The following is a 57,007-nucleotide window of genomic DNA, read 5'->3' as shown; positions in this document are numbered from 1 at the left end:
TCAGGGTCCTGTCGACGACACCGCGCAGCGTCACGCCCTCGCGCTCCATGACCAGCGACTCTGCATCCGCGGCGGCGAGGCCGAGCAGGTCCACCACCAGGGACTGGAGCCGACGACCGTTGCGGTCGACGCTGGTCAGCAGGTCGTGCTGGGCCTCGGTCAGCCCCCCGGCGCTGCCCTCCAGCAGCACCTCCGTGCACCCGACGACGCTGGACAGCGGGGTCCGCAGCTCGTGGCTCGCGGCACTGAGGTAGCCGGAGATGGCCTCCTCCAGCGAACCCCGGGTGATCCGGCGGGACTGGGCGAGCTGCTCGCGCAGCTGGCGCTCCCGGGTCCGGTCGGTGACCTGCGCGAGCACCAGGCCGTCGCCGAGGTCGCCGGCAGGCGTGAGCGTGATCTCCGCCCGCCGCCGCCCGCTGGTGGCGAGGTCGACCTCCGTCTGCCACCGCGGGGAGCCGCCGTCGGCGATCCTCCTCGCGGCGTCGCTCACCTCGGCGACGTCCCGCAGGCTGGAGCAGTCGCCCAGAGGTCGTCCGGCGATCTCTCCGGGCTGGTTGTCGAGCAGGGTGGCCGCGGCACGGTTGACGTCGACCACGTCGACCTGGCCGGGGGTGGGACGCAGCAGCATCAGGCCCGTCGTGGCGCGCTGCAGGTAGCCGGGGAGCATGGTGCTCATCTTGGCCCTGTCTCGGAGGGCGTGAGTGGTGAACGGCGCGATTGGGTGTGCGCGGGTGGTTCAGTGCTCCAGGGCGAGGCGGCGCATCGCCTCGGCGGCCGTCGGCACGGCCAGCAGCACCTCGCCCTGGTGGCAGCGCGCCACCAGGTCGGGGAACCCGGGGCCGATTCGCCCCTTGGCGAGGTAGCCGCGCACGCCGGCCCGCACCAGGTCGCCGACGGTGCGGGGGCTGGTCTCGCCCGACACCGCGACCACGACCACCGGGGGGCCGGCGAGCAACGCTCGCGCCGCGGCCACGCCACCACCGGGCATGTGGACGTCGAGCAGGACCACGTCGGGGCGCAGCTGGGCCACGACGTCGACGAGCGCGTACCCGTCAGGGACCTCGGCGACGACCTCGAAGCGCTCGTCGGTCTCGAGGATGGCGGCCAAGGTGTTCCTGATCGACTCGTCGTCGTCGGCGACGATGACCCTGATGGTCTGCATCGGCATGCTCCTGGTCAGCGTCCTCCCATCATCCGACCCGGCGGTGCCTCGTGTGCGGCACCGGTGCGCCATCCGTCTAGTACGTTGGCACCACGAGAGCACCGACACCGCGAGAACGTCCGGGGGAGCCGAGCGTGGAGCCGACGACGAGTGTCCGGGTCCTGATCGTCGACGACCACGAGGTGGTCGCGACGAGCCTGGCCCACGTCCTCGACGCCGAGCCCGACATCGTGACCGTCGGAGTGGCGGGCAGCCTGGCCCGGGCCAGGGACCTCGTGACGTCCACGGCGCCCGACGTGGTGCTGCTCGACCACCGGCTCCCCGACGGCGACGGGGTGCAGTCGGTCGGCACGCTGCGGGGCCTGCGTCCGTCGGTGGCGGTGGTGATCCTGACGGCGAGCGCTGCGGACCACGTGATGGTCGAGGCGATCGAGGCGGGGGTGTCGGGCTTCCTGTCCAAGACCCGCAGCCTGGGCGAGGTCACCTCGGCGGTGCGCGCTGCCGCCGCAGGCGAGGCGGTCATCTCCCCGGAGATGCTGGCCCGGCTGCTGCCACGCCTGGGCAGCAACGGCCGCGCCGGGCGTACGACGCTCACCGACCGGGAGCGGGAGGTGCTCGGCCTGCTGGCCGAGGGCCTGACCAACGCAGCGATCGCCGAGCGCCTCACGGTCAGCGTCCACACCGTGCGCAACCACGTCGCCAACCTCTCGGCGAAGCTGGGTGCCCGTTCCAAGCTGGAGGCGCTGTCCATCGCGGTGCGCGAGGGTCTGCTTCCCGACCGCTGAGCAGGCGCCCCGGACAACGGTGTCATCGGCCCTAGTGCAGCGGGGCCAGACGGAAATCGGCCCTCGGGGCGACGCGCGGCACCCCGCTGCTCACGCACACTTGTCGGGTACCTCCCCCAACCCCCGTGGGAAGGTACGTCGGCGCCCGGCCTGGCGATCCACCTCTGTACCCCCGTCTGAGGTCCGTCAGGCCGGGTCCCGGCCACCTGCCTGCGCGCCGTCCCGCCGGCCGCCTCGCCCCCGTGACGTGGGGAGCGTCTCGTCCGCCGCGAGTGATCCCGCGCGGCGTCGACGCCGCTTTGATGGAGAGGCGTGCACGCACCGCGTCACGCGGGTGCCCGTCTCGTCGGGGACCCGGGGAGTGAGCAGGAGGGATGGAAGGCCATGACCCAGCAACAGGCACCAGGCCGGCGCTACGTGGACGACGACCAGCACAACCCGCTGGCGACCGGGTTCATCGTGTTCGCGGCCGTGATGATGATCATGTCCGGGGCGTGGCAGGCCATGGCCGGCCTCGTCGCCCTGTTCGAGAACGAGTTCTACGTGTCGACGAGGAACTACCTCTTCGAGTTCGACGCGACGGCGTGGGGCTGGGTGCACCTGATCGTGGGGCTGATCGTGCTCTTCGCCGGTGCCGCGGTCCTCTCGGGCCAGACCTGGGGCCGCGTCGTCGGCATCACGCTCGCGGTGGTGAGCGCCATCGTCAACTTCGCGTTCATCCCGTACTACCCGTGGTGGTCGATGCTGATCATCGCGCTCGACATCTTCGTGATCTGGGCGCTGGCGGCGCACGGACGCGACGTCCCCCGCTGACCCACGGGCGGCCTGAGGCGGGTCGCGGCCCGGGCGGAGGAGTCGGATGGAGTCGCTGGTCCTGTCCGCGGTGCTGTTCGCGATCGTGGCTTGGTGCGTGCTCGCAGGTCGCTTCTCCTCGGCAGGGCTGACGGCGCCGATCTTCTTCGTGGCCGTCGGGTTCGCGCTCGCCACGGCCGCGGACCCGGTGGACCACCACGTGGAGGCGGAGCTGGTCAAGGTCGTCGCCGAGGTGACCCTGGTCTGGATCCTCTTCGCGGACGCGGCGAGCGTGCGGATGCGGGAGTTCCGGCGTGACCTGGGGACGTACGGGCGCCTGCTGGGGGTCGGCCTGCCGCTGACGGTCGCGCTCGGAACGGTGACGGCAGCCCTGCTGCTCGGGCTCGACGTCTGGGCCGCGCTCCTCCTGGGTGCCGCGCTCGCCCCCACGGACGCAGCACTCGGGGCGAGCGTGATGACCGACAAGGCGGTGCCCGAGCGGATCAGGCGCGTCCTCAACGTCGAGAGCGGCCTCAACGACGGCATCGCCACGCCCGTCGTGCTGCTCGCGATCGCCGGTGTCGCCACGGCGGAGGGCATCGCCGGCGTCGAGGACGCCGGCCACGCCGTGCTGGCGCTCGTGGTCGGGGTCGCCGTCGGAGGGACGGTCGGGGCGTTGGGCGGCGTCGTCACCCGGCGCGCGCGCCACCTGGGTTGGCTCAGCGAGGAGCTGGGAGGGCCGGCGGTCCTCGCGCTCGCGCTGCTGTCCTACACCGCGTCGCTGGTCGTGGACGGGAACGGCTTCGTCGCGGCCTTCGTCGGCGGCCTCGTGTTCGGGAACCTCGCGGGACGGGGCGGTGCCACGGAGGTCTACTTCGTCGACCAGTCGGCGTCGCTCGCCGCGATGGTGAGCTGGCTGGCCTTCGGTGCGCTGGCCGTGCCGGTGATCGGCGCCTGGCTGAGCTGGAGCGTCGTCCTGTACGCCGTGCTGAGCCTGACCGTCCTGCGGATGGTCCCGGTGGCGCTGGCGCTGCTGGGTGCCGGGCTCGACCGGTACGACGTCCTCTTCGTCGGCTGGTTCGGCCCGCGGGGCCTGGCGTCGGTGATCTTCGCGCTGCTGGCTCTGGAGGACCTCGCCGACGCCGGGCGCGAGCTGGTGGCGGTGATCGCGCTGACGGTGCTGCTGAGCGTGCTGCTGCACGGGACGACCGCCGGGCCGCTCGCCCGCCGGTTCCGGGCCGACCCGGACGTCGACACGCCGGGCGACCGCGCCTCACCTGTTGCGAGTGATCCGGCGGCGCAGGTGGGACGCTTCGATGACAGGAACGGTGCGGACTGAAGGGGAGTGCGGCCATGACCGACGAGGGATCCACCGCTCGAGGCGACCGTGCCCCGGGGCGCCACGCCCCCGAGGGGTCCGGGCGGCCGTTCGCCATCACCTTCCTCGTCGGGGCTGCGGCGCTCACCGTCGCGCTGGCCGGGCTGCGCTCGGTCGCCGACATCGTCGGCCCGGTGTTCCTGGCGCTGGTCCTCACGGTCACGGTCCACCCGATCCGTCGCCGGCTCGAGCGGACCCGGATGCCCGAGGCCGTCGCCTCGTTGCTCATGCTGGTGCTGGCGTACCTCATCCTCGTCCTGCTGACGCTCGCGTTGACGGTGTCCGTGGCCCAGCTCGCGTCCCTGCTCCCGGAGTACACGGAGGAGATCACCGACACCGTCGCCGACCTCGGCGGCGGGCTCGCGTCGCTCGGGGTCGACCAGAAGCAGATCGACACCGTGGTCGACGCGGTCGACCCCGGCTCGCTCGTCGGGGTGGCGGTGTCGTTGCTCAGCAGCACCCTGTCCGTCCTCACCGACCTCTTCTTCGTCATCACCGTGCTGCTGTTCATGGCCTTCGACACCAACGGCACCCGCCGCAACCTCGCGCTGCTCGGTGACCGGTTCCCGGACCCCGTGGCGGCGCTCGCCAGCTTCGCCCGCGGTGCCCGCAGCTACATGGGCGTCTCGGCCACCTTCGGCTTCATCGTGGCCGTGATCGACGGCGTGGTGCTCTACTTCATGGGCGTGCCGGGGGCCTTCGTGTGGGCAGTGCTCGCGTTCGTCACGAACTTCATCCCCAACATCGGCTTCGTGATCGGGGTGATCCCGCCCGCCGCGATCGCCCTGCTCGAGGGCGGCCCGAGCCTGATGCTCGCCGTGATCGTCGTCTACAGCGTCATCAACTTCGTGATCCAGTCGATCATCCAGCCCCGGGTGGTGGGGGACGCCGTGGGGTTCTCGGCCACGCTGACCTTCCTCTCGCTGGTGTTCTGGGCGTGGCTTCTCGGGCCCCTCGGTGCCCTGCTCGCCGTTCCGCTCAGCCTGCTGACGCGCGCGTTGCTGGTGGAGGCCGACCCCCGCGCCAGGTGGGCGTTGCCGCTGCTGGCGGGCAAGGTGCCTCCGGAGGAGCCGACGCCGGCGACAGCGCAGGACTGAGCCCGACGTGGACGAGGAGCAGTCCGAGGGAGAAGAGCGGGAGGAGTTCGTCACCCGTCAGATCGGGGCGAGCCTCGAGCGGCTGCCTGAGTGGCTCCGCGGCCCCGTGGAGATGATCCTCTCGCGGTGGCTGGGGAGGACCCTGATCCGGACCGCGACGGCCAGCGTCCGAGTCGGGCTCTTCGACCGGGCGATGACGATCGCGGCTCAGTTCTTCACCTCGGTGCTGCCCCTGCTGATCCTGGCCACCACGTGGGCCGGCAAGGACGACGCGGACGCGATCAGCGACGCCATGGGCATGCCCGAGGAGTCGCGATCGGTCCTCGACCAGGCGCTCTCGAACTCCGAGACCGCCGCGTTCGGCGTCGTGGGCACCCTGTTCGTGCTGGGGTCCGCCACGAGCCTGTCCCGCGCCCTCACCCGGGCTTTCGTGGCGATCTGGCAGGTCCGCAGGCCCAAGGGCAGCATCGGGACCGCCTGGCGATGGCTCGCCGTGGTCCTCGTCCTGGCCATGGCCCTGGTGGTCGGCCACGCGCTCGGCCAGCAGGCCCGGTTCCTGCCGCCCCGCGAGGTCTGGCCGGTCGCGCTCTCGTTCGTCACCGACGTTGGCGTCGCGGTGTTCGTCCCGTGGGTGCTGCTGGCGGGGATCGTCGGGATCCGGCGGCTGCTCCCCGGCGCACTGGTCTTCGCCGTGGTGATGCTCGCCGTCCGGCCAGCAGCGGAAGCGTGGCTGCCGCGTGCGCTCGAGACCAGCGCAGAACGCTACGGCCCCATCGGTCTCGCCTTCACCTACCTCGCCTGGCTGTACGTCGTGGCGTTCGTCTTCGTCGCCGCCTCGATCCTCGGGCAGGTGCTCGCGACCGATCGTGGGCGCCTGGGCAGCTGGATCAGGGGACAGGCGGCCCCGGAGCACGAGTAGCCGCCGGACGGTACGCCTCCGGCGCGGGCGGCTCGTCGACCGACTGACGGTGCCCGCAGTGGCGCAGCATCGTCCGCAGCGCCACGTGCAGGGCATCGGCCCCGACGATCCGCTCGGCCGGGAACGGCAGGCCCGTCGGGACCACGACGCAGGCGCGGTCCTGCCAGCCGCCGAGCCCGCCGTGGCACCCGACCAGGTCCTCGAAGGCCGCCACCTCCTCGGTGCCGGGGTCGACCAGGCTGTTGACGTAGATGTCCGGCGCCTCGGGACGGTGGGCCACCCGGCGAACGAACGCCGCCGCGTCGGGCCCGAAGGGGAGGAGCGGGTCCTCGCCCTCGACGTGCCCGTCGTCGATCCGGTGCCACCCGGCCGCACCCAGGGCCACCGGGCCGTCGTCGTCGTGCACGACGACGAACCCGATGCCGGGGTGGGCGGCGAGCCCGTCCACGAGATGGGGGAACCGCTGGTCCAGGGCGCGCCGGTCCAGCCGCTCCTTCTCGCCCCGGACGTAGACCAGCCCCAGGTTGCCCGAGCCGAAGACGTGGAACGTCTCCTCGCCCACGGCCGCGGTGTCGCCGTCGCCCACGCCGGCCGGTCGGTTGGGGTCGCGCTTGTCCATCGCTGCGCCGGCGCTGGTCATGCCCCGGCCCGTGACGCCGGTGCCGGAGAGCTCGTCGACCAGGGCCCGGGTGCGGCCCCAGCCCTCGACGTCGTCATCGGAGGACGCGACCGTCGTGCTGGACAACCGCGCGACGAGCGTGGCCAGCTCCTCGCCGTACCGGTCGGCGAACGGGGTGCCCTGGGCCTGGCCGTGGTCGGAGAGGACGACGAAGTGATAGCGGCGCGGAGAGGCCGCGGCGACCAGCTCGAGCTGGCTGAGCACAGCGTCGACCGACTCCAGCGCCTCGAGCGACTCGGCGCGCAGGATGCCGGCGTGGTGGGCGATCTCGTCGTAGTCGACGTAGTCGACGTAGATGGAGCGGGTGCCGCCCAGCATGTGCTGGGCCACGAGGATCGTGTTGAGGTCGCGCAGCGCCCCGTTGGTCACCGAGCGCAGCAGGGCCGTCTCCCACGAGCGGGTGCACCGGGGCTGGACGTCGCGGCGGATCGCCCGCCGGGTCTGGAACCGGTCGCGGGCCAGCTCCGACACGGAGCGCGAGAGCGCCCGGGTCAGGCCGGCGGGGTGGAGCACGAACTCCGCCACCGCGCGCCGCGCGGTCTCGCCGCCCCGCACCCGGCGGCTCATGGTGAGCACGGCCGTGGGTGCGTCGCCGGTGAAGAGGTTGCTGATGCTGACCCCGTCGTCGACGAGCAGGCCGCGCCCGGTGGACAGCATCTCCTCGATCACCGCGGCGTCTCGTGGCCGGTTGGCGACCAGGATCCGGTCTCCGGCCCGGTCGTACCAGCGGAACGCCGGGATCCCGTCGATCACCCCGTGCAGGATCCCCATCTGGCTGGCCGGGGTGGTGGCGGGGAGCTTGGGGGTCCACTCGTGGAGGGTGTGGCTGCCGGACCTCACCCAGCGGCTGAGCGTCGGGACCGTTCCGGCCGTGATCGCCATCTGCAGCACCGGGAACGGCACCCCGTCCAGCTGCACGAACACCACGCCGTCGGTGTCGGCGTCGGTCAGCGTGGGTGGCCGACGGCGCTGGGACGCCATCAACCGGCTCAGCAGCACCTGGGAGGTCCCTGCACTGCCGAACCAGCCGAGGACGGTGCTGACGAGCCCGACGACGATGGCCACGAGCAGCGCGGTGAGCGGGTCCTCCAGGGAGACGTCCGGGAGGACGGCTGCGGTGACGAGCACGATCAGGCCCTGGCCGGTGAAGGCGAGGAGCAGCACGCCGATCCAGCCGAGCCTGACCGCGGCTCCCACGAGGACGGGCTGGGTCAGCACGCCCAGCAGGGCCATCGTGGCGGCGAAGACGAACGGCATCAGCGGCTCGGCGACGTGGAAGCCGGGGAGCAGCCAGTCGCACAGCCAGATCGCGGGCACGATGAGCAGCACGGAGGCGACGTACGACGCGAGGTGCGCGTACCACGGTCGGCGCCACGACTCCCGCGTCAGGTCACCGGCGACCCGGGAGCGGCCGGCAGCCACCGTCGGGCGCGCAGGGTCGGCCTCGTGCTCCGGCTCCTCCATCGGCTGTCCTCCTCGGTGCGCTGCACGGACGATGTTCCTCGATCCGGTCGCGGCTGCGCGTCACGCGGATCGGGTGAGACCGTCGACCGTTCGCCGGACTCACCCGGATCGCATGATGCGCAGCGGCTCCCGTCGCCCGCACGATCGGAGCCGACACCACTCCAGGGAGACGCCGATGGACGAGAGCAGCCAGACAGCTCGGATGAGCGTCGCAGCATCGCCACGGCCATCGCGTGGGCGCGGGGCCGCTGCCGTCCTCTGCCTCGTGCTGGCGGGCCTCCTGGCGACCCCGGCAGCCGTGGCGTACTGGGGGCAGCGCACCATCAACGACACCCAGCGCTACGTGGAGACGGTCGGCCCGCTCGTGGACTCCCCGGAGGTGCAGGACGCCATCGCCACGACCGTGACCGATGCGATCCAGCAGCAGGTCGACGTCGAGGCCCTCCTGACCCAGGCGTTCTCCGGGGTGATCGCGGACGCCCCGCGCCTGGAGCTGCTCGTGGGGCCGCTGTCGGCGGCGATCAACGGGGCCGTCGAGCGGCAGGTGCGCGAGTTCATCGCCTCGGACACCTTCGCGGACCTCTGGACGCGTGTGAACACCCGCGCCCAGCAGGCGCTGCAACGCATCCTCGAGGGCGACCAGTCGGGGGCCGTGTCGCTGCAGGGCGACGAGGTCGTGCTCGACGTCTCGGAGGTCATCGACGAGGTGAAGGCGCGACTGGTGGACCGGGGGCTCACGTTCATCGAGAACGCGCCGATCCCCGAGACGGACCGCCAGATCGTGCTGCTCGACGCCCCGCAGCTCGAGCAGCTGCGGACGATCTACGCGTTCTCCAACCCGGTGGCGAAGTGGCTCCTCCCGTTCGTCGGTGCGCTGTTCGTGCTCGCCTTCGTGCTGGCCCGACGGAAGGCGCGGATGACCGTCGCCATCGGCGCGGTGATCGCCGCCAACGCGGTGCTGATCGCCTTCGCCCTCTCGGTCGGCGGGCAGCTGTTCGACAACGAGCTCTCCGGGACGGCCCTCGGACCGGCCAGCACCGCCTTCTACGAGACCCTCCTGGCCTACCTCCAGCGCGGGCAGCAAGTCATCCTGTGGCTGGGCCTGGCGCTGGTCGTGGCCGGCTGGTTCGCCGGGAGCAATGCCTCGGGCACCGGCGTGCGGACCGCGGTCGTGGGTGGGCTGGAGCGGGCCGGGGCGGCGATGCCGGGGGACCAGCTCCGCGGTGCGGGCAGCTGGGTGGCCGCGAACCTGCGATGGCTCCGCTTCGTCGTGCTCGGCCTGGGTCTCGTGGGCCTGTTGTGGGGCAACGACGTCTCGCTCGCCCGCTGGTGGTGGTCCCTGTCGATCGTCCTCGTCGTGCTCGCAGTGCTGCAGGTGCTGGCCGGGGCAGGACGGCGCGAATACCTCACCTCGGATGAGGTCCCGGCCGGCTGACCTCCCTAGTTTCTTAAGCAACCAACACCCGCCGGCTGGGCCGGGCGGCCACCGGAGAGGAACGTCATGAGCTTCTGGGACGTCTTGTGGTTCATCTTGATCTCGTACGTCTTCATCGCCTACCTGATGCTCCTGTTCCACATCATCACCGACATCTTCCGCGACAAGGAGCTCTCGGGCTGGGGCAAGGCGGGCTGGTCGATCTTCCTGGTCCTGCTCCCGCTGCTGGCCTCGCTCATCTACCTGATCTCCCGCGGGGCGAGCATGGCCCGGCGCCAGCAGGAGTGGGTCGACCGCCAGATCGCGGCCCAGGACGACCGCATCCGCGCTGTGGCCGGGACCTCCGGCGGCGGTGCAGCCTCGCAGGTCGCGGAGGCCAAGGCGCTGCTGGACTCCGGGGCGATCACGCAGGCGGAGTACGAGACGCTGAAGCAGAAGGCGCTGGCCTGACTAGCTCGCGCTGCCGAGCATCCCCAGCACGAGATCGACCAGGCGCACCAGCGCCGAGCCGAGCAGCGCACCCGTGGCGACGGCGAGCGCCAGCAGCAGCAGCATCGTGAGGAGCACCCCGACGCGGTGGTGCCGCTCGAGGAACGTGGGGGCGTCTTCCCGGCTCATGGTGCCGGAGCTCCGGACACCGGGGGTGACAACGGGGCCAGGTGCACGTCGGCCGGGTCGTCGGCGCCGTACCGGGCGGCGCCGGCCAGGGCTGCCTGGTTCAGCAGGGCGGACTGGGTGGCCGGGACCGAACCCTCGTCGTCGGCCCACGCGCGGAGGGCCGGCGCCTGCAGGGCTCGGCCGAACGAGAAGCTCAGCTGCCAGGGCTGGGGAGCCGCTCGGTTGAGCGCCGCGAGACGCGCGGCCGCCTGCTCCTCGGTCTGGCCCCCGGAGAGGAATACGATGCCGGGCACGGAGGCCGGCACCGTGTCGCGCAGCACCGCCAGGGTCCGGTCCGCGATCGCGGCGTCGTCGACGGACTCCGTGGCGTCTGCTCCGGGCAGGACCATGTTGGGCTTGAGCAGGGTCCCGGCGAGGTCGACCCGGTACCGGGCCAGCTCCTCGTAGACGTACCTGAGGGCGGCCGAGGTCACGCTTGCGCACCTCTCCAGCGAGTGCGGCCCGTCCATCAGCACCTCGGGCTCCACGATCGGGGTGAGGCCCGACTCCTGGGCGAGCGCGGCGTAGCGGGCCAGCGCGTGCGCGTTGGCCCGGAGGCACGCCTCGCTCGGTCGGTCCTCACCGATCCGGATCACTGCGCGCCACTTGGCGAAGCGAGCCCCGAGCGCGGCGTAGTCGGCGAGCCGTTCGCGGAGTCCGTCGAGACCGGCCGTCACCACCTCGCCCGGGAAGGACGGCAGCGCGGTCACGCCGGCGTCGACCTTGATGCCCGGGATGATCCCGGCGCGGTCGAGGAGCTGGGGCATCGGCGTGCCGTCAGCGGCACGCTGCCGGATCGTCTCGTCGTAGAGGATGACGCCGCTCACGTGTCGGGCGAGGTCCGGTGTGGTGAACAGGGTCTCCCGGTAGGCACGTCGGACGGGCTCGGTCGACTCGAGACCGACCCCCGCCAAGCGTCGTGCCATGGTCGGGGTGCTCTCGTCCGCAGCCAGGATCCCCTTGCCGGGTGCCACGAGCGCGAGGGCCGTGGCCCTGGTCGTCGACGCTGTCATGTGCTGCCTCCTACGGCGTCCGGAGCGGGCGTACCGGCGACCACCTGACCCGATCCTCGTCGTGGCGCGCGGTCGCGTCCCGAGGCTTGCTTCCCCGGTGGGTGGGACCTTGGTCCCACGTCAGCCCGCCGGCTCGGCCGCGGCGCACGGGACGAGCACCTCGGTCCGCGGCTGCGGCACGTCGGGCTCGTCGAGGTAGCACTCCCACGGAGGACCGGACACGGTCAGGCCGTGGTCCTCGACCCAGTCGGTCACGGCCCTGTAGACCGCGGCCACCTCCTCGTACGGCCCCCGGTGGAGGCACCGGGCAACCGTGCCTCCGGGGAGCTCTGCAGGGACGACCCGGCCTGACGCGGTAACCGGTCGAGCCGCCGGAAAGCCTGCCTCGACCCGGAAGCGACCGGCGGCGACGGGGACGTAGCGGCCGAGGGGTGGCCCGGTGGGGTCCAGACCCTGCTGGGCGAGGACCGTCATCACCTCCTCGAAGGCGCCACCGAGGAAGCCGGGGAACTCTCCGACGTCCACGTCGGCCCGCACGACAGCGACATGCTGCGGGGGAACGTCGACGAGCTCGATGTCGTGGTCCATGGGGCACGGTCGCCCCGGCGCGCTCGCGACCGGAAGGGTCCTTGGTCCTGCCATGGGAGGACCAGCACCTCTCAGGACGGGGCGCCGAGCTGCGCGAGGCTGCCCACACCTCGGCGGGCACCCCGAAGTCCAGGCCGAGTGCGACGTTGCCGGCGGCGGGCACCGTGGTCACCGTGATGAACACCCCGGACAGCCCGCCGACCTTGGCGGACGTCAGCGACAGCACACCTTCGGCGCCGGCGACGACCGCGACGATGAACGACCACCTGTCCGGCGTGTAGATGAAGGCCGTGTCCAGGCGTGGAGCCGTCACCTGCGCGTAGGTCACCCAGCCGAGCCATCGTGCGAGCAGGGCTGCGAGCACGGTCAGGGCGATCGCGACGGCGAAGTTGAGCACCAGCGTGCGAGTCCGCGAACCAGAGCATGAGTAGCGGCGCCGCACGAGAGCGAGCCCCAGGGCAGCGATCGCCACGAACTCGGGACCGAGCACCATCGCTCCGATGACCAGTACCCGTGAGTCCAGCGCGATGGCGATGCTGGCGATCATGGTCGCCAACGTCATGAACGTGACGTAGGTCCAGGTGAGCTCGGACTCCTCTAGGCGCGCTGGGTGACGTCCGCCCACACCACCGTGTCGGCGGAGGACCCGGGAGTACGGCGCTCGGCGTCCAGGACGCGGCGGGACAGCCACGTGACGACGGGCTGGTTGTGGATGGTGTGCGCCCAGGTGACGCAGGCGGTCGACGACGGCGTTCACCCCCTCGCGGGCGACGTCGGCCTCGACGATGTCGCCCTCGGGTTCCAGCGAAGCGCCACGGACACGGCTCAGGCTCGTGACCGCGAGGTCTCACTGCAGGGCAGTGATGACCTCGCGCGTCGGGTCGCGCGGGCTCGCGATGCGGAGGTGCTGCATGGCCTTCAGTCTGTCTCACGCTGCAGGGGACAGGTCACGTCACTCGGACCCCAGTCCGGTGGCGACCTGGTCGGCGAGGAGGACGGCGACGCGGCGCTGCTCTCGGGACGGGTACGCGACGACACTGGTGGCGGTCACCAGGAAGTGCCCGACCACGTCCGCGCCCCGACGTACGACGATGGCGGTGTGCTCGTTGGTCGGCAGGCCGAGCCGGTCGACGTCGACGACGCGGCCCTCCCTCGTGAGCACCCCGTCGTGGTCCAGCGCGGCCACCCGGGCGTCGTGGACCGGGCCCGGGACGAACCGGCACGAGTCGGCCCCCAGCACGGCGGTGACCTGGCGGGAGACGATCTCGATCAGTGCCGGAGTGGGGGTCTGGCCCTCCGAGACCACCTTGGCGGTGCCGAGGACTCCCTCGAGGTAGCCGGAGCGCCGGGCAGCCCGCGCCTGCTGCCGGTGCCCCCACAGGGCTATCTCGGTCACGGACGCGCCGATGATGATCAGCAGCACCGTCGCCTCGATGTCGTCTGCATCCGCGATCGTGAAGCGCAGGTAGGGCTCGGTGAGGAAGAAGTCGAACCAGAGGCTGCCGGAAAGCGCCGCGAGCAGGCCCGCGACCCGGTCGCCCGAGGCGGACGCGGCCACGACCCACAGGACGAGGACCAGCACGGCCGTCGCCGTGGTGACGCTGTCCTGGACCGTCGACAGCGCGGCGCACGTCGCCAGCGGCAGGACCACGGCACCGACGCGTGCTGCAGTGCGCCAGCGTCGCGCCACCGGCTGATCCTCGGTCGGGCTGCTCATGTGGGCCCACCGCCTCTCCGTCGTCCTGACGTGGTGGTCATGGCTCGAAGCGATAGCCCATACCGGGCTCGTTGAGGAGGTGGCGGGGACGCGACGGGTCAGGCTCGAGCTTGCGGCGCAGCTGGGCCATGTAGACGCGCAGGTTGCCCTGGGCCGTCTCGTAGCCGGGACCCCAGACCTCGGTCAGCAGCTGGCGCTGGCTCAGCAGCTTGCCGGGGTGTCGTACGAGGACCTCGAGCAGGTGCCACTCCGTCGGCGTGAGCCGTACGTCCTCGCCATCCCGGGTGACGCGGTGGGCCGCGAGGTCCACCATGACCTCTCCGAGCTGCACGACCGGCTGTTCCTGCGTGTCACCGGACCGGCGGGTCATCGCGCGCAGGCGAGCGAGGAGCTCGTCCATGCCGAACGGCTTGGTCACGTAGTCGTCGGCTCCTGCGTCGAGCGCCTCGACCTTGTCGAGGCTGTCGGTCCGTCCCGAGAGCACGAGAATGGGTACCTCTGTCCAGCCACGCAGCCCCGCGATGACGTCGGTGCCCTCCATGTCCGGGAGGCCGAGGTCGAGGATGACGACCTCGGGATGGTGACCGGCTGCTGCCGCGAGTGCCTCCGCGCCCGTCGCGGCCCCACTGACGTCATAGCCGCGGGCACGCAGGTTGATGGTCAGTGCGCGGAGGAGCTGCGGCTCGTCGTCGACCACGAGGACGCGCGTCATCGAGGCGTCCCGTCGCGCTCACGCCGGCCGGGGGCAGCGGCGGGGATGTCGGAGGCGGTCGGCAGGGAGACCACCATGGTCAGGCCGCCGCCGGGCGTCTCCTCGGGCTCCAGCGTGCCGCCCATCGCCTCGGTCAGGCCACGGGAGAGGGCCAGGCCGAGACCGATGCCGGTGGTGTTGTCGGTGTCGCCCAGGCGTTGGAAGGGCAGGAAGATCCGGTCCCAGTCGTCGGCCGGGATGCCCGGGCCGCGGTCGATGACGCGGATCTCGACCCGCTCCGCCAGCGTGCTGCAGGTCAGGTGGGGTGGCCGCTGCGCTGGTGAGTAGCGCAGGGCGTTGGCTCCGATGTTGGCGAGGACCCGCTCGAGCAGGCCGGGGTCCGCCCGCACGAGAGGGAGGTCGTCGGGTGCGTCGATGACGATGGTGCGGCCGTCCTCGCCGAGGTCGTCGAGCGCCCGCGCGACGACCTCGTCCACGGCCGTGGGCTGCAGGTCGATCGACATCGCTCCGGTGTGCAGCCGGCTCATGTCGAGCAGGTTGTCGACCAGTCCGGCCAGCCGGTCCAGCGAGGTGTCGGCAGCGTGCAGCAGCTCGCGCCGGTCGTCCGCGGGAAGGTCGAGGTCGAGGCTCAGGAGGGTCGCGACGGACGCCTTCGCCGCGGCGAGCGGGGTCCGGAAGTCGTGGCCCACGGCCGCGAGGAGGGCGGTGCGGACCTTGTTGGCCTCGGCGAGGGGCGCGGCCTCGGCCGCTGCCCGGCTGAGCCGGATGTGGTCGAGCACGACTGCGGCCTGGGCGGCGAACGCACCGACCAGCCGCTGGTCCTCGGCCTCCAGCAGGCGTCCGCAGAGGGCGAGGACCAGGCGCTCACCTGCGGGCACCTGGGTGTCGGCGTCGCTCGGCCGGGCGACCGGGGAACCGGCGCTCGCCACCGGCACCCAGCCGCCGGCGTCGCGCTCGAGCAGGGTGACCGACCGGAGTGCGAAGGTCTCCCGGACCCGGTCCAGCATCTCCGTCAGGGCCTCCTCGCCGCCCAGGACGCTGCCGGCGAGGTTGGCCAGCGTACGAGCCTCGGCGGCCGCGCGGGCCGCCTGCCGGGTCCGCCTGGCGGCGAGGTCGACGGTCGAGCTGACGAGTGTCGCCACCAGGACGAAGACCAGCAGCGCGAGGGCGTTGTTGGTGTCGCCGATGGTCAGCGTGTGCAGCGGGGGAGTGAAGAAGTAGTTCAGCAGGACCGACCCCAGCACGGCCGCGATGAGTGCCGGCGCGAGGCCGCCGACCAGGGCCACCACGACCGTGAGGAGCAGGAAGAGCAACATGTCGCTGACCAGGTTCAGCTCGCTCGGAAATGGACTGAGCGCCAGGGTGAGGAGGGGCGGTAGCGCCAGGGCGAGGACGTACCCCTGCAGCTTCCGACGAGGTCCGAGGCTGCCGCCGCCGTGCGGCAGCGACACCCCGCGCCCGGTGTGGGCGTGGGTGACGATGTGGACGTCGATGTCGCCGGACGCCCGGACGGTGTCACTGGCCGTTCCCGGGCTGAACACCCGGGCCAGGGCAGGTCGACGGCTGTCGCCCAGGACCAGCTGGGTGGCGTTCTCGGCCCTCGCGAAGGCGAGCAGCGCCGCCGGGACGTCGTCGCCGAGCACCTGGTGGTAGGTCCCACCCAGAGACTCGACGAGCAACCGCTGGGTGGCCAGCGCGCCCTGGCTCGCACCGGAGAGCCCGTCGGAGCGGGCGACGTGCACGGCGAGCAGGTCGCCCCCGCTCGCGCGGGCAGCGATGCGAGCCGCCCGGCGTACGAGCGTCTCACCCTCGGGGCCTCCGGTGAGGGCGACGACGACCCGCTCCCTGGCCTCCCAGGTACCGGTGATGTCGTGCGTGTCCCGGTACTGCTGGAGGGCGTCGTCGACCCGGTCGGCGGTCCACAGCAGGGCGAGCTCGCGGAGGGCGTTGAGGTTGCCGGCACGGAAGTAGTTGGACAGGGCGGCGTCGATCTTCTCCGGGGCGTAGACGTTGCCGTGGGCCAGGCGCCGCCGCAGGGCCTCGGCACTCATGTCCTCGAGCTCGATCTGGTCGGCGGCGCGGACGACGGCGTCGGGCACGGTCTCCCGCTGGGGGACCCCGGTGATCTTCTCGACGACGTCGTTGACCGACTCCAGGTGCTGGATGTTGACCGTGGTGATGACGTCGATGCCGGCGTCCAGGAGCTCGTCGATGTCCTGCCACCGCTTGGTGTTCCGAGAGCCGGGGACATTGGTGTGGGCGAGCTCGTCGACCAGCGCGACCTTGGGGTGACGGGCGAGGACGGCGTCGACATCCATCTCCTCGAACGTGGAGCTGCGGTAGGCGACGGGCTTTCGGGGGACCAGCTCCAGGCCGTCGACCAGGTCCGCGGTGTGCTGCCGCCCGTGCGTCTCGACGAAGCCGACGACCACGTCGGTGCCTCGCTCCGCGCGCCGGTGTCCCTCGCCCAGCATGGCGTAGGTCTTGCCCACGCCGGGTGCTGCGCCGAGGTAGACCCTGAGCTTGCCGCGGGTGGCCACGGACCTAGTCTGCCCTTCCGCCGGAGGCGTCGAGCGCCAGGTTGAGCATCAGCACGTTGACGCCGGGCTCGCCCAGGAAGCCGAGGGCCCTGCCGTCGGTGTGCTCGGCCACCAGCTCCCGGACCTGCTGCTCGTCGAGGCCGCGAACCTCCGCGACGCGCGCCACCTGCTGCTCGGCGTAGAGGGGACTGATGTGGGGGTCCAGCCCCGAGGCGCTGGCGAGCAGCGCGTCGGGTGCGACCTCGGAGGGATCGGTCCCGTCGAGCGCGGCGGCCGCGTCCCGCCGTTCCTCGACGGCTGCGAGCAGCTCGGCGTTCTCGGGGCCGAGGTTGGACGCGGAGCTGGCGAGCGGGTCGTAGCCCTCGCCGGCCGCCGAGGGCCGGGACTGGAAGTACTCCGGCCGGCCGTCGAAGCCCTGGCCCAGCAACGAGGAGCCGACGACCTCGCCGTCGCGTTCGATGAGGGCTCCGTCCGCCCGACCCGGGAAGGCCGCCTGGGCGAAGCCGGTCATGGCGAGGGGATAGGCGAGGCCGAGCAGGACGGTCATCACGAGGACCATGCGGGCCGCGGCCCATGCCTGGCGTACGGCGGGCCGGCCGAGTGGGGTGGTCATGCGCGTGCCTTTCAGCCGATGCCGGGGAGCTGGGAGACGAACAGGTCGATGAGCTTGATGCCGACGAACGGCGCGACGATGCCGCCGACGCCGTAGACGGCCAGGTTGCGACGCAGCATCGCGGCGGCGGAGGAGGGGGTGTAGCGGACGCCGCGCAGGGCCAGCGGGATCAGGCCGATGATGATGAGCGCGTTGAAGATCACCGCGGACAGGATCGCGGACTGTGGCGTGGCCAGTCCCATGATGTTGAGCCGGTCCAGCCCGGGGTAGGCGACCGCGAACATCGCGGGGATGATGGCGAAGTACTTCGCCACGTCGTTGGCGATGGAGAAGGTGGTCAGCGAGCCGCGGGTGATGAGCAGCTGCTTGCCGATCTCGACGACCTCGATGAGCTTGGTGGGGTTGGAGTCGAGGTCGACCATGTTGCCGGCCTCCTTGGCCGACGACGTACCGCTGTTCATCGCGACGCCCACGTCGGCCTGCGCCAGCGCCGGGGCGTCATTGGTGCCGTCGCCGGTCATCGCGACCAGGCGCCCGCCCTCCTGCTCCTTCCGGATCAGCGCCATCTTGTCCTCGGGGGTGGCCTCGGCGAGGAAGTCGTCCACGCCGGCCTCCTCCGCGATCGCCCGGGCGGTGAGCGGGTTGTCGCCGGTGATCATGACCGTCCGGATCCCCATGCGGCGCATCTCGTCGAAGCGCTCGCGCATGCCTTCCTTGACCACGTCCTTGAGGCTGATCACGCCGAGGGCGCGCGCGGGGCTGCCCGGGACGTGCTCGGCCACGACCAGCGGGGTCCCGCCCCCGGTGGAGATGGCGTCGACGATGACCCCCACCTCGGCGGTCGGGTGTCCGCCGTTGTCGCGCACCCACTTCATCACGGCCGCGGCCGCGCCCTTGCGGACCTGACGGCCCCCCTGGAGGTCGACTCCCGACATCCGGGTCTGCGCGGTGAAGGGGACGAAGCCGGCCGTCGACAGCTCCCCGGGTGACCTCTCGCGCAGTCCGTGGCGGGTCTTGGCGAGCACGACGATCGAGCGCCCCTCCGGGGTCTCGTCGGCCAGGCTGGACAGCTGTGCGGCGTCCGCCAGCACCTGGTCGTCGCAGTCGGTGACCGGGATGAACTCTGCGGCCTGGCGGTTGCCGAGCGTGATGGTCCCGGTCTTGTCCAGGAGGAGGGTGTTGACGTCGCCCGCCGCCTCGACCGCCCGGCCCGACATCGCCAGCACGTTGTGCTGGACCAGCCGGTCCATGCCCGCGATGCCGATCGCCGACAGCAGCGCGCCGATGGTGGTCGGGATCAGGCAGACCAGCAGCGCCACGAGCACGATGACCGACTGCTCGGCGCCGGAGTAGACCGCGAACGGCTGCAGCGTGGCCGTGGCAGCCAGGAACACGATCGTGAGGCTCGCCAGCAGGATGTTGAGCGCTATCTCGTTGGGGGTCTTCTGGCGGCTCGCACCCTCGACCAACGCGATCATCTTGTCGATGAAGCTCTCACCCGGCCGCGCCGTGATCTCGACGACGATCCGGTCGGAGAGCACTTTGGTGCCGCCGGTGACCGAGCTCCGGTCGCCCCCGGACTCCCGGATCACCGGGGCGGACTCACCGGTGATGGCCGACTCGTCCACGCTGGCGATGCCCTCCACGACGTCCCCGTCGCCGGGGATCACCTCGCCCGCGACGACCACGACCCGGTCGCCCAGGCGCAGCTGCGATGCGGGGAGGTCCTCGGTGTCGCCGGAGCCCGAGAGCCGTCGGGCGGTCGTCTCGGTCCTGGTCCGTCGGAGCGTGGCCGCCTGCGCCTTCCCGCGCCCCTCGGCGACGGCCTCCGCGAGGTTGGCGAACACGACCGTCACCCACAGCCACGCCACCACCGTCCAGGCGAAGGTCCCGGTGTCGGCGATCGCGGACACGGTGGCGAACACCGCGCCGACCTCGACCACGAACATGACCGGGTTGCGCACCATGACCCGTGGGTCCAGCTTGCGCATGGCCTCGGGCACCGCGGCGAGGAGCATCCTGGGGTCGAGCAACCCCGCGGCGACGCGGGTGGGGGCAGGGACGGGGGTGGTGGTCAGGGTCGACATCACAAGCCTTCCGCAAGAGGACCGAGTGCGAGGACGGGGAAGAAGGTCAGGCCCGCCACGAGGACGGTCACGCCGGTGAGCATCCCGATGAACAGCGGGCCACGAGTGGGCAGCGTGCCGCCGGTCTCGGGCACCTCCTGCTGGCGTGCCAGGGACCCGGCGAGGGCCAGCACGAAGACGATCGGCAGGAAGCGACCGAGCAGCATGGCCAGCCCTAGGGCAGTGTTGAAGAACGGGGTGTTCGCGCTGAGGCCGGCGAACGCCGAGCCGTTGTTGTTGCCGGCGGACATGAAGGCGTAGAGCACCTCGGAGAGACCGTGCGGCCCGGGGTTCAGCATCGAGTCCCGGGGCGTCTCGAAGGACATGGCAAGCGCAGTCCCTCCGAGCACGACGAGGGGCATCGTGAGGATGTGGAGCGAGACCAGCTTGATCTCCCTGCCGGTGATCTTCTTGCGGAGGTACTCAGGGGTGCGGCCGACCATCAGGCCGGCGACGAACACCGTCAGGAGCGCGAGCACGAGCATCCCGTAGAGGCCGGAGCCGACACCGCCGGGTGCCACCTCGCCCAGACCCATGTTGAGGATCAGCAGCCCGCCGCCCACGCCGGAGTACGACGAGTGGAACGAGTCGACCGCGCCGGTCGACGTACCCGTGGTGGAGACGGCGAAGAGGGCGGAGGACCACTCGCCGAAGCGGGTCTCCTTGCCCTCCATGGCGGCGCCGGCCGCCTGCAGGGCCGTGCCGGCCCGGTTGACCTCGAGGGCGGTGACGGCCGTGACGAGCACGCCCCACAGGACGGCCATGGTGGCCAGGAGCGCGTGGCCCTGGCGCTTGTCGCCGACCATCAGGCCGAAGGTCCGGGTGAGGGACACCGGGATCAGCAGCAGCAGGAAGATCTCGAACAGGTTGCTGAGGGCAGTGGGGTTCTCGAAGGGGTGCGAGGAGTTGGCGTTGTAGAAGCCGCCCCCGTTGGTCCCCAGCTCCTTGATCGCCTCCTGCGAGGCGACCGGGCCGCCGGTGATGGTCTGCTGCCCGCCGGTGAGGGTGGTGGCGTCGGTGCCGGCCGAGAGGTTCTGGATCGCCCCCAGGGCGATCAGGACGACGGCCGCGACCACCGCGAGGGGGAGCAGGACGCGGAAGGTCACACGGACCAGGTCCACCCAGAAGTTGCCGATCCCATCCGTCCGCGAGCGTGCGAATCCCCGGATGAGCGCGACCGCGACGGAGATCCCCACGGCGGCCGAGACGAAGTTCTGCACGGCCAGGCCGGCCATCTGCGTGAGGTGGCCCATCGTGGCCTCGCCCGAGTAGGCCTGCCAGTTGGTGTTGGTCACGAAGGACGCGGCGGTGTTGAACGCCAGCGCCGGGTCGACGCCGGGGAAGCCCAGCGACCACGGCAGCCCCGACTGGAACCGCTGGAGGGCGTAGAGCGCCGCGACCCCGACGAACGAGAACGCGAGCACGGACGTGGCGTACGCCGTCCAGCGCTGTTCGGCGCGGGGGTCGACCCCCACCAGGCGGTAGACGAGGCGCTCGATCCGCAGGTCGCGCTCGGCGGTGAACACCCGTGCCATGTGGCCGCCCAGCGGTCGGTAGCAGACCGCGAGGGCGGCCAGCAGCATGCCGATCTGGAGGAGACCGGCCATGGTGTCGGACATCTCAGAAACGCTCCGGGAAGAGAAGGGCCGCGACCAGGTAGCAGAAGAGCAGGGCGCTCACGAGCAGCCCGGCGAGGGCGTCGACGTTCACAGCCGATCCACCCCCTTGACGAGCAGCAGCGCGGCGAGGAAGAAGAGGACGGTCAGCCCGAGGTAGAGCACGTCAGCCACGGGCGTACTCCTCGGTCACGTGGGAGAGCCCGGCGCCGTGGTGGGGAGCGGGCGGGGTTGTCAGCGAGGTCACGGGCCCATGCAACGCCTGCCCCTCCCCGTTCGGGGGCTCCCTAACGCGTCCCTAACGCCGTCCCCGCGAATCCTCACGGCTCCCTGACAGCGGGCGCGCGGTTTCTCCCTGCCGGCGGTGGCCGGGCCGCATGGCCCAGCGCGCCGTGACCTAGTGCTCTCCTCCCCGCGAGCCGCGTGGCACACGCTGGTCGAGCAGGCAACGAGAGGAGAGGCGCATGGACCTCGACGAGCTGATGTCGACAGCACGGGAGTCACTGACCGTGCGGAGGGTGTTCGGCGACCCGGTCGAGCGCGGTGGTCTCACCGTGATCCCGGCGGCGTCCGTGACAGGCGGCCTGGGCGGCGGCAAGGGGACCGACCCCAAGGGGCAGGAGGGCGAGGGCGGCGGCTTCGGGATGAGCGGACGTCCGGCCGGGGTGTTCGTGATCGGTGACGGCCAGGTGACCTGGCGCCCGGCCCTGGACGCCAACCGGGCGTTCACCGTGGTCGGCCTCGTGGTGGCGGCGTACCTGCTCACGAGACCGCGGCTGGCCCGCGCCCGCTCCGCCCACGCGGCGACCTCGGCCGGCGCGCCGGCCGCAGACGACTGAACGGCAGCGCCCGGCGAGCAGGGCTCGGTCAGCTGAGCGGCCGGATCCGGCCGCTGGCCTCCGCGGGCGGCTCGGTGCGGGCTGCCCGCGCGCGGGCGGCGACGTCCTCCGGGAACAGCGCCGACCTGCCCCCGACCACGTGCACGCCGAGGACCTCCTCGGTGGCGCGCAACCGGCCGTCGACCCAGAGCTCGTGCCAGATCCACAGCAGCTTGCCGGTGGCACCGATGACCGAGGAGCGGACCTCGAGGTCGCGGCCGGCGGACACCTCGTCGAGGTACCGGACGTGGGCCTCGACCGTGTAGAGCGACGCGTCGTGCGCCTCCCGGTACGCCGGGCCGAGCCCGACCAGGACCATGACGGCGTCGGTGGCGTGCCCGAACACCAGCACGTAGTAGGGCTCGGACAGGTGGCCGTTGTAGTCGATCCACGCGTCTTGGACCGGCTCCCGCCACACCACGGGATCGATGGTCACGCGCGCCCCAGCGCGCGCAGGATCGCGATGACGCCCCGGTCCCGCTCGGCCACGAGGTCGTCGATGCTCCTGCCGTCCGCCTCCCGGTCGCACCCGTCGACGACCGCGTCGCGCAGCGCCGGCGTGAGCTCGGCCGCGACAAGCCGGGTCCACGGGGACTGCAGCGACGGACCGAAGTGGTCGAGCATGTGTGCCATGCCGCCCTGGCCGCCTGCGAGGTGGAAGGTCAGCATCGGGCCGTGGACCGGCCAGCGCAGCCCGGGGCCGTCGGTGATGGACAGGTCGATCTGCTCGACCGTGGCCTCCCCGGCGGCGACCATGTGGAGCGCCTCTCGCCACAGCGCCTCCTGGAGCCGGTTGGCGATGAAGCCGGGCACCTCGCGCTCCATCGTGATCACGGACTTGCCCGTGTGCCGGAAGAAGTCCGACGCCCAGGCGACCGCCTCCGGCGAGGTCGCGGCCCCGCCCACCACCTCGACCAGCGGGATGAGGTACGGCGGGTTGAAGGGGTGCCCGACCACGGTGCGCTCGGGGTGGGCGCACGCCGTCTGCATCTCGCTCATGGCGTAGCCGGACGTGGACGACGAGATCACGACCTCGACGGGCGTCGCGGCGTCGATCCGGGCCAGCAGGGCACGCTTGAGCTCGAGGTCCTCGGGAGCGCTCTCCTGGACGAAGTCGGCCTGCGCGCAGGCCGTCGCCAGGTCGTGCTCCACGGTGAGGTGCTCGAGGGAGGCGCCATCGGCGAGGCCGAGCTCGGTCAGCGCCGGCCAGGCCGCGCTGACGAGGTGGCGTAGCCGCTGCTCGGCGTCCTCGGCCGGGTCCCAGGCGACCACGCGGTAGCCCCGGGCCAAGAAGTAGGCCACCCAGCCGCCGCCGATCACGCCGGCGCCGACGCAGGTGACGGTCCGGACGTCGGCCGGTGCGGGCCGGCCCACCCGGGCCGAGGTCATCGGGGCTTCAACGCGAGGATCTCGCGGCCCTCGTCCGGGGTGGCGACGTGGGCCCCCATGCTCTCCACGATCGACCGGGCACGCTCGACCAGCTGGGCGTTCGTCGCCTTCACGCCCTTGCTCAGGTAGAGGTTGTCCTCCAGCCCGACGCGCACGTGCCCACCGAGGAGCACCGACTGCGCCACCCAGGGCATCTGCATCGGGCCGAGGGCGAACGACGCCCACACCGCGTCCGCCGGCAGCTGCTGGACCATCGCGGCCAGCGTCAGCGGGTCGGCCGGTGCGCCGTACGGGATCCCCATGCAGAGCTGGTACATCGCGGGTGCGTCGACGAGCCCCTCCTCGACCAGCCGGCGGGCGAACCACAGGTGCCCGGTGTCGAAGATCTCCATCTCGCACCGGACGCCGAGCTCCTGGATCTTCCTGGCTCCCTCGCGCAGCATGTCCGGCGTGCTGACGTAGACCAGGCTGCCCTCGCCGAAGTTGAGGCTGCCGCAGTCGAGGGTGCAGATGTCGGGGAGCAGCTCCTCGACGTGGGGGAGCCGGTCGACCCCACTCACGAGATCGGTGCCCTCGAGGAAGGTCATGGGGTCGTGCGGGTCGAGCACGAGGTCGCCGCCCATGCCGGCCGTGGTGTTGATGATGACGTCCACGTCCGAGGCGCGGATCCGCTCGACCACCTCCCGGTAGAGGGCGACCTCCCGGGACCCCTGCCCGGTCTCGGGGTCGCGGACGTGGATGTGCACGATCGTCGCCCCTGCGCGGGCAGCGGCGATGCCGGACTCGGCGATCTGCTCGGGGGTGACGGGGACGTGCTCGGATCGGCCGACGGTGTCACCGGCGCCCGTCAGGGCACAGGTGATCATGACGTTGCGGTTCACAGGGGTGGCTCCTTCTGGGTCGGCGGGTCGATCAGGACGTGGCGGGCCGGCAACGGTGCGGGGGCGTCAGTCGATCCTCGGGCTGTGGGCGAGCAGGTCACGCGTGTAGTCCTGCTGCGGGGTCTCCATCACCGAGACGACCGACCCCGACTCGACGACCCGGCCGGACTGGAGGATCTCCACCCGTGCGGCGATGGATCGGACCAGCGCGAGGTTGTGGGTCACGAACAGCATGCTGATGCCGCGTTCCTTGCGGAGCCCCTCGAGCAGCGCGACGATCGAGCCCTGCACCGACACGTCGAGGGCCGAGGTGATCTCGTCGCAGATCAGCACGTCCGGCTCGGCGGCCAGGGCGCGGGCGATGGCGACGCGCTGACGCTCGCCGCCGGAGAGCCGACTGGCCTGGTACTTCAGCATCCGCGGCCCCAGCGCGACCTGGTCGAGGAGCTCGACCACACGGTCGGTCGCGTCCTTGCCCTTGGAGATCCCGAACAGCTCCATCGGCCGCTTGACGATCTGCTCGATGGTCAGCCGCGGGTTCAGCGAGAGGTACGGGTTCTGGAAGATGTACTGCAGGCGCTTGCGCTCGATCGCGCTCCGCTGCCGGGCACTCGTGGCCAGCGGTTCGCCCTCGAAGGAGATGGTCCCGGTCCAGTCCTTGTGGAGCCCGCCCACGGAGCGGGAGATCGTGGTCTTGCCGCTGCCCGACTCGCCCACCAGGGCCACGACCTCCGCCTTGGCGAGGTCGAAGCTCACGTCGTGGACGACCTGCTTGCGGCCGTAGAAGACGCTGAGGCCCTCGACCGAGAGCATGATCTCCCGCGGCTTGTCGGGGTCGGAGTCCGGCACCGTGCCCCGGGAGATGTCCCACGGGCCGATCTGCTCGGCCCGGATGCAGCGCACGTCGTGGTCCGGGGCGACGCGGAGCAGCTCCGGCACGGCCTCCTTGCAGCCGTCAACGACGAAGGCGCAGCGGTCGTGGAAGCGGCAGCCTCCCGGACGCGCGCCGGGCGCGGGCGTCCGGCCGGGGATGCCCGTGAGCGCGCGCGCCTGGCTCAGGTGGGGGATCGAGTCGAGCAGCGCGCGGGTGTAGGGGTGCGAGGGGTTCTGGAACATCGCGTCCTTGGGCCCGAGCTCGACGACCTGCCCGGCGTACATCACGGCGACCCGGTCGGCGATGTTGGCCACCACCGCGAGATCGTGGGTGACGTAGAGGGCGCTGACACCGTGGGCGCGGCACAGCTCGGCCATGGTGGCCAGGACCAGGGACTGGGTGGTCACGTCGAGGCCGGTCGTCGGCTCGTCGAGCACCAGCACCTTGGGCTTGGGCAGGAACGCCATGGCCAGCGCGACCCGCTGCACCTGACCTCCGGAGAGCTGGTGGGGGTAGCGGCTGAGGAACTCGTCGTCGTTGGGCAGGCCCACCTCGGCCAGGCCGTCGCGCGCGCCCTGCAGTCGCGACTCCGTGGTGCCGATGTGACGCAGCGTCAGCAGCTCGACGATCTGCTTGCCGATCCGGATGGCGGGGTTGAGCGCCGATGCCGGGTCCTGGGGCACGTACGCGATCTCCTCGCCCCGGACCTGGCGCACCTCCTGCCAGGGCATGCCCAGCACGTCGCGGCCCTCGAGGAGGACCTTGCCCGCCGAGATGAGCGCACCGGCGCGCGCGTAGCCGAGCAGCGAGGTGCCGACGGTGGTCTTGCCGGAGCCGGACTCGCCGACCAGGCCCACGACCTCACCCGGCTTCATCACCAGGTCGATGTCGTCCACGACGTCGACGTCGCGACCGGTCAGCGTGACCCCCAGGCCGTCGACGACCAGACCGCCGGTGGGCACCCCTCGCGCGGCGTCGTCGCTGGTCGTGGCGGTCATCAGTCTTCTCCCCGTTGGGCCACTTGGGCGATGCCGTCGGCCATCAGGTTGGTGCCGATGCAGAAGATCGCGATGAGCAGCACGGGCGCGACCACCGCCCAGGGCTGGGTGGACAGGCCCAGCCGGTTCTCCTGGATCATCTGGCCCCAGTTGGCTGCACCGGGGTTGGTCGAGAACCCCAGGAAGCCGAGGGACCCGACCAGGGCGATCGAGAAGGTGAGTCGGAGGCCGGCCTCGGCGAGCAGGGGAGCGTTCATGTTCGGGAGCACCTCGGCCAGGATCACCCGGCTGCGCCTCTCGCCGAGCGCCTCCGCCGCGACGACGAAGTCGCGGGACACGATGCCGAGGGCGACCCCCCGCGCGAGTCGCGCGACGCGCGGGGCGTGGGAGACGCCGACGAGCCCGATGAGGAGCAGGGCCGACGGCTGCTCGATCGCGGTGAGCACGAGCAGCGCCAGCAGGATCTGCGGGAAGGACAGCACCACGTCGTTGAGGCGCATGATCACCTCGTCCCACCAGCCGCCGCCGTAGGCCGCGACGACGCCGATCGCGATGCCCAGCACCATGCCGAGCAGGGTGCCGAAGAAGGCGATGACGAGGATCTCCTGGCCCCCGTGCATGACCCGGCTCAGCACGTCCTGGCCCAGGTAGTCGGTGCCGAGGGCGCCGTCCTGGCTGAACGGCGGACCGGCCACCTCGTTCTCGCCGTACGGCGAGAGGGTCGGCGCGATGATGACGAACGCCACCAGCAGCAGGGTGATGCCGAGACCGACCGTGAACCGCTTCTGGTGCAGCGCCTTGCGCAGCGTCGAGGGCTCGGCCGGCTCGATGTCGGGGAGCGAGGGGTCCGCGTCCGTGCTCATGACGAAATCGCCGTCCTCGCGCGCGGGGTCAGCAGGATCGACAGGAGGTCAGCGACGAGGTTCACCACGACGTACACGCCGGCGATGATCATGCTGAGTGCCTGCACCACCGGGACGTCGTGGTTGCGCACGGCGTCCACCAGCTGCAGACCGACGCCGGGGTAGGAGAACAGGGTCTCGACGACCACGATGCCGCCCGCCAGGAAGGCGAGCTGCAGCGCGATGACCTGGATGCCCGGCACGATCGCGTTGAGCAGCGCGTGCTTGCGCATCACCACCTTCTCGGGGATGCCCTTGAGGCGGGCGAGCTCGACGTACTCGCTGTCGATCACCTCGAGCAGCGAGGCGCGGATGATGCGCGACACGTACGGCGTCACCCACAGCACCAGCGTCAGCGTCGGCAGGACCATCGCCTCCGGGTTGTCCCACGGGTGCCCGGTCGGCGAGCTGATCGTGACGGCGGGAAAGACCTGGAACACCGTGGTCGCGAACAGGGCGAGCAGCAGCACGCCGATGACGAACTCGGGCAGGCCGGCCATCGCGAGCAGGATCGTCTGGATCACGGTGTCCGGACGCCTGCGCCGGTAGTGCACCGAGATCATCGCGACGGCGAACGCCAGCGGGATCATCACCACCGCCGCGAGGAACACCAGCACCGCCGAGTTGACCACGCTGCTGGAGATCAGGTCCGACACCGGAAGGCCGCTCGCCAGCGACGTGCCGAGGCTTCCGGTCAGCAGGTCCCCGAGCCAGTCGACGTAGCGCGTGACCAGCGACGCGTCGGAGTTCAGCTGTGCCTCCAGCTCCGCCACCCGCCCGGGGTTGGAGGCGTAGTCGCGGCCGAGGATCGCCCGGACGGGGTCGCCCAGGGCAGCGGTCGCCACGAACACCAGGATCGAGACCAGCCAGAGCGTCAGCACGGCGAGGCCGAGCCGCCGCGCGATCCACACGGCCCACGCCGCGGCGCCGTGCCGGCCCCGCGGCGGCGCGACCTCTTCCAGCGGATCGGTGAGGAGCGTCGCCGCCTCGGTCATCTCAGACCGACACCTTGTTGAACTTGTAGGAGCCGAGTGGGAGGTACTTGCTCGGTTCGAGGCCCTGGACGTTGGCGGCATAGCCGTCGACCTGCTGACGGAAGCCCCAGATGATCAGGCCACCCTCGTTGTACTCGATCTCCTGGGCGTCGTGGAGCAGCTCGGCCCGCTTGGTCTCGTCGAGCTCCTGCGCCGCCTGGTTGACGAGGTTGCGGTGCTCCTCGTTGTCCCAGTGGGTCTCGTTGTAGGTGCCGCCCTGCTCCGGGGGGAAGGTGCCGACCACGGCCTGCGGGATGTAGTTGCGCGTGTTCCAGAAGTCCTGCGCGAACGGGTAGGACAGGTAGTCGTCGTCGTAGAACGGCGTCTTCTTGGTGACCTTCACCTCGACGCCGGCCTCCTTGGCCTGCTCCACGAACAGGTTCGCGGCGGCAGGGGCCACCGAGCCGATGTCGTCGCCGGTGAACAGCTCCACCTGCAGGCCCTCCTGGCCGGCGTCGGCCAGCAGCGACCTGGCCTGGTCGATGTCCTGCTCGCGCTGGGGCAGGTCGCTGGCGTACGCGGCGTCGAACGGCGCGTACATGTCGTTGCCCAGCGAGCCGTAGCCCGACAGCGTCTGGTCGATCATCTGCTGCCGGTCCACGATCAGGCGCATCGCCTGGCGGACCCGGACGTCGGAGAACGGCGCGACGTCGACCCGCATCGTGAACGGGACCCAGGCCCCCGTCTCGGAGACCAGGGCGCCGCCCCCGGCACCCTCGATGGTCTCGATCAGGTTGTACGGCAGGTTGTCGACCGTCTGGATCTGGCCGGCCTGGAGCGCGTTGACCTTGGCGCTGTCGTCGCTGAAGTCCTGGATCTGCAGCTCGTCGACGAAGGCGGGGTCGCCCCAGTAGTCGGCGTACTTGGTGAAGGTGCTGGTCTTGCCGGGGTCGAAGGACTTGTAGGTGAAGGCGCCCGTGCCGACCGGGTTCGCGATGTCGAAGTCGGTCGGGATGATGCCGAGCGTGTACTCCGCCAGGAGCCCGTCGAGGATCGCGTACGGCACCTTGAGCGCGAGCTCGAGGGTGGTCTCGTCGACCACCTTCGACGACTCGAAGTCGAGGATCTGGGAGAGCTGGCCACCCGCGGAGAGCGGGGCCTTCGGGTCGGCGACGCGCTGGATGCTGAACCAGGCGTCCTCGGCGGTGACGGTCTTGCCGTTGTGGAACGTGACGTCCGGGCGCATCTTGACCGTCCAGGTCTTGCCGTCGGACGACGACTCCACCGACTCCGCGAGGGCCGGCTCGAGCTCGTAGTTGTTGTTCCAGAAGAGCAGCGGCTCGTAGAGGTTGCTCACGCGGGCGATGTCGGGGTTGGTCACCGGCGCGTGCGGGTCGAGGGTGTCCTTGCTGCCACCGCCGGTGGCGCCGTGGATCAGGATGCCGCCGGAGCTCTGCGGGCCACCCGCACCACCACCGCCGTCGTCACCCCCGCACGCGGTGAGGAGGTTGCCGCCCGCGACCGCGGCGACGCCGAGGCCGGAGTACCTGAAGAGCTGGCGCCGGGAGAGTCCTGGGCCGTTGCGACGAGGCTGGTTCACGTGGGACTCCTCCGTTGCACTACCTCGAAGACGACGTAGCTGATCTACGGAACATAAAGTCGTCCCGGGACCGGGTCAATGGTTGGGGCCGAGTTCTGGCCCGTTCCGTCATGCGCAACGGGTTGTGCGAGGCGCAACGGAGCCCCCTTCCGCGCCTCCGTCCGGGAGTCACTGGTGGGTCAGGTGGGCGCGGGCGCGCTCCTCGTCGGCGACCGCCTCCGAGACCGGGCCCAGGTCGAAGTGCACCCGGTGGATCAGTCCCTCGAAGCGGTTCCGCACCGGCAGGTAGTCGTCGATCACCGGTGTGCCGCGGTCGACCCCGACGTTGAAGGTCTCGTCGAAGGAGAAGTAGTAGGCCGTGGTGACCGCGATCCGGCCGGAGCCGACGGGCGAGCCGTCGACCTCCAGCGTCACCTGCGCGCCGCTGCCGGGCGGTCCGCCGTCGTAGTCGAACCGGACGACGAGGTCGTGCCGGCCGGGGAGGATCGGCTTGCCACCGCGGACGACGGCCAGGTCGCGCCCGGCGAAGTTGTAGGCGTAGTGGGGGACTCCACCCGTGAGGTAGAGCGACCAGCCGCCGAACCGACCGCCCTGGGCCACCACCACGCCGCTGCTTCCGGTGACCACCTCGAGGTCGGCGGTGATCACGTGGGAGCGGTTCTTGACGTTGGGGGCCGCCTCCTCGGTGAGTCGACCGACCCGGGGGCCGAAGGACAGCGACGACCGGCCCAGGTGCAGGTCGAGCCGACCGGCGACCTCGGGGTTCTCGCGCTCGGTGACCCGGTCGTCGAGGGGGTAGACGTGGTGCTTCTCGGCCTCGCGGTCGAAGACGTCCTGCAGCGCCGCCAGGCGCTCCGGGTGGTCCTGCGCCACGTCACGCGCCTGGCTCCAGTCCTCGGAGTGGTCGTAGAGCTCCCAGACGTCCTCGTCGAAGGGGCGTCGTGGCCCTTCGACCATCTCCCACGGGATCCCGTGCCGGGTCACCGCTGTCCAGCCGTCGTGGTAGATGCCCCGGTTGCCGATCATCTCGAAGTACTGGGTGGTGTGCCGGTCGGGCGAGTCCGGGTCGTCGAAGCTGTAGCGCAGGCTGGTGCCCTCGACGGGCTGCTGCTCGACGCCGGCGTACGTCGAGGGCGGCTCGAGCCCGGCGGCCTCGAGGATGGTCGGGAGCACGTCGATCACGTGGTGCCACTGGTGCCTGATCTCGCCGCGGGCCGCGATCCCGTTCCCCCAGCGCACGATCATGCCGTCGCGGGTGCCGCCGAGGTGCGTCACCTGCTTGGTCCAGGGGTACGGCGTGTTCATGGCCAGCGCCCATCCGGCCGGGTAGATGCCGTACGTGGTGGCGTCGCCCAGGCTGTCGATCCGCGCGGCCATGTCGGCCGTGTCGTCCTGGATGCCGTGCCCGACGAGGTGCTCGCGGAACGTGCCGCGCGGACCACCTTCGCCGGACGCGCCGTTGTCGCCGAGCAGGTAGAAGATCAGCGTGTCGTCGAGGACTCCCATGTCCTCGAGGGCGTCGACGAAGCGGCCCACCTGGACGTCGGCGTGCTCGGCGAACCCGGCGTAGGTCTCCATGAAGCGGGCCGCGACCCGCTGCTCGGTCTCGTCGAGGTCGTCCCAGTGGGGGACCCCTTCGGCCCACGGTGCCAGCGCCGCCGACTCCGGCACGATGCCGAGCTCCTTCTGGCGGGCGAGGGTCTGCTCGCGCTGCGCGTCCCAGCCGGCGTCGAAGCGGCCGGCGTACTTGTCGCGCCACTCGGGGGCGACGTGGAACGGGGCGTGCGTCGCCCCGAGCGCGAGGTAGGTGAAGAACGGACGGTCGGGCGTGATGGCCTGCTGGTTCTCGACCCAGGAGATCGCGTTGTCGACGAGGTCCTCGGAGAGGTGGTAGCCGTCCTCCGGCAGCCGGTCGGGCTCGACGGCGTAGCGGCCCTGGTAGAGCTGCGGGTACCAGTGGTTCATCTCGGCGCCCATGAAGCCGTAGAAGAAGTCGAAGCCCTCGCCCATCGGCCAGCGGGAGAAGGGGCCGGACGGGCTCACCTCGACCGGCGGGGTCTGGTGCCACTTGCCGAGCGCCGCGGTGCAGTAGCCGTTGCCGCCGAGGATCTGCGCGATCGTCGCCGCGCTGGCCGGACGGTAGGCGTGGTAGCCCGGCTCCGGCGTCGACATCTCGCTCGTGACGCCCATCCCCACGGAGTGGTGGTTGCGGCCGGTCATCAGCGCCTGCCGCGTCGGTGAGCACAGGGGAGTGACGTGGAACCGGCTGTAGCGCAGTCCCTCGTCCGCCAGCCGCTGCGCGGTCGGCATCTCGCACGGACCGCCGTACGCCGTGGAGGCGCCGAAGCCCATGTCGTCGAGGAGCACGATCACCACGTTGGGGGAGCCCGGGACCGCCTGCACCGGACGGATCGGCCTGGCCGCCGTGTCGACGTCGAGCGGAAGCCGTCGGCGGTCGGGGTCGGTCACGAATCAAGATCCTCGCACGTCGGGCCGGATCCCGGCACCGTGCTGCTCAGCGGCCCTTCCAGACCGGCCGCCGCTTCTCGGCGAAGGCCCGGAATCCCTCGAGCCCGTCCTCGGAGGTGTAGAGGGTCGCCACCGTCGGGAGGCTGCTCGACGTGACCAGGTCCAGGGCGTCCTGGAACCGCAGCGACTCCGCAGCCCGGGCCGTCTCCTTGATCGCGGCGAAGACCAGCGGCGGTCCGGCGGCGAGCAGCCGCGCCGTCTCCCAGGCGCGGGCGAGCACGGCCTCCTCGTCGGGCAGCACCTCGTTGACCACGCCCCACCGCGCCGCCTCGGCGGCGGGCATCCAGCGTCCGGTGAGCAACAGCTCCATCGCGACGTGGTACGGCATCCGCTTGGGCAGCTTGATCGTCGCGGCGTCCGCGAGGGTGCCGGCGTTGATCTCCGGCAGGCCGAACTGGGTGGTCTCCGAGGCGTAGATCAGGTCGCACGACAGGGCGAGCTCGAAACCGCCCCCCATCGCCAGGCCGTGGACCGCGGCGATCACCGGCTTGTTGAGGTCGGGGAGCTCCTGGAGGCCGCCGAAGCCCCCGACCCCGTAGTCACCGTCGACGGCGTCGCCACTCGCAGCGGCCTTGAGGTCCCAGCCGGCGCAGAAGAACTTGTCGCCCTCGGTGCGCACGATCGCCACCCGGAGGTCGGGGTCGTCACGGAAGGCGGCGAAGACCCGTCCCATCTCCCGGCTGGTCGCCAGGTCGATGGCGTTGGCCTTCGGCCGGTCCAGGGTCACCTCGAGGACGCCGTCCTCGGCACGGGTCCGGACGGGCTCGTGGGTGTCAGGGGACATGTCAGGCTCCTCGCGGCCGCAGCAGCGACCGACTGATGATGTGTCGCTGGATCTCGGACGTCCCGTCCCAGATGCGTTCGATGCGGGCGTCGCGCCAGATCCGCTCCAGGGGGAGCTCGTCCATCAGGCCCATCCCGCCGTGGATCTGGATCGCCTCGTCGGCGACCATCGCCAGCATCTCGGTGGCCTTGAGCTTGGCCATGGCGATGTCGGCGTCGGTGGCCGTGCCCCGGTCGTACTTCCAGGCGGCGTGCAACGTCATCAGCTCGGCCGCACGCAGCTCGGTCGTCATGTCGGCCAGCTTGAAGCCCACGCCCTGGAAGCGGCCGATCGGCTGGCCGAACTGCTCGCGGCTCGCCGCGTGCGCGACCGAGAGCTCGAGGGCGCGCTCGGCACGGCCCAGGCAGGAGGCGGCGACCTGGAGGCGGGTGGAGCCGAGCCAGGTGCCCGCGAGCTCGAAGCCCTTGCCCTCCTCGCCGAGCAGCGCCCCCTCGTCGACACGGACGTCGTCGAAGTCCAGGATCGAGTTGGTGTAGCCGCGGTGGGAGACGTTGCGGTAGCCGTCGTGCACGGTCAGCCCGGGGGTGTCCAGGTCGACCAGGAACACCGACATGGCGGCTCGCCCCGCGTCGTCGGAGCCCGTCACCGCCACCAGGATCACGAAGTCGGCCTCGTCCGCGTGGCTGATGAAGTGCTTGGTGCCGCGGATCCGCCATCCGTCGCCGTCGCGGGTGGCCCGCGTCCGCATCGCCCGCATGTCGGAGCCGGCGCCGGGCTCGGTCATCGCCAGGCAGTCGATCTTCTCGCCGCGCACGCACGGGTGGAGGTAGCGCTCCCGCTGCGCCTCGGTGCCGGCCAGCAGGATGTTGGAGGGCCGGGGGACCCCGGTGTACTGGAGGGCGTAGCCGGTCCGGCCCAGCTCCTTCTCGAACAGGACCCACGTCACCGTGTCCAGTCCCGCCCCACCGACCTCCTCGGGCATGTTGGCGGCGCACAGCCCGGCAGCGAGCGCCTTGGCCCTGATCTGTGCAGCCAGCTCGGGGCGGAGCACCCCGGTCCGCTCGACCTCCTCCTCGTGGGGAAGGAGCTCGCGCTCGACGAAGGCGCGGGTCACCTCGACGATGCTGCGCTGCTCGTCGGTCAGGCCGAAGTCCATGGCGGTCGATCTCCTGCGGTCGGTGGGTCAGGTCAGCCCCGGGTCAGGGCGGCCGCAGCGGCGCCGCGACCGGTGCGGACGGCCCCCTCCATGTAGCCGGCGACCCACTGGTCGGAGCCGCAGACGTAGAAGGGCGGCTCGTGAGTTCCGTGCAGGGGACCCACGGCCTCCACGTCACCCGGTCGCCAGTTGGTGACGTAGCCCTGGGTCCAGGGGTCGGTGCCCCACAGCCGGGTCCACGTCTGCAGCGGCGAGGTCGCCTCCGGTCCGTACAGCTCGGCGACCTGCGCCAGCGCCTCGCGGGTCCGGGTGGCAGGGTCGGTCGCCGCGAAGGCGGCGTACCGCTCGGGAGGGACGAGTGCGGACAGCACGCCGCGCTGCTGTGGCCACGTCGACCCGAGCACCCCCTCGCTCTCGGCGAGCGCGTTCTGCCCACGCTCTCGCCAGAAGGGGGCGTCGTAGGCGGCCACGAACTTCGCCGCCCACGCGTGCCGCTGCCGGCGCAGCGACGTCAGCCGGGCGTCGCTGACGCCGTCGATGTCGATGTCGCGGGCGGGACCGGACGGCACGGCGACGACGACAGCGTCGGCCCGCAGCCTCTCGCCGTCCGAGGTCGTGACCACGCTGCCGCCGGCGCCGACCTCGATGCGACGCACCGGCGTCGACAGGCGGACGTCGTGCAGCGCGGCCGCCATCGTCAGCGCCACCGTGGCCGACCCCTCGGCGACGCGCAGGTTCTCCCACTGCTCGACGTCGTAGCTGCCGGCGCTGCCTCCCGCGCGGAGCTGGCGAGCGTGGGCGAACATGCTGGTCCGCTCGATCGAGCCGTCGGACATGCTGAGCTGGAACATCTCCCACAGCCTCATGACCCCGGGGGAGGCACCCGCCTCGCGCAGCCAGTCGCCGACGCTCATCCGGTCGAGCGCGCTGCGGTCCGGGAACGCCCAGGGGTCCTCGGGGTCGATCGAGCTCAGCAGCTTCACCAGCGCCGCCTCCACCTCCTCGTGCGAGGCGCGGTCGGCCGCGGTGCACCACGACGGCCACTCGCCGACGTCGACCGATCCGGGGACCTGACGGGTGATCTCGCCCGGCTCCGCGACGTACGACGCGCTCAGCGTCAGCCCGAGCTCCGCCACCAGCTCGAGGTAGCTGGTGTGGGCGTTGCCGACGACCTCGCCACCCAGCTGGACGCGACGGCCGTCGGCGAGCTCGACCTGCTCGACCCTGCCGCCGACCCGGGGTCGGGCCTCGAGCACCGTGACCTGCGCCCCGCCCGCCTCGAGGTCCCGCGCGGCGGCCAGACCGGCGAGGCCGGCGCCCACGACCACGACGTCGGGGCGGCTCATGCGCCTGCTTCGCCTTCGAGGCGGACCGGAGCAGGGAGCGGCCCGTCGTGCCCGACCAGGATCCCGATCGTGGTCGCGATGGTGTTCCGGGCCTCCGCGATCCCGAGGTTGGGGTCCCTGGCCAGGACGCGGCCACCGAGGCCGTCGGTGAGCGCGACCGCCGCCTCGGCGATCCACCGTGGGTCGAGGGCGGTGTCGAAGACCCCGGAGGCGACGCCGTCGCCGACGATGTCGGCCAGCGTGGCGTAGAGGTCCTCGTAGAGGTCCGCCCCGACCTTGGCGAGGTGCGGGTCGCGGATGCACAGCAGCGCCAGCTCCTGCCACAGCAGCCACTCGTCCGCGCGCTGCTCGTCACTGGGGAGGCAACGGTCGAGGAAGGACGAGAGCCGTTCCGCGGGACCGTCGCCGGCCTCCGACAGCGCGCGCTGGTTGAGCTCGGCGGAGACCTCGTGGGAGTACCTCAGCACCTCTCCGAAGAGGAGCTCCTTGGTGTCGAAGTGGTAGTGGAGCAGGCCGGCCGAGACCCCGGCGGTACGCGCGATCGAGGCCATCCGGACCTGCGCCAGGCCGTCGCGGACGATGCAGTCGGCGGCCGCGGCCAGGATCCTGGTGCGCGCCTCGGCGGCCGCCTGCTCACGCTGGCTGGGCCGCGCCGCGTCTGCGGTGGCGGGCCGGGAGGTCCCGGTCGAGGCACGCGATCCGTCGGCAGCCATGTCCCCCACTTGTTTGACTGTTCAGTCAGTCAGTGATGCTAGGATTTCTCGGGTGAGGCGTCAAGGGTCGCCGGCCGCGCCGTCGGCCACCTCTCCGGCCGACCAGGTCGAGGCCCTGTTCTCGCCCCGCACGGTCGCCGTGGTCGGTGCGAGTGCCGACCCCACGAAGTGGGGTCACATCATCGCCGGACGAGCCCTGGCGTCGCCGGGCGAGCACCGGGTGCTGCTCGTCAGCCGCCGCGGTGGCGAGGTCCTCGGCCTTGCGACCCACCGGTCCGCGCAGGCGGCCGCTGCGGCGTACGACCTGCGCGTGGACCTGGCTGTGCTGTGCGTACCGGCGGGCGCCTTCGTGGACTCGGTGGCCGACGCCGTCGCCGCCGGGGCCCGGGCGATCGTGGCGATCACGGCAGGGCTCGCCGAGGTCGGTGCCGACGGGGCCCGGCTGGAGGCCGAAGGAGTGGCCATCGCCCGCGACGCGGGCGCCGTCCTGGTCGGACCCAACTGCCTGGGCGTCGTCGACACCACGACGGGTCTCCACCTGGCTCCCACCGAGCTGCCTGCCGGGGACGTGGCGGTGCTCAGCCAGAGCGGCAACCTGGCGCTCGACCTCGCCGGGCTCCTGGCCGACCGCGACCTGGGGGTGTCACGCTTCGTCTCGGTGGGCAACCAGGCGGACTTCGGGGTGGTCGAGTTCCTGCAGGCGTGCGTGGATCACGGGGGGACGCGGGCCGTCGCGGTCTACACCGAGGACGTCGTCGACGGCCGGGCGTTCCTCGCCGCGGCCCGGGCCCTGCGGGGCGTGGGCAAGCCGCTGGTGGTGCTCGCGCCCGGGCGCAGCGAGGCCGCGGTACGCAGTGCCGCCTCCCACACCGGCGCGCTGACGAGCTCCTCCATGGTGGTCGACGCGGTCTGCGCGGCGGCGGGCGCGCACCGGGTGGACAACCCGACGCAGCTGGCCGACCTGCTGGTCGGGCTGCGCGCGCCACGGCGGATGTCCGGCCGCCGGGTGGCGGTCCTCACCGACGGAGGTGGGCACGGAGCGGTGGCAGCCGATGCCCTTGCCGTGGCGGGACTGGAGACGCCGGTCCTCAGTGGGCCGGTCACCACCCAGCTCGAGGCCGCGCTGTGGGCGCAGGCCACGGTCACCAACCCGGTCGACCTCGCCGGCGCCGGCGAGCGGGACCTTGCGAGCTACGCCCGGGGTGTCCAGGTCCTGCTGGACTGCGACGACGTTGACGGCGTGCTGCTGACGGGCTACTTCGGGGGCTACGCGGCCTGGCACGCTGACCTGGCGGGACCCGAGCTGGCCGCGGCTCGGCAGATGGCCGAGGCCGTCGTGGCGCAGCACAAGCCGCTCGTCGTGCACACGGTCCAGCCGGACAGCCCTGCCAGCCGGGTGCTGCGGGCCGCCGGCATCCCCGTGCACCGCGACGTCGATCGCGGGGGCGCGGTGCTCGCCGGCCTCGTCGAGACCGCGACGACGGGTCTGGCCGGCGAGCGCCCGGAGCCGGCGCCGGCGGTGACCGACACGTCGTACGACGCGGCTCGGGCGCTGTTCGCCGACGCGGGGATCGCCTTCCCGGTCGCCCTGACGGTCACCGACCCCGCGGGGCTGGAGTCGGCGCTCGAGTCGTCCGCGCTGGGCTTCCCGGTCGTGCTCAAGGCGACGGGACGGCTGCACAAGTCAGACGGGGGCGGGGTGGTCGTCGGCCTCGCCGACCGTGGCCAGGTGCGCGCGGCGTACGCCGACCTGGTCACCCGGCTGGCTCCACCCGCGGTCTCGGTGGAGGCGATGGCCGACCTCGCCGACGGGGTGGAGCTGATCGTGGGCGCGGTGCGGGACCCCAAGTTCGGCCCGGTGGTCATGGTCGGCCTCGGGGGCGTCCTCACCGAGGTGCTCGACGACACCGCGTGCGCCCTGGCGCCCGTCTCGGTCGACGCCGCACGGACGCTCCTGCTGTCCCTGCACGGCGCACCCGTGCTCCTCGGGACGCGGGGGAGGAGGCCGGTCGACCTGGACGCCCTGGCCAGGGTGGTCGCCCGGGTCTCGGACGTCGCGGCCGCCCACCCCGAGCTCGTCGAGCTGGAGCTCAACCCGGTGCTCGCCGGTCCGGGAGGGGCCTTGGCGTTGGATGCGCGCGTCGTCCTCGGGTGAGGCGCAGGGTCAGACCGACTCGACGTCGCGCAGGTAGCGCTGGTCGAACTCGTAGACCCAGCCGTCCTTCGAGGGGAACACGCCGTTCTCGAACGCCCGTGACGTCACCCCGCGCTGGACCCGTTCGCACGCGTCGTTGTCCTGCTGGATCACCAGCTCGTTGAAGCTGACGACCGGCGACGGGTCGAAGTCGGGGTCACCGACCGCCTCGGGGCTGAAGAGGTACTCGGTGACGAGTCGGCAGCTCTGCGGGCCGGTCGGGAAGACCGCCGTCGCCAGGCAGGCGGACCCGTCGACGTCGAGGAACATCGTGGGATAGACCAGGGCACCGAAGTAGGCCCCGGCATCGTCCTCCCCGCGGACCCCCGGCAGCAGCGGCAGCCGCAGCCGCGGATCCTGTGCCACCGTCGTACGCCCGTCGGCCAGGGAGACGCCGCCGTCGTCGCGCCCCTCCTCGAAGATGGAACCCTTCCGGTACGCCGGCACCATGGCCACCAGCTCGGGGTGGATCGTGGGGCAGTGCAGGCACTCGTTGTAGTTCTCGATGATGATCTTCCAGTTCGCCTGCACCTCGATGGTCGAGACGTGGCCGATCTGCAGGTCGGCCAGGCCGAACCGAGCCAGCTTCAGCGGCTCGTCCATCTGGTCGGCGAGGTGCTCGAGCAGCGGGCGGGGCTCCTCGCGGGAGAGGTTGACGAAGACGAAGCCCTCCCACACGTCGACGTGCACCGGCCACAGGGAGGTGGAGGGGCGGTCGATCTCGTCCTTGTCGATCATGGGGGTGGTGACCAGCGTCCCGTCCAGCGCGTAGCCCCAGGCGTGGTAGGGGCAGCGCAGGTGCGTACGGACCTCGCCCTGCTCCTCGTCGCAGATCCGGGAGCCGCGGTGCCGGCAGACGTTGTAGAACGCGCGGATCCGCTCGTCCTTGCCGCGGACCACCAGGATGCTCTCGTCGGCGATCTCGACGCGGATCCAGGCCCCGGGCCGGGCGATCCGCTCGGCACGCCCCACGTAGACCCAGTTCCGGTAGAAGACCCGTTCGGTGTCGACGGCGTAGCTCTCCGCGGAGTGGTAGGCCGCACCGGGCAGGGTCTTCCGGATCTCAGGAGCCATTCGCTAACCGTACAGTCAGCGAGTTCTCCTGTCACGGCTCACTGAGCAAACGTTCAGTCATCCCTGACAAACCGGAATCACGCTGTCTACACTCCGACGCATGCCCCAAGGCGCTGCAGGCTCCCCTCGCAACGGCGGCGGCGGGGCGATCTCCATCATCGGTCTCCGCAAGGAGTTCGACGGGGTCACTGCCGTCGACGGCGTCGATCTCGAGATCGAGCCCGGGGAGTTCTTCACGCTCCTCGGGCCCTCGGGCTGCGGCAAGACCACCACGCTGCGCATGGTGGGCGGGTTCGAGCAGCCGACCGCCGGCCAGATCCTGCTCGACGGGGTCGACGTGGCACAGATGCCTCCGCACAAGCGCCCGGTCAACACGGTCTTCCAGAGCTACGCGCTCTTCCCGCACCTCGACGTCCAGAAGAACGTCGCCTACGGCCTGCGGTGGCGCAAGGACCTCGACCGGCGGACCCGGGAGGCCCGCGTCGGGAAGGCGCTGGAGCTGGTTCGGCTCAGCGACTACGCCCGGCGCCGCCCCCACCAGATGTCGGGAGGACAGCAGCAACGCGTGGCCCTGGCCCGGGCCCTGGTCCTCGAGCCGTCGGTGCTGCTCCTCGACGAGCCGCTGGGCGCGCTCGACGCGAAGCTCCGACACTCGTTGCGGGCCGAGCTCGCCTCGCTGCAGCGCGAGGTCGGCATCACCTTCGTCTTCGTCACCCACGACCAGGACGAGGCCCTCGAGATGTCGGCTCGGCTCGCCGTCATGGACCGCGGGCGGGTCGTCCAGCTCGGGACGCCGGAGGAGGTCTACCAGGAGCCGCTGACCGAGTTCGTCGCGGACTTCCTCGGCGTCACCAACCTGCTGGACGTCGAGTGCCTGCCGGGCGGCGCGGCGACCCGCACGGTCCGGTACGGCGACTTCACCCTCGAGGCACAGGCGCCTGTCGGCGTCGACGCGACGGCCCGCAGGGCGGTGATCCGTCCGGAGTGCGTCGAGGTCCGGGAACCCGGCCTCACCGGGGTGAACCGGATCCCGGGCATGGTCGACCGCGCCGTCTTCCTGGGGTCGACGACCCAGCTGATGGTGCGGCTGCCGCACGGTGCGGTGCTGCAGTCGCTGGTCACGAACACCGCGCGAGGCGAGGTCCCTGCGACCGGGCAACCGGTGACGGTCCACCTGCCCCCGCAGTCGCTGCGGCTGCTGGCAGGCGCGGCGCGGCCCCCGGCGGCTCTCGTCGGCGCCGACGATCAGCCGTAGTCGGCGAGGTCCTCGAGCGCCGAGCGCTCGCCCCGCCGCCGCGCCCGCAGGCCGACGTACGCGAGGAGCAGCGCCAGGAACGAGGCGACCAGCAGCAGCGTGGCCAAGGCGTTGAGGGCGGGGGTGGGGGCCGACCGGACGGCGTTGTACAGCTTGATCGGGACGGTGACGTTGGCCGCGTCGCCGAACAGGAACTGGCTGACCACGAAGTCGTCGAGGGACGTGGCGAAGACCAGCATCGCCGAGGCGAAGATCGACGGCATCAGCAGCGGGACCAGGATCGTGCGGATCGCCTGGAGCGGGCTCGCGCCCAGGTCCTGGGCCGCGGCCTCGTAGTCGCCGCCGATCGCCAGCAGCCGGGCTCGCACGACGACCAGCACGTAGGACACGGAGAACGTCACGTGGCCCAGGAGCATGGCGGGCAGGCCCAGGGGCACGAACTGATACAGGTTGACCATCACCAGGTAGAGCGCCGAGCCGACCACCAGCTCCGGCGTGACCAGGGGAACCAGGGCAATGCCGTTGGCCACCTTGCTGGTCCGCGAGCGCCAGCGCGTGAGTCCCAGCGCCAGCATGACGCCCAGCGGGGTGGCGACCAGGACGGTCGCCCCGCCGAGGACCAGGCTGTTCTGCAGCGCGAGCAGCAGGCTGGGGTCCTCGCCGACCGAGCCCTCGGCGCAGCAGTACCACTGCGTCGAGAAGCCCTGCCAGGTGCTGCGGGACCGCCCGTCGTTGAAGGAGAACTGCACCGCGATCAGGACGGGCACCAGCGACCACAGGATGTAGAGCCAGGTGAACGTCGCCAGCAGGTACGGCTTGCGCCAGGGATTGCGCCACGGGGGAGTCATCGGGCATTCCTGCTCGCGCGCTGGGTCAGGATCAGGTAGTAGGTCATGAAGAACAGCAGGACGAGCGAGAGCAGCAGCACCAGCGCAGCTCCGAAGTTCTTCGAGGGGCCTTGGAGGAGGAAGAGCTCGATCTGGTTGCCGATCATCGTGGTGCGCGGCGAGCTCGAGACGATCGTGTTGGTGTAGTAGTCGCCTGCCATGGGGAGAGCCGTGATGACGAGGGCGGTGATCAGGCCCAGCTTCGACAGCGGCAGCGTCACGTGCAGGAACGTGCGTACGGTGCCCACCCCGAGGTCGCGCGAGGCCTCCAGCAGTCGCTGGTCGATCCGGTCGAGGGAGGCGAAGAGCGGCAGGATGAAGAACGGCAGGTAGCCGTAGGCCAGGGCGATCACCACGGTGAGCGGATTGCCGCCCAGCCACGAGACGGGTTCGATGCTGAAGATCCCGAGCGCCTTGTTCACGTAGCCGTCGTCCTGCAGCAGGTTGACCCAGGCGAGCATCCGGGTGATGTAGTTGATCCACCACGGCGCCAGGATCAGCGCCAGGACCAGTCCCCGCCGCTTCCCGGCCAGCCGGGCCGTGTAGTAGGCGACGGGGTAGCCGACGACGACGCAGATCAGCAGCGCGATGCCCGTGTACGAGGCTGTCCGGAGCCACACCGCCTGGTAGGGACCGGAGATGGAGTCCGAGAGCACCTGGCCGAACGTGGCGAACTGCCAGTCCCAGGGGCTCCAGGCCGGGATCGGCTCGCCGAAGAGGTTGATGTCGCCGCTGAAGGCGACGGCCATGACGGCGTAGACGGGCACCAGGAACAGGGCAACGAGCCAGATCGTGCCGGGGAGCGCGAGCGCCGGCCACAGCCGTCTCGTCGTACGGCGGTGGTCGTGCGGGGGTTCAGCCACCGGCCTTGAACTGCGACCAGGACTGACGCCACAGGGCCTCGGTGCTCGGTGCGACCTCGTAGAAGGTGAGTCCCTCGTCGAAGTCGCCGGGCTCCACCACCGCGTTGACCAGATTCGACGGGATGTAGCCCTGGTCGACGAGGTACTGGCCCGACAGCTTGGTCAGCGGCGGCTGGTAGCCGTTCCACCCGAAGTTGCGCAGCCCGATCTTGTTGTCGAGCAGGTCGTTGATCATCAGGTGTGCGAGCACGGGCTTGGTCGAGCTTGCCGGGATGGCGATGCTGTCGTTGCCGATCACCTGCTCCGAGGGGTCGTCGGGGCGCCAGTAGGCCAGGACCTCGGGAGTCTCGCCCTTGGGCAGGTAGTACTGGCCGGCGATAGCGTCGCCCGACCAGGCCTGGTGGATCGTGGCGGTTCCCTCGGGCACCTCGGAGTAGGCGTTGATGTTCGCCTTGACCTGCACCCGATCGATCAGCTCGATGAGCGAGTCGGTGGCCTGGCGGACGAGCGCGGGGTCGCTGGTGTTGATGTCCGTGGTGATCCCGTTGCGCAGCAGGGACATGGCGATCGCCTCCTGCTGGTCGTCGAGAAGGTAGATCTTGCCCGCGTGCTGCTCGTCCCACATCAGGTCGTAGCCGTTGTCCGGGACGCTGGACACCCGGTCGGCCCGGTAGAGGACGCCCGTGCCGTAGATCGTGTAGGGCACGGTGTAGCGCGCACCCTGGTCGTACCAAGGGTCCTGGTACTCCGGCCAGACGTTCTCGAGGTGGGGCAGGTACGAGTGGTTCAGCGGCTGGAGGAGGTCGGCGTAGACCATCTTGCTCAGCACGCTGGGACCGGGGAAGACCAGGTCGAAGGACTCACCCGGTGCGCGGAGCTTCGCCAGCATCTCGTCATAGGTCGTGTACGGCGTGACCTGAACCTCGACGCCGTGCTGCTCGCCGAAGGCCTTCATCACCCCGGGCGCCATGTACTGGTCGTAGTTGAGGATCTTGAAGGCACCGCCCGTCTCGGGATCGAGCCCGTCCTCGATCCCCGGGTTGCTGTCCTTGATCGGCTGGGTCACCGGGCTGTCGGGCCGGGCCAGCGGGTAGGGAGCGCCGCTACCGCCCTGTGAGCCGTCGCCCCCGCAGGCACTGAGGAGGGGTGCGGCCCCGAGTCCCACACCGAGCCACAGGCCCCCTCGCAGCACGTCGCGGCGCCCGAGCTGGGGTCGTGGCCGCCTGCGACGCAGGCCAGGATCAGCAGGGTCGAAGTTCATGCGCGCCCTCCATGCTCGATCCGCACCACACCTCGCCGAACGCGAGGATCCGATTAACTGACTGTTCAGCCAGTGGCGGCCATTGTGGCTCGCGAGACGGCACGTGTCGACCCTTTGCTGGTCGATCGGGTCACCGAGTGCCCGGGTCGACCGCGCGGCGCCGCTCGGCGATCGCGTACGCCGTGGCGACCGAGTCCAGGAGACGCTCGCTCTGCACGACCACCGCGTCGTGGCCGAGGACGTCGAGGGTCCCCGTGCGTTCGAGCAGGTCGCGGAACGCCGGGGTGACTCCGCAGAGGACGAGGTGGACGTCGTGCTCGCGAAGCCGCAGGCACGCGCGTTCGAGTGACTTCAGGAACGTGGCGGAGGGGATGCCGCCGGACCCGCGCATCGACAGGACGACCGCTGCCTGGGAGGCGGCACCGGGGTCGGGCCACTCCTCCTCGAGCCGGTTGACCTCGGCGAAGAAGCCGCCCCCGACGTAGTGCAGGACCGTGGTGCGGTCGCTGGCGATCGTGGGCGGCGGCTCGGTGATGCGCCAGCCGCCGCCTCCTGCGGGGACCAGCTCCACGAGCTGCCCCCGGCCGGCCGCGGAGACGGCGTACAGCAGGATCGACAGGCCGGCTCCGAGGAAGATCGCCTGCTGAAGCGGGAGCTCGGTGGTCGCGAGGAACGTGACCACCATGGCAGCCGAGGAGAGCCACGAGGTCCGCAGGACGAGCACGATGTCGCGGAACCGGCCCGCCAGCAGCTCGCCTCCGATCACGAGGAGCAGACCGCCGATGACGGCCATGGGGATCTTCCCGGCCACCGGTCCGACCGCCAGCACGATGACGGCCAGCCACACGCCGGCGAAGATCCCGGACCAGCGCGTCCGGGCGCCGGCGCTGGTGCCGACACCCGTGCGGGACAGGGACCCTCCGGTCGGGAGGGCGGAGAACAGCCCGCCGGCCACGTTCGCCAGCCCTTGGGCGCGGAAGTCGGTGGAGGCGTCAGGCCGGGAGCCGTCCGGGTTGGACACGGCGGCCCCGATGCCCGCGGCCTGGGCGAGCGCGACCAGGGCGATGGCGACCGCCCCCAGGGCCAGTTCGGGGACGGCGCCGGGATCGGGCAGGGAGAACGGGGGCAGCGACCGTGGGATGCTGGCGATGTCGTCGACCAGCTCCACCTCGGGCTGGACCACCGCGCACACCACGCTCACCGTCAGGAGGGCGATGAGGATCGCGAAGGACCGGAGGGGACGCACTGCCCTGAAGGCCGCCCAGACCCCGACGGTGGCCAGGCTGACCGCCACCGTGGTGCCACTCCAGTCCCCGATGTGGGCCGCGGCGTCGACGACCTTCGCGATCGTGTTGTGGGGCGTCGGGTCGTAGCCGGTCGCGTCCTCGATGACACCGGTGATGATCTGCAACGCGATGCCGGTGGTGAAGCCGGTCATCACCGCCGTCGAGACGAAGGACATCACCGACCCCAGCCGCAGCAGCCCCAGGCCGAGCATCACCAGGCCGACGAGCACAGTCAGGGTGGCGAGTGCGCCGGCGTCCCCCGGGTCGAGGCCGGCCCCAGCCAGCACGCTCTGCGACGACAGCGCGATCGCACTGGTCAACGTGGTGACCATGAGCACCGTGCGGGCGAAGACCGAGCCGACGATCGTCGGCACCACGCCCGACCACAGGCCCAGCGGCGCGGCGAAGCCACCGATGCTCGCGTACGCCATGCCCTCGGGGATCGAGAACAGCCCCGTCACGAAGCCCGAGACGGCGTCCTTGCCGGTCGGTCGGCCCAGGCGCACCGAGCGTTCCTGTCGCGTCGGGGGGTCGCCGGTGCCGGTCACTGTTCCGCGGCCGTGGTTGCCGCGGTGCGGCGACCCAGCTCGCCGGCCACCAGCAGGAGTACGCCCGTCAGCAGCAGGCTGGCGACCATCACGGTGACCAGCACCTCCGGGGTGTCCTGGAAGCTGGTACCGGCGATCAGCAGGGCCGCCGAGAGGTTGCGCTGGGCCGTGCCGAGGGCGCTCGTCACCCGCTGGTCACGCCCGGAGCCACCCAGGAGGTAGCCGGCGACCAGGCAGGTGCCGACGAGCACCAGCGTCGCGAGCAGCACCCCGGTCCCGATCTGGTCCCAGATCTCCGGCAGACCGATGAGGACCGCGGCGCCGATGCCGAGTGCGAGCGCGACGGTAGAGACCTGGCTCAGGGTCGGCGCCAGCCGCGCCGACCCCGGGTAGCGTGCCCGCACCACCAACGCGGCCGCCAGGGGAAGCAGCATCAGCAGCAGCAACGGACGGGCGATGTCCCAGGCGCTGACCATGACGCCGTCCACCAGCAGCGGCAACACCAGCGGTACGTACCCGACCGTGCCCACCATCAGCAGCACCATCAACCCGACCGAGTACGCCACCGCTGCGTGCGCCAGCTGCGCGAGCTTGGGGAGGAACGGAGCGCCGCCAGCGACGCCGAGGAGCAGGAGGCCCAGGGTCTGGCTGTCGTCCAGCCCGAACAGCTCGGCGATCGCCCACGCGCCGCCGGGCGCGATGACGAAGCTGGCCACCAGTGCGAGCAACACCAGCTTGACGTCCTTGAGCGGAGTGAGGATCTGCTGGGCGGTCAGGGACAGCCCCAGACCGGTCATCGAGCTCACCACGAAGGTGAGGATCGAGACCTGCGCGATCCCGACGACGACATCACTCATGCGGGCGCTTCCGCTCTCAGGGGGTGACGATCGCGAAGTCCTTGTCGCCGGGATCGAGCACCGCGGTCAGCCGGCCCAGCACCGACGCGTCTCCGTCCAGCCGGATGCCGGCGTCGGCCAGGCCCTCGGCGGACAGCCCGCCCAGGGCGAGCGCGGGGAGCGCTCGGCGCGTCGTCGTCAACGTGGCGTCGGCGTCTCCGCGCTGGGGTCGCCCGCTGTGTGTGAGCACGCCGTTCGCGAGACGGATCCGGTAGCGCTCGTCGGTGTCGGTGAGCACCACGTCGATGCTGAGGTCCTCGTCCCACGCAGCCGGTCCGTTGACCTGGATCGCGATGGCGTCGAACAGCATCGACGGAGAGAGCTGGGCGATCACGTCGGGGGCTGTGGTCTCCGTCGGTGTACCGAACTGGGCGCCGCGCAGCTCGGTCACACCGGAGAGGAAGAAGTCGCGCCACGTGCCGTTCTCCGAGCCGTAGCCGAGCTGCTCGTAGGTGTCGGCGAGGACCTCGCGGGCCGGCCCGTTCTCGGGTTCGGCGAACACGGCGTGGTTGGCGATCTCGGCTGCCCACCGGTAGTCACCGCTGTCGAAGGCGGCCCTGGCGGCGGCGACTGCCGCGTCGATGCCACCGGCGAGGTCGACGTAGCGCGTGGCCCGCTCGACCGGAGGGTGCTCCCACAGGTGGGCCGGGTTGCCGTCGAACCAGCCGAGGTAGCGCTGGTAGATCGCCTTCACGTTGTGGCTCACCGACCCGTAGTAGCCGCGGGTGCTCCACGCGTTCTCCAGCGCCGGCGGCAGCTGGATCTCCTCCGCGATCTCAGGACCGACCAGGCCCTGGTTGAGCATTCGCAGCGTCTGGTCGTGAAGGTAGGCATAGAGGTCGCGCTGGAGGGAGAGGAACTCCACGGCCCGTTCGTTGCCCCAGGTGGGCCAGTGGTGGGAGGCGAACACCACCTCGACGTCGGCGCCGAAGAGGTCGATGGTCTCGGTGAGGTACTTCGCCCAGCCGTTCGGGTCGCGCACCACCGCGCCGCGCAGCGTCAGCAGGTTGTGCAGGTTGTGGGTGGCGTCCTCAGCGGCGCAGAGCGCCTTGAAGTTGGGCAGGTAGATGAGGAACTCCGAGGGGGCCTCGGTGTCCGGCGCCATCTGGAACACCATTCGCACGCCGTCGACCGTCTCCTCGTGGCCGGTGGTCGTGACCAGGTCAGTGGGCACCATCAAGGAGACGGTCCCGGTCGAGATGGTCTGGCCGAGACCGGCGCCGACCCCGCCGTGCGGAGTGCGGGGGAGTGCCGCTCCGTACATGTAGGCCGCGCGACGGTTCATCGCGGTGCCAGCGAAGACGTTCTCCGACACTGCGTGCTCGACGAAGCCCTCGGGAGCGAACACCCGCACCCGTCCGGCGTCGACCTCCTCCTGGGAGACGAAGCCCTTGATCCCGCCGAAGTGGTCGGCGTGGGAGTGCGTGATGACCACAGCCTTCACCGGCCGGTCCCCGCGGTGCTTGCGGTAGAGGGCCAGCGCAGCGGCCCCGGTCTCCACCGAGAGGAGCGTGTCGAACACGATGACGCCCTCGTCGCCCTCGACCAGGGTGGTGTTCGACAGGTCCATCCCGCGCACTTGATAGATGCCGGGCACCACCTCGAAGAGCCCGTCGATCGCCGCGAGCTGAGACTGCCGCCACAGGCTCGGGTTCACCGTGTCGGGGCACTGTCCTTCGAGGAAGTCGTACGTCGAGTTGTCCCACAGGACGGTGCCGTCCTCGGCGACCACCGGTTCCTCGATGGGGACGACCAGGCCGCGTCTGGCGTCCTCGAAGTCACGGGTGTCCGAGAACGGGAGGGTCTCCACGAGCCGTCGCTGCTGCTGGGCAATGGCATCGGTCGCACCGCGAGAAGAGGTCATGGCCCGACGTTGTGCCGGACGACTTCGAGCGGCATCACCTGATTCAGGCGATCCTGTGCAACCGCACGCCAGGGTCAGCGCCGGGTCGCCGAGGCGGGGTCGCCGGTGAGCACCCGCAGCGCCAACGCGGTGGTGGCCTCGACACCGAGGAAGCCGACGACCCGGCTGACCCGGTCGATGTCGAGCGGCAGCAGCCCGGGGCTGCCGGGCACGTCGGGAGTGAGCCCGAGGTCGAGGTCCTCCCGCCCGGTCATGAGCGCGACGTTGAAGTCGTACCGCTGGCGGGCGCCCGGCGCCGAGAGGTGGCCCACGACCCGGGCACCAAGCCTGCGACCACCCTGCTCGTCGGCCCAGGAGTCCAGGGCCGCAGCGACGGTGCGGCCCTCGTCGTGGTCGATGTCCGCCCAGACCGCCTGCATCGAACCGGCGATCTCGAGCAGGGCAGCCGCTGTCTTCTCCCCGATGCCGTCGACGCCGGGGAGGTTGTCGCTGGCGTCCCCCCGGAGCGCGGCGTACGCCAGGTAGTTCTCGGCGGCCACGCCGTACATCGCGCGCAGGCGTCGCGGGTCCAGCAGCGGCGAGCCGTGGATGCCGCCGTCGATCAGCCGCAACACCTTGGTGTGGTCGCTGATGTGGCTGAACGCGTCGCGGTCGGAGGTGATGATCACGCAGTTCCAACCCCGCAGCCGGGCCCAGGCGGCGCCGGAGGCGTTGACGTCGTCGGCCTCCAGCCCCGGGGGCGTCACCGTGGCCATGCCGAGCGCGTCGAGCAGCGCGCCGGCACGCTCGAGCTGGTCGACGAGCTCGGGGTGCTTCTCGGCGCGACCGGCCTTGTAGTCGGGGTACAGGTCGCGGCGTACGGACGCGGTGCGGTCGTCGAGACCGAAGACCACCGCGTCGGGAGCGAAGCCGTCGATCGACTCGATGATCTGGCGCAGCATCCCGTGCAGTGCCCACACCGGCCGCCCGGCCCGGTCGACGGCCCGGGTGTGCGCTCGGGCATGGTGGTTGCGGTGGAGCAGCGACGGGGCGTCGACGACCAGCAGCAGCTGGCGCTCGGAATCGTCGTCGGGGCTCGGCATCGGGATCGTCCGCCATCCTAGGTGCCGGCGGAGTGTCCGACTCGAGTCCCTGCCATCCGTGGGGTCGGGCGGCCGCCGTGTCACCTGCACGTCACGTGCGGCAACCGCGGCGAGGCCTCCGCCGGTCAGGATGAGGCGGTGCCGAGCCCGCGATGACTGCCGACCGACCACTGCCGGTCCACGACCCGAGCACCGCTCTGAAGGGCTGACCACCTCGTCCGGCCGCGCCTCCTGAGCACCCGCACGTCGTCGGCGCGTCGTCGTGTGCGCCGGGTGCTCCAGCTCGGACCCACGTGACGTGCCGAGCCGACCACCGCCGGGCCTGGACGGCTGATCAGCTGCCGAGCGCTACCCCGGGGCGCCGGCGGGTACGACGCCGAGCTGCTGCATCATCGCCAGCAGGTCCGCGACCCCCCAGCGCTCGCAGACCTGGCCCGCGCCGTCGAACCGCATGATGTCGATCAGCTGCACGTCGACGGTGGCCCCGGTCGGTGGGATTCCCATGAAGGCGCCCTGGTGGGTCCCGGTGACCCTGACGCGAGCCACCGTCTTGTCCCGGGCCCCGAGCAGGTCCTCGACGATCATGTCCAGGTCAGGGAAGGCGTCGAGCAGGGCCCGGAAGAATTCGAGCGTCCCCGCCTTGGTGGGCGGGAAACCCTGCGCCGCCGTCGTGGTCGACGAAGTCGTCCGCCACCAGGTCGCCGAACCCGGCGAGGTCTCCGGCGCTGATCAGCTCGTAGGTGTTGCGCATCGTCGCGGTGTGGTCCACGGCAGTCCTCCTCCTCGTGGCGGCGCAGCCTGCGTGACTGCACGTCATCGAATGTCCCGGAGGCATGCGGGAACGACATCACTCGTTCGAGTGATGCACCACGGCGGCCAGGGCGACCCGGTTCGGTACGCCGAGCTTGGCGAACACGTGTCGCAGGTGGGTGTTCACCGTGTGCGGGGAGATGTACATCCGTCGCGCCACGGCGCCGTTCGTGAGGCCCTCGGCGACGAGCAGCGACACCGCTCGCTCGGTGGCAGTGAGACTGTCCCAGCCCTCCGCGGGGCGGTCCCTGGAGCCGCGAGCGCCCGGATGGGCGCCGATGGCACGCAGCCCGGCCCGGACCCGGGCGGCCCAGGCGTCGGCCCCGGCCTGCTCGTAGCGAGCAAGTGCCTCACCCAGCAGCGTCGCTGCGTCGTCCCGCATCCCGCCCTTCGCCAGCAGGCTTGCCGCGTCCTCGCAGGCCCCGGCGTGCTCCACCAGGAGCGGCGTCGACCGCGCGAGCGCCACCGCCTCGAGCAGCGGTTGGACGTCACCGTCGACCAGTCCCCGGCAACGCAGCGCGGTGCTGCGTACCGTGGGCACCTCCGGTGCCAGCACCGCCCCTGCCGCGACGCCGTCGGCCACCTCGGCTGCGACCTCGCGGTGCCCCAGTGCCAGAGCGAGGCGCACCAGGTCCGGGGCGAGGCAGCGCTGGTAGTAGCGGCTGTCGCGGGCGGCGTCGAAGCGCCAGCTACGCAGCAACAGGTCGAAGGCCTTCTGTCGGTTGCCCTCAGCCGCCTCCAGGCCGGCCGCCGCGAAGGCCAGCACACCTGCGTTGTAGCTCAGCTCCTCACTCTCCAGCACCTCGGTGAGACCGTCGGCCAGCTCGCGCGCGGCCCGGTGCTCTCCCTTGGCCGTCGCGACGACGGCACGGTAGGCGAGGGACTGCGACAGCAGGAGCGGGTTCCCCTTCTCCTGGGCAGCGTGGCCGCCGGCCAGGAGCCCGGGGACTGCGTCATCCCACTCACCGACGGCGAACAACGCCTGCGCATCAGCCATGAGCGTGGCGGAGAGCCACCACGCGGAGCCGAACTCGTCGTCCAGGGCTGCCCGGAAGGCCGCCCTGGCCTCGACGACGCGGTCGCAGTCGAACAGCGCCAGGCCCAGGAAGAGCTTGGGCTGCAGCGGCAGTGATCTCGTGTCGGGCGAGCTCGCTGCCAGCGCCGCCGCGCGCCGGGCGTGGTCCAGCGCCTCCTGGAAGCGGCCCTGCCGTCCCACCGCCACCAGCAGCGCCGTCTGCCCCCACACCGACATCGCCGCGTCGTTCGCCTGCTCGGCGACGGCGAGCGCGCGGGCCGCAGCCGACTCACCTGCCCTGGGGCCACCGGAATAGGTGAGGGCCCAGCTCTGCTGGGCGAGCATCAGCACCTGTTCGGCGGGACCGAGCAGGTCGGGTGCGCCGAGGCTGGCCTCGACCACGGTGATGAGCTCGTCGGCACGGTTCTGCAGGGCCAGTGCGCCGACGAGCGCCACCCGCAACGGGATGTCCACCTCCGGCGCGTGCTGCCGGGCGAGCACGGCCTCGGCGCGGGCCGACGCCTCACCCACGCTTCCGGCGCGCACGAGCGCCTGCACGACCTCCGTCGACACGAGATCGGCGTCGCTGTGGCCGGCCGGCAGCAGCGCCTCGGCGCGGCGGAGGAGCTCCACGGTGACGAGCGGTGACTGCCCTGACGCCTCACGGGCGGCCTCGCGCAACCACCCGGCGGCCTCCTCGTCGCCGCGCTCGGCGCCGAGCACCAGATGACCGGCGACGTCCAGACGATCCGCGCCCGTGGCCATCAGCGCGACCGCGGCCTCGCGGTGCAGGAGGCGGCGCTCCGGCGCGGGCACGTGCTGGTAGATCGCGTCGTGGACGAGCTGGTGCCGGAACACCACGCGTTCGTCGACCTCGTCGAGCAGCTGGGCGTCGTAGGCCTCCCTCAGCTGCCCGGCGACCGCCGCCGGCGCCATGCGGGCGACCGCGGCCACCTCGCGGAGCGACACGGCATCGCCGAGCACCGCGGTGATCTGGAGCAGGTCCAGCGTCGGCCTCGGCAGGTCCAGCAGCCGGCGGGCCACCAGCTCGCTCAGCGAGGCCGGGAGCTCAGAGCTGGTCACGTCCATCCGGTCGCCGGTCCGGCGCAGCATCCCCTCGTCGGCCAGCGAGCGCAGCATGGCGGTGACCCAGAGCGGGTTGCCGCCTGCCTTGATCAACATGGCGGTCAGGCGGGGACCGGGCGGCACCCCGAGCACGTGGGTCGCGAGCGTCGCGACCTCGTCGGAGGTCAGCGGCCGCAATCGAACGGATCGCCCGCCCCCGGCCGACAGGTCGTCGAGCAGCCGGACCACCTCGCCCCGGAGCGGTGAGGGCCGGGCGGTGACCACGGTGAGCAGAGGTGCGAAGGGCAGCTGGCGCGTGACCGACAGGATCGTCAACAGGCTCGCGGTGTCCGCCCAGTGGAGGTCCTCCGCCACCAGCAGCACCGGGCGTTCCGCGCACGCCGTCTCCACCAGGTCGACGATCTCCTCGACGACGCGGTACTGGATGTCGTCGACGAACCCTGACGTACCGGAGCTCGTCCCGGCCAGCAGCGCGCCGACGCCGGCGCGGCGCGGGTCAGGGGACCGCGGGCTCAGGCCCAGGGCAGCAGCGGCCACGGCGAACGGACGCGTGCGTTCGAACGGATGGGCCCCGGCGCAGAACACCGCCATGCCACGGGAACGGGCGTCATCGACGAAGCTCTGCACCAGCCGGGTCTTGCCGATGCCCGCTTCCCCCTCGATCGCCAGGACTGCCGCCCTGCCCTCACCCAGCCGGCCGACCTCGGCTGCAGCCACAGCGAGCTCGGCCTCCCGCCCCACCAGCCCGTGCGCAGATGGCGTCACGACATCCCCCTCCGCCTCGAGTGTCCTCCAGGCGGGCGCCGGGGTCCACAGCCGCAGGTCCGCCGCCACGTGCGCGCGGGAAGCATCCCTCGATCGAGTGATGTCTCCGCTGCCGGTGCGGAGCACGATCCAGCAAGCACGCAGATGTCCGCCACGGGTGAACGAGTCACCTGCTGAACATCTGACCCATCTCCGTACGAGGGGCACGACATGCCACGAATGGTCATCACCCACGACGTCGTCGACATCGAGCGCTGGCTCAAGGGCAAGGACGAGCGGTCGGCAGCTCTCGGGGCGGTCGGCAGCGACGTCACCGACCACGTCGCCATGGACGGCAGCAACACCATCGCCGTGAGCGCCGACATCCACGACCTGGAGGCCCTCCAGGCGCTGCTCGACTCGCCGCCTCCCGAGGTGGCCGCCCTGATGGAGGCGCACGGCGTGGTGCCGCCGCTGACCGTCTACATCGAGAAGTAGCCGACATCGGACACACCAGGAGGCAACGCATGGCGATCAAGGTCATCGTCGAGCTGAAGGCCGAGCCCGGCCGACGCGACGAGCTCGCGAAGGTGCTCCACGAGCTGCTCGACGACCTCGGGCCCGTCCTGCAGCAGAGGGGATCCCTGGGCAGCACCGTCTACGAGGTGGTCGACGACCCCGACACACTGGTGGAGATAGCGGACTGGGAGTCCGCCGCCGCGCGGGACGCCGTCATGAGCGACCCTGCGGCCGCCGAGGCGATGGCGCGGGTCTTCGAGCTGTTGGCGGGGCCCTTCAGGGCCACCGTCGTCCAGGAAGCGTGACCTGCCCGAGCAGTCCGCACCTTCACCTTGCAGGTGAGCCCATCCGCCGGACCTCAGGAGGACCGACATGCCGAGCCTGGCCTTCGCCATCCCGGTGCTGCCGGGCAAGACCGACGCGGACCGCGAGGCCATGGGCTCATGCTGGCGAGGAGAGAGGCGGGCGGCCTACGAGGACGCCCGGCGACGGGCGGGCGTGACGAAGGAGGCCGTCTGGATCCAGGCCACGCCGAACGGCGACCTGGCCGTGGTCTACCTCGAGGCGGACGACCTCGAAGCCGCGTTCAACACGATCGGCGAGTCAGGCGAGCCGTTCGACCAGTGGTTCCGTGACCACGTCGAGGACGTGCATGGAATCTCGCTGGCCGACGGACTGCCGACCCCCGAGCCCATCCTCGACTACGACAGCGGGGTGTGACGAGGGCGAGCCCCTCCACGTCGCCGCAGACCAAACCAGACAGCCCTCTGCTCCAGGTGTCACGCCGCGCCACGAGTCGCACGCGACGGTCTAGATTGGTTCCGTACGTCCAGGGGACGCGGCCAAGGGGCGTTCGAGAGACGCGGGCGCAACCCGATCTGGGGAGACCGCGCGCAGCAGCCCGATCCGGCGGAGGAGGTTCGGATGTCGGTGAGGCTCAACCACACGATCGTGTACTGCCGCGACAAGCAGGCCTCGGCATCGTTCTTGTCCGAGATCCTGGGGTTGCCAGCCCCGACGAGCTTCGGACCGTTCTCGGTGGTCCAGGTGGCGAACGACGTCTCGCTGGACTTCCTCGAGCAGGGGGCGGTGCACCCGCAGCACTACGCGTTCCTGGTCGACGAGGACGAGTTCGACCAGGTCCACGAGCGAATCCTGGCCCGCGGCATCCCCTACTGGGCCGACCCCGCCCGGCGGCGACCGCAGCAGGTGAACACCAACGACGGCGGCCGTGGTCTGTACTGGCTGGACCCGGACAACCACGTCCTCGAGATCCTCACCGTCCCGTACGGCGGCTGGCCGGAGCAGGCTGGTCCCTGACCGCGGGCAACCGGCTGCTGGGAGGTCCAGCGGCGCCGCGACTGCAGCCGGGCGGAGGCTGAGACCGACAGCTCGGCGCACTGCAGGCAGTTCGTGGGAGGCCCCGTCGTCCGCAGCGATCTCGACGACGGGTCCGTCATCGCTGATCCGGGTGAGCCCTCCGGGGGACGGGCGGGCACGGGGCGTCCTCGGAGCGACCTGGACCGCTCTTGTGGACGCGGCCCGCCGGGTCTAGCGTGAAGGACGAACCCGTTCGAAACACCGCTGTGGATCGCGGTGAGACGTGGCGTCCTCGGGTCCACCCGTCTGCGACCAGCGAAAGCGGCGAGACGAGGAGCTTCGATGGACGCGAATGCGCTGACGGCCCTGCGCGAGACCGTTCGAGGAACCGTGACCACCGCGGAGGACGTCGACTACGACGAGGCGCGGCGCGTCTACAACGCCATGATCGAGCGTCGGCCGGCGGTGATCGTGCGCCCGGCGAACACGGGTGACGTGATGAGTGCCGTACGGTTCGCGGCCGAGAACGGCCTGACCGTCGCGGCGCGCGGCGGGTCCCACAGCGTGCCGGGCTTCGGTACGGCGGACGACGCGCTGGTCATCGACCTGTCGAGGATGCGCGGCGTCCGTGTCGACCCGCGGACGCAGACCGCCCGCGTCGAGGGCGGCGCCACCTGGGGCGACCTGAACGCGGCGGCGTACCCGTTCGGGTTGGCCACGACTGGCGGCATCATCTCCACGACCGGGGTCGGCGGGCTGACGCTGGGCGGGGGCATCGGTCACCTCGCCCGGGGCCTCGGTCTCTCCTGCGACAACCTTCTCGCCGCTGACGTGGTGACCGCCGACGGCACCTTTCACGTCGCGAGCGACGAGGAGGACGCCGACCTCTTCTGGGCGATCCGCGGCGGCGGCGGCAACTTCGGGATCGTGACGTCGTTCGAGTTCCGGATGAGCCCGGTCACGGACATCTACGGCGGGCCGATGTTCTTCGAGCTCGACAAGGCCGGCGACCTGCTGCGGTTCTACCGCGAGTTCATCGTCGACGCGCCAGAGGCGCTCGGGTGCTTCCCGGCGTACCAGATCGCGCCGCCGCTGCCGTTCATCCCGGAGGACCGTCACGGCGAGCCGTTCATCGCGATGGTGGCCTGCTGGGCCGGCGACCTCGAGGCGGGGGAGAAGGCCCTCCAGCCGATCCAGGACGTGGCTCCCAGGGTCGCAGAGCACGTCGGCGTGATGCCGTACCCGGCGCTGAACAGCGCGTTCGATGACCTCGTCCCACCCGGGCTCCAGCACTACTGGAAGGCGAACTTCGTCACCGAGCTGACCGACGACGCGATCTCCGCCCACCTCGAGCACGGGCCCCGGGTGCCCGTCGTGAACTCCACCGTGCACATCTATCCCATCAACGGTGCCGTGCAGCGGGTCGCGCCAGACTCGACGGCCTTCGCCTACCGAGACGCCACGTTCGCGACCGTGATCGCCGGAATGTGGCCCGACCCGGCGGACAACCAGGCAAACACCGCTTGGGTGAAGGACTACTTCGCCGCCACGGCGCCGCACTCCGAGGAGGGAGGCTACGTCAACTTCATGGCGGAGGACGACCAGTCCCGGATCCGGGCGAACTACCGCGGCAACTACGACCGCTTGGTGGAGATCAAGCGTCGACACGACCCGGACAACCTGTTCCGTCACAACCAGAACATCCAGCCCGGCTGAGGGATGGGGTGGTGCAAGGGTGACCACCGGGCGCTGCGAGGCAGCGCCTGACCACGTGCACGACGTCTTGGCGAAGGACCGTGCGAAGCCCGTGTCCTCGAGAGCAGGACGGCGAACGGCCCCGGACGCTGGAAGGGCGTCTCCCCAGCTCAGGGCCTTTCACCCCTTCGCGGGGTCCTGAGCGTTCGGCCTGCCATGGCGGGCGGCGGCTCGGCCCCGGTCGAGGCGGCGTCGATCCGACGATGGGACGCAGCCTCGATCCGAGGAGTC

At 71.4% G+C, this 57,007-nt stretch carries 51 protein-coding genes and 1 pseudogene (1 of these 52 running past the window's edge); 15 read left to right on the top strand and 37 right to left on the bottom strand.

The genetic code is table 11. The features are described from left to right. Both EXE57_RS04035 and EXE57_RS04030 read right to left on the bottom strand, forming a co-directional pair. Positions 1-676: the 5' portion of a sensor histidine kinase gene (locus EXE57_RS04035; RefSeq protein ID WP_135074242.1), read on the bottom strand. 347 nt of this gene lie to the left of the window's left edge; the window shows 676 of its 1,023 coding nt (coding positions 1-676); its start codon is at positions 674-676; its stop codon lies off the left edge, out of view. Positions 677-736: 60 nt separating this feature from the next. After that, positions 737-1,162, bottom strand: a complete 426-nt coding sequence (locus tag EXE57_RS04030) for a response regulator (protein WP_167305813.1) — start codon at positions 1,160-1,162, stop codon at positions 737-739. Between the two features lie 134 nt (positions 1,163-1,296). Between EXE57_RS04030 and EXE57_RS04025 the strand changes: the two genes are divergently transcribed. From EXE57_RS04025 to EXE57_RS04005, 5 genes are all read left to right on the top strand, one after another. Further along, positions 1,297-1,947 carry a response regulator transcription factor gene (locus EXE57_RS04025; protein WP_135074238.1) on the top strand — a complete coding sequence of 217 codons (651 nt, stop codon included), beginning with the start codon at positions 1,297-1,299 and terminating at the stop codon, positions 1,945-1,947. A 384-nt stretch (positions 1,948-2,331) separates the two neighbouring features. Then, positions 2,332-2,760, top strand: coding sequence for a DUF7144 family membrane protein (locus EXE57_RS04020; RefSeq protein WP_135074236.1), 429 nt, complete (start codon positions 2,332-2,334; stop codon positions 2,758-2,760). 46 nt (positions 2,761-2,806) lie between these two features. Continuing rightward, a complete protein-coding gene (locus tag EXE57_RS04015; RefSeq protein ID WP_135074234.1) occupies positions 2,807-4,078 on the top strand; it encodes a cation:proton antiporter in 1,272 nt (423 codons plus the stop codon). Positions 4,079-4,092: 14 nt separating this feature from the next. After that, positions 4,093-5,214, top strand: coding sequence for an AI-2E family transporter (locus EXE57_RS04010; protein WP_135074232.1), 1,122 nt, complete (start codon positions 4,093-4,095; stop codon positions 5,212-5,214). Positions 5,215-5,221: 7 nt separating this feature from the next. Next, positions 5,222-6,133: a YhjD/YihY/BrkB family envelope integrity protein gene (locus tag EXE57_RS04005; RefSeq protein ID WP_135074230.1), complete on the top strand. Its 912-nt coding sequence runs from the start codon at positions 5,222-5,224 to the stop codon at positions 6,131-6,133. On the opposite strand, the gene EXE57_RS04000 is transcribed toward EXE57_RS04005, so the two are convergent. Continuing rightward, the gene (locus EXE57_RS04000; protein ID WP_135074228.1) at positions 6,102-8,276 is read right to left on the bottom strand and encodes a phage holin family protein; all 2,175 of its coding nucleotides are present in this window, start codon (positions 8,274-8,276) and stop codon (positions 6,102-6,104) included. The two genes, EXE57_RS04005 and EXE57_RS04000, sit on opposite strands and share 32 nt — an antisense overlap. Before the next feature lie 202 nt (positions 8,277-8,478). On the opposite strand from EXE57_RS04000, the gene EXE57_RS03995 reads away from it, so the two are divergent. After that, a complete protein-coding gene (locus EXE57_RS03995) occupies positions 8,479-9,711 on the top strand; it encodes a hypothetical protein (protein WP_135074226.1) in 1,233 nt (410 codons plus the stop codon). A 66-nt stretch (positions 9,712-9,777) separates the two neighbouring features. Beyond that, the gene (locus EXE57_RS03990) at positions 9,778-10,161 is read left to right on the top strand and encodes an SHOCT domain-containing protein (protein WP_135074224.1); all 384 of its coding nucleotides are present in this window, start codon (positions 9,778-9,780) and stop codon (positions 10,159-10,161) included. Here EXE57_RS03990 and EXE57_RS19605 read toward each other — a convergent pair whose 3' ends face one another. From EXE57_RS19605 to kdpF, 11 genes and pseudogenes are all read right to left on the bottom strand, one after another. Next, entirely contained in the window at positions 10,162-10,329 is a 168-nt protein-coding gene (locus EXE57_RS19605) for a hypothetical protein (protein ID WP_167305812.1), read from the bottom strand. Further along, positions 10,326-11,381, bottom strand: a complete 1,056-nt coding sequence (locus EXE57_RS03985; RefSeq protein WP_135074222.1) for a class I fructose-bisphosphate aldolase — start codon at positions 11,379-11,381, stop codon at positions 10,326-10,328. The genes EXE57_RS19605 and EXE57_RS03985 overlap by 4 nt, the downstream gene beginning before the upstream one ends. 120 nt (positions 11,382-11,501) lie before the next feature. Further along, a complete protein-coding gene (locus tag EXE57_RS03980; RefSeq protein WP_135074220.1) occupies positions 11,502-11,969 on the bottom strand; it encodes a GyrI-like domain-containing protein in 468 nt (155 codons plus the stop codon). 109 nt (positions 11,970-12,078) lie between these two features. Then, a pseudogene (locus EXE57_RS20435) lies at positions 12,079-12,462 on the bottom strand (DUF389 domain-containing protein); the annotation flags it as partial. 459 nt (positions 12,463-12,921) lie between these two features. Then, positions 12,922-13,659: a DUF4118 domain-containing protein gene (locus EXE57_RS03970; protein WP_244246981.1), complete on the bottom strand. Its 738-nt coding sequence runs from the start codon at positions 13,657-13,659 to the stop codon at positions 12,922-12,924. 64 nt (positions 13,660-13,723) lie between these two features. Beyond that, positions 13,724-14,398, bottom strand: a complete 675-nt coding sequence (locus EXE57_RS03965) for a response regulator (RefSeq protein ID WP_135074216.1) — start codon at positions 14,396-14,398, stop codon at positions 13,724-13,726. Next, positions 14,395-16,938 carry a DUF4118 domain-containing protein gene (locus EXE57_RS03960; RefSeq protein WP_135074214.1) on the bottom strand — a complete coding sequence of 848 codons (2,544 nt, stop codon included), beginning with the start codon at positions 16,936-16,938 and terminating at the stop codon, positions 14,395-14,397. The genes EXE57_RS03965 and EXE57_RS03960 overlap by 4 nt, the downstream gene beginning before the upstream one ends. Before the next feature lie 4 nt (positions 16,939-16,942). Then, complete coding sequence (gene kdpC / locus EXE57_RS03955) at positions 16,943-17,551, bottom strand: potassium-transporting ATPase subunit KdpC (protein WP_135074212.1); 609 nt, start codon at positions 17,549-17,551, stop codon at positions 16,943-16,945. Positions 17,552-17,562: 11 nt separating this feature from the next. Beyond that, entirely contained in the window at positions 17,563-19,638 is a 2,076-nt protein-coding gene (gene kdpB, locus EXE57_RS03950; RefSeq protein WP_135074210.1) for a potassium-transporting ATPase subunit KdpB, read from the bottom strand. Next, entirely contained in the window at positions 19,638-21,296 is a 1,659-nt protein-coding gene (gene kdpA / locus EXE57_RS03945) for a potassium-transporting ATPase subunit KdpA (protein ID WP_135074208.1), read from the bottom strand. Before kdpA ends, kdpB begins: the two co-directional genes overlap by 1 nt. Position 21,297: 1 nt before the next feature. Next, entirely contained in the window at positions 21,298-21,387 is a 90-nt protein-coding gene (gene kdpF / locus EXE57_RS03940; protein WP_135074206.1) for a K(+)-transporting ATPase subunit F, read from the bottom strand. Positions 21,388-21,757: 370 nt separating this feature from the next. Between kdpF and EXE57_RS03935 the strand changes: the two genes are divergently transcribed. Next, a complete protein-coding gene (locus tag EXE57_RS03935; RefSeq protein WP_135074204.1) occupies positions 21,758-22,132 on the top strand; it encodes a spore germination protein GerW family protein in 375 nt (124 codons plus the stop codon). Positions 22,133-22,160: 28 nt separating this feature from the next. Here EXE57_RS03935 and EXE57_RS03930 read toward each other — a convergent pair whose 3' ends face one another. The 12 genes from EXE57_RS03930 to EXE57_RS03875 form a co-directional block, all read right to left on the bottom strand. Next, entirely contained in the window at positions 22,161-22,607 is a 447-nt protein-coding gene (locus EXE57_RS03930; RefSeq protein ID WP_135074202.1) for a thioesterase family protein, read from the bottom strand. Further along, positions 22,604-23,560: a 3-hydroxyacyl-CoA dehydrogenase NAD-binding domain-containing protein gene (locus EXE57_RS03925; RefSeq protein WP_135074200.1), complete on the bottom strand. Its 957-nt coding sequence runs from the start codon at positions 23,558-23,560 to the stop codon at positions 22,604-22,606. Before EXE57_RS03925 ends, EXE57_RS03930 begins: the two co-directional genes overlap by 4 nt. After that, positions 23,557-24,441 (bottom strand): beta-keto acid cleavage family enzyme, encoded by an 885-nt coding sequence (locus EXE57_RS03920; protein ID WP_135074198.1) that lies wholly within the window; start codon positions 24,439-24,441, stop codon positions 23,557-23,559. The genes EXE57_RS03925 and EXE57_RS03920 overlap by 4 nt, the downstream gene beginning before the upstream one ends. Positions 24,442-24,507: 66 nt before the next feature. Beyond that, positions 24,508-26,313 carry an ABC transporter ATP-binding protein gene (locus tag EXE57_RS03915; protein WP_135074196.1) on the bottom strand — a complete coding sequence of 602 codons (1,806 nt, stop codon included), beginning with the start codon at positions 26,311-26,313 and terminating at the stop codon, positions 24,508-24,510. Then, positions 26,313-27,176, bottom strand: coding sequence for an ABC transporter permease (locus EXE57_RS03910; protein WP_135074194.1), 864 nt, complete (start codon positions 27,174-27,176; stop codon positions 26,313-26,315). Before EXE57_RS03910 ends, EXE57_RS03915 begins: the two co-directional genes overlap by 1 nt. Continuing rightward, a complete protein-coding gene (locus EXE57_RS03905) occupies positions 27,173-28,210 on the bottom strand; it encodes an ABC transporter permease (protein WP_135074192.1) in 1,038 nt (345 codons plus the stop codon). Before EXE57_RS03905 ends, EXE57_RS03910 begins: the two co-directional genes overlap by 4 nt. A gap of 1 nt (position 28,211) precedes the next feature. Then, a complete protein-coding gene (locus EXE57_RS03900; protein WP_208542959.1) occupies positions 28,212-29,789 on the bottom strand; it encodes an ABC transporter substrate-binding protein in 1,578 nt (525 codons plus the stop codon). 168 nt (positions 29,790-29,957) lie between these two features. Then, complete coding sequence (locus tag EXE57_RS03895; RefSeq protein WP_135074190.1) at positions 29,958-32,258, bottom strand: arylsulfatase; 2,301 nt, start codon at positions 32,256-32,258, stop codon at positions 29,958-29,960. A 46-nt stretch (positions 32,259-32,304) separates the two neighbouring features. After that, entirely contained in the window at positions 32,305-33,102 is a 798-nt protein-coding gene (locus tag EXE57_RS03890; protein ID WP_135074188.1) for an enoyl-CoA hydratase-related protein, read from the bottom strand. 1 nt (position 33,103) lies between these two features. Then, a complete protein-coding gene (locus EXE57_RS03885; protein WP_135074186.1) occupies positions 33,104-34,258 on the bottom strand; it encodes an acyl-CoA dehydrogenase family protein in 1,155 nt (384 codons plus the stop codon). A 32-nt stretch (positions 34,259-34,290) separates the two neighbouring features. Then, the gene (locus tag EXE57_RS03880) at positions 34,291-35,604 is read right to left on the bottom strand and encodes a flavin monoamine oxidase family protein (protein WP_135074184.1); all 1,314 of its coding nucleotides are present in this window, start codon (positions 35,602-35,604) and stop codon (positions 34,291-34,293) included. Further along, the gene (locus EXE57_RS03875) at positions 35,601-36,317 is read right to left on the bottom strand and encodes a TetR/AcrR family transcriptional regulator (protein WP_135074182.1); all 717 of its coding nucleotides are present in this window, start codon (positions 36,315-36,317) and stop codon (positions 35,601-35,603) included. The genes EXE57_RS03880 and EXE57_RS03875 overlap by 4 nt, the downstream gene beginning before the upstream one ends. Positions 36,318-36,369: 52 nt before the next feature. Between EXE57_RS03875 and EXE57_RS03870 the strand changes: the two genes are divergently transcribed. Beyond that, positions 36,370-38,472: an acetate--CoA ligase family protein gene (locus EXE57_RS03870; protein WP_208542958.1), complete on the top strand. Its 2,103-nt coding sequence runs from the start codon at positions 36,370-36,372 to the stop codon at positions 38,470-38,472. Between the two features lie 9 nt (positions 38,473-38,481). Here EXE57_RS03870 and EXE57_RS03865 read toward each other — a convergent pair whose 3' ends face one another. Beyond that, positions 38,482-39,585 carry an aromatic ring-hydroxylating oxygenase subunit alpha gene (locus EXE57_RS03865; protein WP_135074178.1) on the bottom strand — a complete coding sequence of 368 codons (1,104 nt, stop codon included), beginning with the start codon at positions 39,583-39,585 and terminating at the stop codon, positions 38,482-38,484. A gap of 100 nt (positions 39,586-39,685) precedes the next feature. Here EXE57_RS03865 and EXE57_RS03860 point away from each other — a divergent pair, with 100 nt between their 5' ends. Beyond that, positions 39,686-40,840, top strand: a complete 1,155-nt coding sequence (locus EXE57_RS03860) for an ABC transporter ATP-binding protein (protein ID WP_135074176.1) — start codon at positions 39,686-39,688, stop codon at positions 40,838-40,840. Here EXE57_RS03860 and EXE57_RS03855 read toward each other — a convergent pair. From EXE57_RS03855 to EXE57_RS03815, 10 genes are all read right to left on the bottom strand, one after another. Further along, positions 40,831-41,688 carry an ABC transporter permease gene (locus EXE57_RS03855; protein ID WP_135074174.1) on the bottom strand — a complete coding sequence of 286 codons (858 nt, stop codon included), beginning with the start codon at positions 41,686-41,688 and terminating at the stop codon, positions 40,831-40,833. The two genes, EXE57_RS03860 and EXE57_RS03855, sit on opposite strands and share 10 nt — an antisense overlap. Next, positions 41,685-42,590 (bottom strand): ABC transporter permease, encoded by a 906-nt coding sequence (locus EXE57_RS03850; RefSeq protein WP_135074172.1) that lies wholly within the window; start codon positions 42,588-42,590, stop codon positions 41,685-41,687. The genes EXE57_RS03855 and EXE57_RS03850 overlap by 4 nt, the downstream gene beginning before the upstream one ends. After that, complete coding sequence (locus EXE57_RS03845; protein WP_135074170.1) at positions 42,583-43,851, bottom strand: polyamine ABC transporter substrate-binding protein; 1,269 nt, start codon at positions 43,849-43,851, stop codon at positions 42,583-42,585. Before EXE57_RS03845 ends, EXE57_RS03850 begins: the two co-directional genes overlap by 8 nt. Before the next feature lie 130 nt (positions 43,852-43,981). Continuing rightward, positions 43,982-45,643, bottom strand: coding sequence for a SulP family inorganic anion transporter (locus EXE57_RS03840; protein WP_135074168.1), 1,662 nt, complete (start codon positions 45,641-45,643; stop codon positions 43,982-43,984). Positions 45,644-45,681: 38 nt separating this feature from the next. Further along, positions 45,682-46,542: a bile acid:sodium symporter family protein gene (locus tag EXE57_RS03835; protein ID WP_135074166.1), complete on the bottom strand. Its 861-nt coding sequence runs from the start codon at positions 46,540-46,542 to the stop codon at positions 45,682-45,684. 16 nt (positions 46,543-46,558) lie between these two features. Beyond that, positions 46,559-48,445 carry an alkyl/aryl-sulfatase gene (locus EXE57_RS03830; protein ID WP_135074164.1) on the bottom strand — a complete coding sequence of 629 codons (1,887 nt, stop codon included), beginning with the start codon at positions 48,443-48,445 and terminating at the stop codon, positions 46,559-46,561. A gap of 74 nt (positions 48,446-48,519) precedes the next feature. Continuing rightward, the gene (locus EXE57_RS03825; RefSeq protein WP_135074162.1) at positions 48,520-49,527 is read right to left on the bottom strand and encodes a 5'-3' exonuclease; all 1,008 of its coding nucleotides are present in this window, start codon (positions 49,525-49,527) and stop codon (positions 48,520-48,522) included. Between the two features lie 348 nt (positions 49,528-49,875). Continuing rightward, a complete protein-coding gene (locus EXE57_RS03820; protein WP_135074160.1) occupies positions 49,876-50,139 on the bottom strand; it encodes an ester cyclase in 264 nt (87 codons plus the stop codon). Beyond that, the gene (locus EXE57_RS19600) at positions 50,120-50,296 is read right to left on the bottom strand and encodes a nuclear transport factor 2-like protein (RefSeq protein WP_167305811.1); all 177 of its coding nucleotides are present in this window, start codon (positions 50,294-50,296) and stop codon (positions 50,120-50,122) included. Before EXE57_RS19600 ends, EXE57_RS03820 begins: the two co-directional genes overlap by 20 nt. 78 nt (positions 50,297-50,374) lie before the next feature. Next, positions 50,375-53,203, bottom strand: a complete 2,829-nt coding sequence (locus tag EXE57_RS03815; RefSeq protein WP_167305810.1) for a helix-turn-helix transcriptional regulator — start codon at positions 53,201-53,203, stop codon at positions 50,375-50,377. Between the two features lie 210 nt (positions 53,204-53,413). On the opposite strand from EXE57_RS03815, the gene EXE57_RS19595 reads away from it, so the two are divergent. The 5 genes from EXE57_RS19595 (at position 53,414) to EXE57_RS03795 (ending at position 56,737) form a co-directional block, all read left to right on the top strand. Then, positions 53,414-53,680 (top strand): hypothetical protein, encoded by a 267-nt coding sequence (locus EXE57_RS19595; protein WP_167305809.1) that lies wholly within the window; start codon positions 53,414-53,416, stop codon positions 53,678-53,680. A 29-nt stretch (positions 53,681-53,709) separates the two neighbouring features. After that, complete coding sequence (locus EXE57_RS03810; RefSeq protein WP_135074156.1) at positions 53,710-54,006, top strand: putative quinol monooxygenase; 297 nt, start codon at positions 53,710-53,712, stop codon at positions 54,004-54,006. Positions 54,007-54,073: 67 nt separating this feature from the next. After that, positions 54,074-54,421 carry a hypothetical protein gene (locus EXE57_RS03805; protein WP_135074154.1) on the top strand — a complete coding sequence of 116 codons (348 nt, stop codon included), beginning with the start codon at positions 54,074-54,076 and terminating at the stop codon, positions 54,419-54,421. A 204-nt stretch (positions 54,422-54,625) separates the two neighbouring features. Continuing rightward, positions 54,626-55,021, top strand: a complete 396-nt coding sequence (locus EXE57_RS03800; RefSeq protein ID WP_135074152.1) for a VOC family protein — start codon at positions 54,626-54,628, stop codon at positions 55,019-55,021. 342 nt (positions 55,022-55,363) lie between these two features. Next, positions 55,364-56,737, top strand: coding sequence for an FAD-binding oxidoreductase (locus EXE57_RS03795; protein WP_135074149.1), 1,374 nt, complete (start codon positions 55,364-55,366; stop codon positions 56,735-56,737). The last annotated feature ends 270 nt before the right edge of the window (positions 56,738-57,007 follow it).

Origin of the sequence: Nocardioides euryhalodurans, assembly GCF_004564375.1 — a bacterium.
GTDB classification, from domain to species: Bacteria; Actinomycetota; Actinomycetes; order Propionibacteriales; family Nocardioidaceae; genus Nocardioides; species Nocardioides euryhalodurans.
The sequence above is the reverse complement of the archived record's forward strand: the minus strand, read 5'-3'. Positions and strand labels throughout refer to the sequence as shown.

Coding starts and splice junctions, on each gene's coding strand:
- EXE57_RS04030 (WP_167305813.1), bottom strand. CDS start 1,162: ATGCAGACCATCAGGGTCATCGTCGCCGACGACGACGAGTCGATCAGG.
- EXE57_RS04020 (WP_135074236.1), top strand. CDS start 2,332: ATGACCCAGCAACAGGCACCAGGCCGGCGCTACGTGGACGACGACCAG.
- EXE57_RS04015 (WP_135074234.1), top strand. CDS start 2,807: ATGGAGTCGCTGGTCCTGTCCGCGGTGCTGTTCGCGATCGTGGCTTGG.
- EXE57_RS04010 (WP_135074232.1), top strand. CDS start 4,093: ATGACCGACGAGGGATCCACCGCTCGAGGCGACCGTGCCCCGGGGCGC.
- EXE57_RS04000 (WP_135074228.1), bottom strand. CDS start 8,276: ATGGAGGAGCCGGAGCACGAGGCCGACCCTGCGCGCCCGACGGTGGCT.
- EXE57_RS03995 (WP_135074226.1), top strand. CDS start 8,479: ATGAGCGTCGCAGCATCGCCACGGCCATCGCGTGGGCGCGGGGCCGCT.
- EXE57_RS03990 (WP_135074224.1), top strand. CDS start 9,778: ATGAGCTTCTGGGACGTCTTGTGGTTCATCTTGATCTCGTACGTCTTC.
- EXE57_RS19605 (WP_167305812.1), bottom strand. CDS start 10,329: ATGAGCCGGGAAGACGCCCCCACGTTCCTCGAGCGGCACCACCGCGTC.
- EXE57_RS03985 (WP_135074222.1), bottom strand. CDS start 11,381: ATGACAGCGTCGACGACCAGGGCCACGGCCCTCGCGCTCGTGGCACCC.
- EXE57_RS03980 (WP_135074220.1), bottom strand. CDS start 11,969: ATGGACCACGACATCGAGCTCGTCGACGTTCCCCCGCAGCATGTCGCT.
- EXE57_RS03965 (WP_135074216.1), bottom strand. CDS start 14,398: ATGACGCGCGTCCTCGTGGTCGACGACGAGCCGCAGCTCCTCCGCGCA.
- kdpC (WP_135074212.1), bottom strand. CDS start 17,551: ATGACCACCCCACTCGGCCGGCCCGCCGTACGCCAGGCATGGGCCGCG.
- kdpB (WP_135074210.1), bottom strand. CDS start 19,638: ATGTCGACCCTGACCACCACCCCCGTCCCTGCCCCCACCCGCGTCGCC.
- kdpA (WP_135074208.1), bottom strand. CDS start 21,296: ATGTCCGACACCATGGCCGGTCTCCTCCAGATCGGCATGCTGCTGGCC.
- EXE57_RS03935 (WP_135074204.1), top strand. CDS start 21,758: ATGGACCTCGACGAGCTGATGTCGACAGCACGGGAGTCACTGACCGTG.
- EXE57_RS03925 (WP_135074200.1), bottom strand. CDS start 23,560: ATGACCTCGGCCCGGGTGGGCCGGCCCGCACCGGCCGACGTCCGGACC.
- EXE57_RS03915 (WP_135074196.1), bottom strand. CDS start 26,313: ATGACCGCCACGACCAGCGACGACGCCGCGCGAGGGGTGCCCACCGGC.
- EXE57_RS03910 (WP_135074194.1), bottom strand. CDS start 27,176: ATGAGCACGGACGCGGACCCCTCGCTCCCCGACATCGAGCCGGCCGAG.
- EXE57_RS03905 (WP_135074192.1), bottom strand. CDS start 28,210: ATGACCGAGGCGGCGACGCTCCTCACCGATCCGCTGGAAGAGGTCGCG.
- EXE57_RS03890 (WP_135074188.1), bottom strand. CDS start 33,102: ATGTCCCCTGACACCCACGAGCCCGTCCGGACCCGTGCCGAGGACGGC.
- EXE57_RS03885 (WP_135074186.1), bottom strand. CDS start 34,258: ATGGACTTCGGCCTGACCGACGAGCAGCGCAGCATCGTCGAGGTGACC.
- EXE57_RS03880 (WP_135074184.1), bottom strand. CDS start 35,604: ATGAGCCGCCCCGACGTCGTGGTCGTGGGCGCCGGCCTCGCCGGTCTG.
- EXE57_RS03875 (WP_135074182.1), bottom strand. CDS start 36,317: ATGGCTGCCGACGGATCGCGTGCCTCGACCGGGACCTCCCGGCCCGCC.
- EXE57_RS03865 (WP_135074178.1), bottom strand. CDS start 39,585: ATGGCTCCTGAGATCCGGAAGACCCTGCCCGGTGCGGCCTACCACTCC.
- EXE57_RS03860 (WP_135074176.1), top strand. CDS start 39,686: ATGCCCCAAGGCGCTGCAGGCTCCCCTCGCAACGGCGGCGGCGGGGCG.
- EXE57_RS03855 (WP_135074174.1), bottom strand. CDS start 41,688: ATGACTCCCCCGTGGCGCAATCCCTGGCGCAAGCCGTACCTGCTGGCG.
- EXE57_RS03845 (WP_135074170.1), bottom strand. CDS start 43,851: ATGAACTTCGACCCTGCTGATCCTGGCCTGCGTCGCAGGCGGCCACGA.
- EXE57_RS03835 (WP_135074166.1), bottom strand. CDS start 46,542: ATGAGTGATGTCGTCGTCGGGATCGCGCAGGTCTCGATCCTCACCTTC.
- EXE57_RS03830 (WP_135074164.1), bottom strand. CDS start 48,445: ATGACCTCTTCTCGCGGTGCGACCGATGCCATTGCCCAGCAGCAGCGA.
- EXE57_RS03825 (WP_135074162.1), bottom strand. CDS start 49,527: ATGCCGAGCCCCGACGACGATTCCGAGCGCCAGCTGCTGCTGGTCGTC.
- EXE57_RS19595 (WP_167305809.1), top strand. CDS start 53,414: ATGCCACGAATGGTCATCACCCACGACGTCGTCGACATCGAGCGCTGG.
- EXE57_RS03810 (WP_135074156.1), top strand. CDS start 53,710: ATGGCGATCAAGGTCATCGTCGAGCTGAAGGCCGAGCCCGGCCGACGC.
- EXE57_RS03805 (WP_135074154.1), top strand. CDS start 54,074: ATGCCGAGCCTGGCCTTCGCCATCCCGGTGCTGCCGGGCAAGACCGAC.
- EXE57_RS03800 (WP_135074152.1), top strand. CDS start 54,626: ATGTCGGTGAGGCTCAACCACACGATCGTGTACTGCCGCGACAAGCAG.
- EXE57_RS03795 (WP_135074149.1), top strand. CDS start 55,364: ATGGACGCGAATGCGCTGACGGCCCTGCGCGAGACCGTTCGAGGAACC.